Here is a 55,133-nt window from a genome sequence, read left to right as displayed (position 1 = left end):
TTCCTCCTGGTCGAAGAGCGCCATCGGTGGTCCATTCCATCGGGAGCGGTGCGGCGGGCGGGGAACGCAGGAACAAACGACGCGGAACCCCTTGACGCCGATTAGTAAGTAAGTTGTACTAACAAACATGACGGTACGGGCTCTCCGCGCTACGGGCAAGGTCTTGCCCCGGCACGGGCGCGCCCAGAACCGGTCGATGATCCTCCAGCACCTGTTCCACGCCGGCCCGTGCTCCCGGGCCGACCTCGCCCGGGCGACGGGGCTGACCCGCGTGACGGTCTCCGACCTGGTCGCCGCCCTCCTGCAGGCGGGCCTCGTGGAGGAGCTCGGCCAGCAGCCACGGCCCGACAACAAGGTCGGCAAGCCGGCCACCCTCGTCGGCCTGCGCACCGACTCCTTCCAGATCGTCGGCATCGACCTCCTTGACGTCGCGGCCCACGGCGCGGTCCTCGACCTGACCGGCGCCGTCGTCGAGCGCCGCGGCGTCCCCGAGATGCCCACCGGCGACGCCGGCGTCCGCGCCCTCGTGGCGCTGTGCGCCGAGCTCCTCGCGCTCGCCACCCACCCCGTGCTCGGCATCGGGATCACCTCGCCCGGTGTCATCGACGAGGCGGGCACGGTGCTCCAGGCGCCCAACCGGGAGTGGTACGACCTGCCCCTCGCCGAGATCCTCACCGCGGAGCTCGGCGTCCCCGCCCAGGTGGCCAACGACGCCAACGCCGCCGCCCTCGGGGAGTTCACCTTCGGCGGCGCCACCGGCTCGGGGCTCCTGACGATCTCGGTGGGCGACGGCGTCGGCGCGGGTCTCATCCTCGACGGCGCCCTCCTGCTCGGGCAGGGGGCCGTCGGCGAGCTCGGCCACGTCACCGTCATCGACGACGACGTCCCGGACGCCATGCTGGGCACACCCGAGCGGTGCGCCTGCGGGCGCCTCGGGTGCCTCGAGACCATCCTGTCGGTCCCCGCCCTGCGTCGACGCATCGCGGGCCTGGACCCCCGGGCGGCCGAGGCGGCGCTGGCCGCGGTCGGCCACCGGCTCGGTCTCGTCCTGGCGCCGGTGGTCAGCATGGTGAACCTCACCGAGATCGTCCTGAGCGGACCGGCCGATCTCCTGGGTGGCCCGCTGCTCGACGCCACGTTATCGACCATCCGGGAGCGAACCCTCCCGTATGTCAGTCGTGATCTGCAGCTGCGGATGACGACCCTCGGCGAGGACGGGGCCCTTGCCGGCGCCGCCGTCCTCGTGCTGTCCGGTCGGCTCGGGGTCTCCTGACCCCGGCCGGCGAACCCCGCGGCGCACGGCGCCACCACCTCAACAAGGGAAGAACGATGAGACAGATTCGCAACGGTGCGATCGCTCTCCTGGCCGCATCACTGCTGGCGGCCTGCAGCAGCAGCGGGGGCACCACCGACGACAAGACCACCGACGACGCCGCCACGGGCGAGGGCCGCACCCTCACCCTCTGGCTCGCCGGCGCCGACACCCCGCAGGAGCTGCGGGACTACCTGAAGACCACGTTCGAGGCCGAGAACGAGGGCGCCACCCTCGTCATCGAGGAGCAGGACTGGGGCGACCTCATCGCCAAGCTCACCACCGCCCTGCCCGACGCCGCGAACACCCCGGACGTCGTCGAGGTGGGCAACACGCAGGCGCCCACGTTCACCACCGTGGGGGCGTTCCGCGACCTCAGCCCGCTGTACGACGAGCTCGGCGGGGACAAGCTGCTGCCCTCGTTCGTGGACGTCGGCACGGTGGACGACCACGTCTACGCGCTGCCGTACTACTTCGGCTCGCGCTACATGTTCTACCGGCCGGACCTCTGGTCCGCGGCCGGCGTCGAGGTCCCCACCACGCTGGCCGAGTTCACGACGGCGGTCAAGGCGCTGCGCACCGACGGGATGTCCGGGTTCGCCATGGGCGGCCAGGACTGGCGCAACGGCATCTCGTGGGTGTTCGCCAACGGGGGCGAGCTCGCCACCGTCGACGGCACCACCTGGACCTCCACCCTCACGGACCCGAAGACGATCGCGGGCCTGACCATGTGGCAGGACGTCGCCCGGGGGGCGTCCAACCTCCCCACCACCGAGCGGGACGTCGCCTACTGGGACTTCCTCAACGACGGGACCGACGGCGCCGCCCCGGCGGCCGCCACGATCATGGCGCCCGGGTGGGCGCGGTGGTCGCTCGGCGACCTGGTGACCAAGGACGGTGAGGAGGCGCGCGACGGCATGGCCGACGCGTCGAAGTTCGACATCTTCGCCCTGCCCGGCGTGGACGGCGGCGTGGCGCCGGTGTTCGCGGGCGGTTCCAACATCGCGGTCTCGGCGAAGAGCCAGAACCCCGAGCTGGCCGAGAACCTGCTGCGCATCATCTTCTCGCCCGAGTACCAGAAGATGCTGGGCGAGAACGGCCTGGGGCCGGCGAACTCGGACTACTTCAGCGCGCTGGGGAGCGACAAGTTCGCCACGACGATGATCGAGACCGCGGCGGCCTCGAAGCTCACCCCCGCGGCTCCCGGCTGGGCCGCCGTCGAGGGCGCGTTCGTGTACGAGGAGCTGTTCCAGAAGATCGCCGACGGCGGCGACGTCGCGACGCTCGCCGCCGAGTACGACGCCAAGCTCACGCCGATGCTCAACGGGGCCTGAGCGCCGCCCGGCGGGGCCGTCGCACCGGGGACCGGCCGACGCCCCGCCGGGAGATGCCCGCTGGGGGCGCGGTCCCGCCCGAGCGAGCCCCGGTGGGCCTCCGCCGAAAGCGCGAGCCCCGCTGTGGGTGCGCCCCACCGCCGGGGCGAGCCCCGCCCTGCCCCGCCCTGCCCGGATTCGCGTCCCGGGCGGGCGGCGCCCCTCCCGTGACCCGCCCGGAGGCACCGATGACCACTCACGCGACGTCGTCGCCGGCGGCGATGCTCGACGGCGCAGCGCGGGCACCCCGTGACGAGACCGCCAGATCAGCGCGCGGCGGGGCCGCCCGGCCCCGGCGCCGCCGGCGGTACGCGCCCTACCTGCTGCTGACCCCCGCCGTCCTCGTGCTCCTGGCCGGCCTCGGCTACCCCGTGTACTGGCAGGTGGTCACGTCCCTGCAGGAGTACGGCCTCGCCCAGCAGTTCGGGCAACCCCCGACGTTCGTGGGACTGGACAACTACGCCCGCATCTTCGCCGACGACGCGCTGTGGGCCGTCGTCGTTCGCTCGATCGTCTTCTGCCTGGTCAACGCCTTCGTCACCGTGCTCGTCGGGCTGCTGTTCGCCCTGCTCATGCGGGCCGTGCCCACCGCGCTCCGGCTCGTGCTGCAGGTGGCCATGCTCCTCGCCTGGGCCATGCCGATGGTGGCCGCCGTCGTCGTCTTCCGGTGGTTGTTCGACTACCGCACCGGCGTCATCAACTGGCTGCTCACCCAGGTCGGGCTCACCGGGTTCCAGGGGTACGCGTGGTTGTCGCAGCCCCTGTCCTTCTTCTTCGTCGCCTCGGTCGTCATCGTCTGGATGTCGGTGCCGTTCGTGGCGCTGTCCGTGTACGCCGGACTGGTCCAGGTGTCCGAGGAGGTCATCGAGGCCGCCCGGATCGACGGCGCCAGTCCCCGCCAGATCGTCACCAGCATCCTGGTCCCCCTGGTGCGCCCGGTGCTGTCCATCGTGCTGTTGCTGCAGGTCATCTGGGATCTGCGGGTCTTCGCGCAGATCCGCCTGCTGCAGGACGCCGGTGCGCCGGTGTCCGAGACCAACCTGCTCGGCAACCTCATCTACGAGCTCGGGGTCGGTAGGCAGGACTTCGGCGGCGCCGCCGCCGTCTCCCTGTTCGTGCTCGCCCTGACCGCGCTGCTGAGCTGGCCCTACGTGCGCTCGCTCATGAAGGAGGACTCGTGACCGCCACCTCGGTGCCGGCCGCCGCGCGGGACGTCGCGTCGCGGCGCAGCACGGCGTCCCGGCGGGGCCCGGCGTCGCACCCGCGCGCGGTCGCGCGCCGCGTCGTGCTGTCGCTTCTCGCCGTCGTCGCCGCGCTCGCGTGGCTGTTCCCCGTGTACTGGATGGTCCTGTCCGCGTTCACCCCGAACGCGCTCCTGCGGCAGGTCCCGCCACGGTTCCTGCCCACCGATGTCACCTGGTCCGGCTTCGCCGCCGTGGTCGGGTCCTCCGGGTTCGCGAGCTCGCTGCGCATGAGCCTGTCCCTGACGCTGGTGACCGTCGTCGTCGTGCTGGCCTTCGCCTTCCTGGCGGCGCTCGCGATCAGCCGGTTCCGCTTCCGGGGGCGCACGTCCTTCGTGCTGGCCGTGCTGTTCATCCAGATGCTGCCGGCCGAGGGCCTGTTCATCGCGCAGTACAAGATGCTCTCCGCCGTCGGAGCGACGGTGCCCGGCGTCGGCCTGAACTCCGTGCTCGGCGTCAGCACGCTCTACTGCGCGGCGATCATCCCGTTCACCGTGTGGATGCTGCGCGGGTTCGTGACCGGAGTGCCGGCGGACCTCGAGGAGGCCGGGATGGTGGACGGGCTCTCCCGCGCCGGCGCGTTCGTGCGCATCACGCTGCCGCTGCTGGCCCCGGGGCTGGTGGCGTCCGGCGTGTACGCCTTCCTGCAGGCGTGGAACGAGTTCACCGTGGCGCTGGTGACCCTGCCCGCCGAGTCCGCCCAGACCCTGCCGCTCTGGCTGCGCGGGTTCCTCAACGCCTCGGTCAACCGCGGGGTCGACTGGGCCCAGGTGATGGCGGCGTCCACCGTCATCGCGATCCCGGTGATCGTCTTCTTCATGGTCGTGCAGGGGCGGATGACCTCCGGCCTGGTCTCGGGGGCGGTCAAGGGATGAGCGGGGCGGGGCCGGTCGTCGGCCTGGACATCGGCGGCACGAAGATCCACGGCTGCGTCCTCGCCGGCGGGCGGGTCGCCGGGACGGCGCGACGCGCCACCGCACGTGGGATCGAGGGGGTGCTCAGCTCCGCGGCCGACCTGGTGGAGGTGCTGTGCCGGCAGGTGGGCATCGCGGTGACGGATCTCGCCGGCGTGGGGGCCGGGCTGCCCGGCGTGGTGGACACCGCGGCCGGGCTGGTGTCCCACGCCGTGAACATGGGCATCGCGGAGGCGGACGTGCCGCTGGCCCCGCTGCTCTCGGCACGGCTCGGCGGGACGCCGGTGGTCATCGAGAACGACCTCTCCGTGGCCACCATCGGCGCGGCGCACCTGCTGGAGGCGGGCGACGACGTCGCCCTGCTCTCCCTCGGGACGGGGCTGGCCGCCGGGCTCATGCTGCACGGGGAGCTGCGCCGCGGCTTCCGGGGCGGCGCCGGCGAGATCGGGCACATCACGTACGTGACCGACGGGGCGGCGTGCCACTGCGGTCAGCGCGGCTGCCTGGAGCTGTACGCCTCGGGCGCGGCGCTCGCGGCGCGCTGGCCGTCCCCCAACGGCCGACCGGCGTCGGTGGCCGTGTTCGACGCCGCCGCGCAGGGCGATCCCGACGCGGTGCGCGTGCGGGACGAGTTCGTGGCGGCGGTGGCGGCCGCGGTGCGGATCGTGGCGCTGACCTGCGACGTCGAGCACGTGCTCCTCGGCGGGGGAGTCACTGAGGTGGGCGCGCCCCTGCTCGACGCCGTGACGGCGGTGATCCGCGGCTGGGAGGCCGAGTCCCAGTTCCTGGCGCACATGGCGATCGCCGACCGGCTGCGGCTCGTGCCCGCGGAACTGGCGACGGCGCCGGTGGGCGCGGCGCTCGCGTTCGCCCGGGTGGTGCCGGTGTAGGTGGCGCCGGGACCCGTCACGCGGGCGCCGCCAGGTGGCCCCGCCTTCCTCGGGGGTCACGGTGCTGCCAAGGTGGGGCGATGGGAACCGAGCACTTCGACGCGACGGCGGCCGACTGGGACCGCGACGAGCAGAAGGTCATCCGGGCGCGGCAGGTCGCGCGGGCGGTGGCGGCCGCGGTGCCGTTGAGCCCGCGCACGCGGCTGCTCGACTACGGCGCCGGGACGGGCCTGGTGACGCAGGCGCTCGACGGGCAGGTCGGCGCCGCGACCCTGGCGGACAACTCAACAGGGATGCGCGGCGTCATCCGCGACAAGATCACCGTCGGCGCGCTCCCCGAGGGCGCTCGGGTGTGGGACCTGGACCTGGACACCCAGCCGGCGCCGGACGAGCGGTTCGACCTCATCGTCACCTCCATGGTGTTGCACCACGTCCACGCCCTGGACCGGGTGCTGTCCCGCTTCGCCGAGCTGCTGGAACCCGGCGGCTACCTGTGCATCGCCGACCTGGACCGGGAGGACGGCGGCTTCCACGGGCACGACTTCGACGGCCACCACGGCTTCGACCGCGACGAGCTGGCCGCGCAGCTGACGGACGCGGGCCTGGTCGACGTCGCGGTCCGGGACTGCACCGACTTCGACCGCGAGGGCGTCACCTACTCGGTGTTCCTCGCGGTGGCCCGCCGGCCTGGCTGACCGGCACCGGCAGGGCCCCCACCGCGGCGAGGGGCCGTTGAGGGGGCGCCGAGGCGGGGCGGTCGGCCCGCCAGCTCGCGGGTCCGCCGTCGGCCTCACGGCAGGTGGACGGTGACCTCGATCTCGATGAGCAGCCCCTCGACGGCGAGACCGGTGACGCCGACGATCGTCTGGGCGGGGTGCCGGTCGGAGCCCTGGACGTCTTCGATGGCGGCCGTGATCACCTCGTACTGCGTGGGCCGCAGCGTATAGATGGTGCGGCGCACCACGTCGCCCCAGCCGGCCCCGATCGCTTCGAGCGCCACCTTCACGTTCTCCATGGCCGCGCGCGTCTGCTCGCCGAGGTCGTCGCCCCCGATGACGCTGAAGTCCGGCGCGAGGGCGACCTGCCCCGCGATGTAGGTCACGCGATCGGGCGGGGCGATGGAGATGTGGCTGAATCCGGGCGCCGGGTGGAGTGCCGGCGGGTTGATCAGCTCGCGGGTCGACGTCGACATGCCGAGCTTCTTCGAACAGACATGTGAACAAGTGGCCAGGGGTGAGCGCGCGTTGACATGTGATCACATCAGGCTGAAGAATCCCGACGCCGCCCGGCGAGCGCCGCCGTCGTCCCTTGACGGGCTCCGCTCGACCGCCGGGCCGCCCAAGGTGTGGCCCGGGCCGGCAGGCTCAGCGACACGACACGGGGAGGCGCCTCAGCCATGCGCAATGGGAAAGAGGGTGAGGCGCGGCGCGTCGCGCCACGCCCGCCGGAGGCGCAGGACGGATCCACCCTCACGGGGGAGGGCGACGACTCGACGCCGGTGGGCCGGCGCGGAGGCCTCACGCGGGGTGGCGTGGCGGTGTTCGTCCTCAGCCTCCTCGCCGTCGCCGTGAACCTCCGGCCCGCCTTGACGAGTGTGGGTCCGCTCCTGCCCGAGATCCGCCGCGAAGACCTCGGGCTCGGCCTCGGCGTGACCCAGGCCGGGGTGCTCACGACCGCGCCGCTGCTGTTCTTCGCCCTGGGCGCGCCGCTCGCGCCCCGCCTCGCCCGGCGGTTCGGCCTCGAGCGGACGGTCCTGGCCGTCCTAGCCGTCGTGGCGCTGGCCCTGGCGGTCCGCCCCTGGGGAGGGTTCTCGTTGCTCCTTGTGGGCACGGCCGTCGCTGCCGGGGCCATCGCGGTCGCGAACGTGCTGGTGCCGGCGCTGATCCGCCGAGAGCTGCCCAGCCGGGCCATGGCCGTGATGGGCGCGTACTCCCTCACGCTCGCCCTCGGCGCCACGGTCGCGGCGGGGGTCACCGTGCCGATCGCGGACTGGCTGGGCGGCTGGCGCTGGGGCCTCGCCTCCTGGGCCCTGCTCGCCGTCGTGGCCCTGGTGCTCTGGGCGCCCAGGGGCCGGGGCGGCGCGACGGCGGACCTCGGCTCGACCATGACCCGGCGGCTGTGGCGCCACCCGCTCGCCTGGCAGGTCTCGGCCTACCTCGGCACGCAGTCGGTGGGCTTCTACTGCGTGGTCGCCTGGTTGCCGAGCATCGCACGCGAGTCCGGGATGACGGCCACAAATGCGGGAGTGCTGCTCTCGATGTCGATCCTCGTCGGTGCGGGCTCAGGTCTGCTTGTTCCGGTGCTCAGCTCCCGGGCCCGGGACCAGCGGGCCGCGGCGGCCGGGATGGTCCTCTTCATCCTCGTCGGGCTCGCCGGGCTCGCCCTCGCGCCGGCCGCCGCGCCGTGGCTGTGGGCCGTGCTGCTCGGCATCGGTGAGGGCGGCACCTTCCCCCTCGCGCTCTCCCTCATCGTGCTGCGAAGCCGGACGGCCGCCGACGTGCCCGGTCTCTCGGCGATGGCCCACACGGTGGGCTACCTCATGGCTGCCGCCGGTCCGCTGGTCATGGCGGCGATCCGCGACTGGACCGGCTGCTGGGCGCCGGCGATCGTGTTCATCGTCGCCGTCGCGCTGGCCCAGCTGGTGCTCGGCTGCTTCGCCGGCCGGGCACGGTTCGTCGGGGCGGACCCGGTCGTTTCCGGCGGAAGCCGGGAGGCGCTGACCGCGCCTCCACGTCGGGCGCGCGGAAGCGCTGGGCGCCGTCCATGACGGAGCGCCGAGCGCCGTCCCCGAGACCGGGGGGGGGACCTCGATCGTGCTCTCCGGGGCGCGCGCGGCCCGGCGGGGCCGGCCGTTCCACGCCGCCGTGCGGCGCTGACCGATACGCACCGATTCGGCAACTTGACATGTGATCAAATCCTCGGGCAGGCTCTGGCCAGGCGATCAACGAAGATCACATCGCCTGACGCAACAAGCCCCCAAGCAACCGCAGCGAGCTCCAGCACCCCGGAGTACGCGGTGCCACCCCCTCCGGCGAGCGAAGACGCCCGCCGAGCACCAAGCGACAGGAACATCCATGCAGACACGACGCACCCTCAGCGCCGCCGCCGCCCTTGTCGGCGTCCTCACCCTCGCCGCCTGCGCCGGCGCCAGCGGCGACGCCGGGGCGGCCCCGAGCGCCGGCGGAGAGTCCTCTTCCGCGGCGGGCGAGACCGCCAAGGTCACGTACCTCACGTCGTTCAACACCTTCGGCCGCGACGCCTACGCCTACGTCGCCGAGGAGAAGGGCTTCTTCGACGAGGCGGGCATCGACGTCACCATCGAGCCCGGCTCCGGGACGGTCGACGTCATGAAGCTGGTCGCCTCCGGCAGCGCGGACTTCGGCACCGGGGACTTCTCCACCGTCGTCGTCACCGTCGCGAACGAGCAGCTGCCGGTGACCACCGTCGGCGTCATCCACCAGAAGTCCCTCGCCGCCGTCGTCACCCTCGGCGATCGCGGCATCGCCGAGCCGGCCGACCTCGCCGGCAAGAAGATCGGCGACCAGCCCGGCTCGACCAACCAGGTCATCTTCCCCACCTACGCCAAGGCCGCCGGCCTCGACCCGGCTTCGGTGGAGTTCGTCCCCGCCGCGCCCCCGGCCCTGCCCCAGCTGCTCGTCAGCGGCCAGGTCGACGCGATCGGCCAGTTCGTCGTGGGCGAGCCGCTCATCGCCGCGGCGGCGCAGGGCAAGGACGTCGTCGTCCTGCCCTACGGCGACGTGCTGCCGGACCTGTACGGCAACGTCCTGTTCACCTCCGACAAGCTCGCCGAGGCCGACCCCGAGCTGGTGAGCCGGTTCACCGAGGCGCTGCTCAAGGGCTTGGAGTACTCGGTGGCGAACCCCGAGGAGACCGGGGAGATCCTCCGCAAGTACCAGCCCACCCAGAACCAGGACGTCGCAACCGCCGAGGTCAAGCTGATGGCGCCCTACGTCGAGGTGGACGGCACGAAGGTCGGCGCGATCGACGCCGGGCGGGTCCGGTCGACCATCGACATCATGGGCCCGGCCCTGAAGAACCCGGTGACGCCGGAGGACGTTGTCGACTTCGACCTCGCGCCCGGGAAGTGAGCAGTCCGTGATCTCCATCGACAACGTCTCCCAGGTCTTCACCACGAAAACCGGCACCGTCCACGCGCTGGAGGACATCAACCTCGAGGTCGCCACCAACGAGTTCGTCACCCTCGTGGGCCGCTCCGGTTGCGGGAAGTCCACGCTCCTGCGAGTGATCGCCGGGCTCATCACCCCCACCGCCGGCACGGTCAAGGTGGCGGGCGAGCCGGTGCGCCGGCCCCGCCGGGACGTCAGCGTGATGTTCCAGCGTCCGGCGCTGCTGCCCTGGCGGTCGGTCCTGGACAACCTCATGCTGCCGGTGGAGGTCCTGCGGCTCGACCGGAACGCGCACCGGGAGCGGGCGCACCAGCTCCTCGAGCTGGCCGGCCTGAAGGGCTTCGAGGACAAGCTCCCGCACGAGCTCTCCGGCGGCATGCAGCAGCGGGTGTCCCTGTGCCGCTCGTTGATCCAGCGTCCGAAGGTCCTCCTCATGGACGAGCCCTTCTCCGCCCTGGACGCCTTGACCCGGGCCGAGCTGTCCGTCGAGCTCCAGCGCGTGGTCGCCGAGGAGAACACCACGATCGTGTTCGTCACCCACTCCATCGACGAGGCCGTGCTGCTGGCCGACCGCGTCGTCGTCCTCAGCCCGCGGCCCGGACGGCTGCGCGAGGTCGTCGAGGTCGCCATCCCGCGGCCCCGCACCCTGGGGCAGAACGCCCACGCCGAAGAGGTCGCGCGGGTCAGCGCCAGGCTGCACGACCTGCTGATGCCCGAGCCCGAAGGAGCAGCCGCATGACCGCCGTGACCGCCCCGAACAACGGCACCGCCCCGGCGACCCGCGCCGTGCCCGCTGGGCGCCGTGGGCGCAGCGCGCCGTCCCTGGCCACCGTGGGCCTGCCGGTCCTGGCCGTCGTGCTCATCGCGGCGCTGTGGTGGCTGGCCACCGTCCTGTTCGAGATCCCCGAGTACCTCGTGCCCGGGCCCCAGGTGGTGGCCGGCACGCTCGTCGAGCTCGGGCCCTACCTGCTCGCGCAGACTTGGGTCACTCTGGGGGAGACGCTCCTCGGCTTCGCGCTGTCGATCCTCATCGGCATCCCGGTCGCCATGGCCATCTCCCGGTTCCGGGTGGTGGAGCTGATGCTCTACCCGCTGCTCCTCGCGGTGAACTCGGTGCCCAAGGTAGCCATCGCCCCGATCCTCGTGGTGTGGATGGGCTTCGGGCAGACGCCCAAGATCGTCATGGTCATCCTGCTGTGCTTCTTCCCGATCGTGCTCTCCACCGTCTCGGGCCTGCGCTCGACCCCGGCCGAGCTCGTGGAGCTCTCCCGCTCCCTGGACGCCTCCGAGATGCAGGAGTTCGCCAAGATCCGCTTCCGCTGGGCCCTGCCACAGGTCTTCGTCGGGCTGAAGAACGCCATCTCCCTGGCCGTCATCGGCGCGGTCATCGCCGAGTTCGTCGGCGCGTCCTCGGGCCTGGGGTTCGTCATCGTCCAGTCCGGCGCCAGCGCCGACACCGCGCTCGCCTTCGCCGCGATCGTCCTGCTGGCGCTGATGAGCATCGTGCTGTTCTACCTGCTGGCCTGGCTCGAGAAGACGCTGCTGCCCTGGGCGGAGGAGCATCGGTGAGCAGCACCAGCCAGCTCTTCGAGCTCTCCCCGGGCGACGGCTCCGGCTTCCAGCGCACCCTCGCCGACCGCGTCGCCGTCGAGCTCCACCGGGCCATCCTCGGCGGGGACTTCGAGGCCGGGTCCTGGCTGCGGATCCAGGAGCTCGCCGAGCAGTACGAGACCAGCGCCATGCCGGTGCGTGAGGCGCTGCGGCGCCTCGGCGCGCTCGGGCTCGTCGAGGTGGTGCCCCACCGCGGCGCCCGGGTCGCCGAGCTGTCAGTGGTCGACCTCGAGGACACGTACGCCACCCGGCTCGCCCTCGAGCCCGTGATCGTTGCGGCCGCCGCCCGTCAGTTCACCCCGGAGCAGGGCGGCGAGGCCGGCGTGGCGCTCGAGCGCCACGAGCGTCTGCTCCACGGCGGGGAGGTGGACGCCGCGCGCGCCGCCCACACCGAGTTCCACTTCCTCCTGTACCGGGCCTCCGGCTCGCGCTGGATGCTCCGGGCGATCGAGCCGGTGTGGCAGAACAGCGAGCGGTACCGTTTCGCCTCCCCGGGCGACGCCGAGGCGCTCGCCCGCAGCCACACCGAGCACACGGAGATCCTCCAGGCCTGCCTGGACCACGACGCCGGTGCTGCCGCACGGGCGATGCGGCGCCACCTCACCGGCGCCAAGGAGCGCATGCGCCGCGCGATGACCGTCTGATCCGCCCCCTAGCCCGCACCGTCGCCCGCGCCCGCGCCCGAGAGAGGGAAGAACCGTTGACCACACCACCGACCGTGAGCCCCGCCTGGCTCATCGCCGCGACGGCGACCGTCCTCGAGGGCGCCGGGCTCGCCCCCGAGCCGGCGCGCGCCCTCGCCGACAGCCTCGTCGACGCCGACGCCCACGGGGTCGCCTCGCACGGGGTGATGCTCGTGCCGATGTACGTCGAGCGCCTGCGGGCCGGCTCCGTCAGTACTGCCGCCACCGCCCACGTCGTCCGGGACGACGGCGGAGCCGCCGCCGTCCTCGACGCCGGCCACGCGCTGGGCCAGCTCACCGCCGTGCAGGCCATGGGCCTGGCTGTCGAGAAGGCCAAGCGACTCGGCGTCGGCGCGGTCGCCGTGCGCGGGGCATTCCACTTCGGTCGCGCCCTGCCCTTCGCCCAGCTCGCCGCGGCCCAGGGCTGCATCGGGGTGGCCATGGCCAACACCCGCCCGCTCATGCCCGCGCCTGGCGGCGCCGAGCCGGTCGTAGGCAACAACCCGGTGGCCGTCGCCGCCCCCGGCGACCCCGGCCTCGGCGTGGACATGGCCCTGTCCGAGGCCGCGCTGGGCAAGATCCGCATCGCCGCCGCGGAGGGGCGGCCCATCCCCGAGACCTGGGCGACCGACGCCGACGGCGTGCCCACCGAGGATCCCGCGGCCGCTCTGGAGGGCATGCTCCTGCCCGCCGGCGGCGCCAAGGGCTTTGGCCTGGCCCTGGTCGTCGACGTCCTCGCGGGCGTGCTCTCCGGCGGGGCCTTCGGCACCGCGGTGGCGCCGCTGTACCAGGACACCGCGGTCCCCAACGACTGCGCGCACTTCTTCCTCGCCATCGATGTCGAGCACTTCGTGGGCCGCGAGGCCTTCGCCGCCGGCATGGCGCAGCTCGCCGCGGGCGTCCTCGGCTCGCGGCCCCGCCCGGGCGCCGACCCGGTCGTCCTGCCCGGCCAGCGCGGCGCCGCCCTCGCAGCCAGGGCCGCCGCCGAGGGCATCGTCATGGACCCGAGCACCCTCGAGGGCCTGCAGCGGGCGGCCGCGGCCGTCGGCGTGCACCTTCCCCGAACCGACATGGAGGCCATCAGGTGAAGACCAGCTTCGACTCGACAGGGGACGTCGTCCTCGTCACCGGCGGTGCCAACGGCATCGGCGCCGCCCTCGCGCGGGCCGTCGGCGCCGCGGGCGGGCAGGCCGTCGTCCTCGACGTCGCCCACTCCGACGCCCTCGAGGGCGCCCCGGGCGTCAGCCAGCTGCGCGTGGACGTCGCCGACCGCGACGCCGTCCACGGCGCCGTGGACGCCGTGGTCGCCCAGCACGGGTACGTGACCGGCCTGGTGGCGGGCGCCGCGATCCAACCGCGCACCGCCGTCGCCGACATGGATCCCGACGAGTGGCGCAAGGTGCTCGGCGTCAACCTCGACGGCGTCGTGTGGGCCTGCCAGGCGGTGCTGCCGTCCATGATCGCGCGCCGGGGCGGCTCGATCGTGCTGTTCACCTCCGGCCTGGCGCACATGGGCCGGGCCGAGGCCTCCGCCTACGCCGCGAGCAAGGGGGCGCTCATCCCGTTCGCGAAGTCCCTCGCCGCCGAGGTGGCCGAGCACCGGGTGCGCGTCAACGTCCTGGCCCCCGGTGTGGTCGACACCCCGCAGTTCCGCGCCGCCAACCCCGCCGGCGCGGAGCGCGAGCACTGGGCCCGCACCACCGGCATCGGCACGCCCGAGGACGTCGTCGGGCCACTGTTGTTCCTGCTCTCCGACGCCGCCACGATGACCGGCTCGACGCTGAGCCGCGACCGTTCCTACCCCAAGGAGTGACCCGCATGGCACCCACCGCCGCTTCCGGCGCCCCCACCGGCGAGCTGCCCGTCGTGGTCGTCGGCGCCGGGCCCGTCGGCCTCATCACCGCCCTCGGCCTGAAGCACTACGGCGTCCCCGTCGTCGTCCTGGAGGAGGACGAGCGGCTCTCGCTGGACACCAAGGCCGGCACCGTCCTGACCCGGACGATCGAGGTCCTCGACCGCTACGGCGCCGCCGCCCCGGTGCTGCGCGCCGCGCTGCGGATGGACGAGATCGGTGAGGTCGACCGTGCCACCAACGCCGCCGCGCCGAGCGTGAAGACCGACGTCCTGGCCGGCGACACCCGCTTCCCGTTCGTCGTCAACATTCCCCAGAACAGCCTCGAGGCCGTCCTGGAGGAGGTGCTGCGCGGACGCGACCCCGAGGTGCTGCGGCTGCGCCACCGGGTCACCGGCCTCGTCCAGCATGCCGACCACGTCACCCTGACCGTCGAGGGTCCCGACGGCGCGCACGAGCTCGACGCCCGGTACGTCCTCGCCTGCGACGGCGGCCGGTCCGGCATCCGCGACCAGCTCGGCATCACCGTCGAGGGCAAGACCCTCGAGGAGCGGTACATGCTCGTCGACCTCAAGGTCGACCTCGATGTCGGCAACCCGCGCGACTACCCCTACCTGGCCTACTTCGCCGACCCGGCCGAGTGGATGATCCTCGTGCGCCAGCCGCACTGCTGGCGGTTCCTCTTCCCGCTGCGGCCCGACGCGCCGCAGCCGGGACCGGAGGAGCTGCGCGACAAGGCGCTGCGGTTCATCGGGGAGGTGGACGCCGTCGAGCTGCTCGGCACGAACGTCTACACCGTGCACCAGCGCGTGGCGGACCGCTGGGGCGAGGGCCGGGTCTTCCTCATGGGCGACGCCGCCCACCTGATCACCCCGATGTGGGCGCTGGGCCTGAACACCGGCGTCCTCGACGCCTCCAACCTGCCCTGGCGCCTGGCCTGGGTGCTGCGCGGCTGGGCCGACCCGGCCCTGCTGGACGGGTACGAGGCCGAGCAGTCCTCCGTCGCGATCCGCGGCTCGGGCGAGATGGCCGAGAGCGCCCGCCTGGCCATGGGCGGCGCCGGCCGCGTCGAGAGCGGCGGCCAGGGCGGCTGGGGCTGGGCGATGACCCGCTCGCTGCTCGGCGTCCGCCTCGATGTCGCCGGCACGGGGGAGTGGTCGATGGTCCGGGCGGGTCAGGAGCCCCAGCCCGTGCGGGTCGGGGACCGGGTGCCCGACGTGGCCGTGTACGGCCCCGACGGCGAGGAGGCCCACCTCCACCGGCTGGCCGCCGACAGCTTCGTCGCGCTGCACTTCGCCGACGCCCGGCGCAGGCCCGTGCTCCCCGCCGGGGGCACGCCCGGCCTGACCCACCTGCTGGTCAGCCGCTGGGACGCCCCCCACGACTCCGGCCTGCGCGAGCGGTCCTGCTTCGACCCTGGCGAACGGCTGCGCCGGCGCCTCGGGCTGGAGGACGGCACCGTCGTGCTCGTGCGCCCCGACGGCCACGTCGCGGCCATCGCCGCCTGGGACACCGGCTCCCAGGTGGCCGAGGAGATCTACGCCCGCATCGTTCGCCCGGGCTCGGCCGAGCTCACCGGCGCCGCAGACGCGGGCGCCGGTTCCGACGGGGCCGCCGCGGCCCCCCAGCCCGAGGAGGTCCTCGCGTGAGCCACGTCGTCACCGCGCCGGACGGCACCGAGATCACCCTGGTCGGGGTGGGGACGAGCGTCATCCTCGACACCCCGGTCGTGCGGGTGTGGGACGTCGTCCTGCCCCCCGGGGGCACCCACCCCTGGCACCAGCACCACAACCCCTACGTGGTGCTGTCGGTGGCCGGCTCTTCGGGCCGCATGGACTGGCTGGACGGCACCGAGCCCCGCCATGTCTCGGAGTACTCCGGCGGCGCCGTCTTTCGCCCCGTCTCCCCGATCCACCGCCTGACCAACACCGGCGGCACCCGCTACCGCAACCGGCTCCTGGAGCTCAAGGACCTCGGCGAGAACCGGGCCGAGGGCGTCCTGGACGTCGGCGCGGGCGCCCGCAGCGTCGAGGGAGCGGTGCCCGGCCTGCCCCGCCCCGCGGACGGGCGCGTGCCCGTCATCGGCACCGACTACGTCCGGGTCTGGACGGCCACCGTGCCCACCCGCACCCGCCTCGCCCTCGAGCTCGACGACGTCGGCCACGTCGTCGCCGAGCTCGACGCCGACCTCGAGGACGACGCGCTAGCCGCCTCCGTCGCCTACCACGAGGGCGGGACCTGCAAGCTCGACAACGAGACCGACCACGACCGCACGTTCTTTGTCGTCGCGCTGGACTACCTGGCGCACGGCATCGGGAAGGACCGAGCATGACCGAGACCCACACGCCCCTGCCCATCGTCCCCACGCCCCCGCGACCGGAGGCCGTCGACGCCCACGAGTGGGCCGAGAACCTCTCCGAGCCCGCCCGCTACGGCGGCGAGGCGCCCGACCGCTCCCGCGAGCAGCTCGGCCCCGTGCTCGACGGCGAGGCGACCTACCGGTTCCGGGAGATCCTCGTGCAGAGCGGTGACCTGCAGTGGGTGGCGAAGACCCTCGCCGGGCTGAGCCACAAGACCCTGTGGCGCAACGAGGACACCGGTGCATCGATCACGCTCGTGAAGTTCGAGAAGGGCTCGGGCATCCCGAGCCGGCACTCCCACGCCTCCAACCAGTTCATGTTCTGCCTCTCGGGTCGCTACACCTACGTGCCCACCGACGTCACGCTCACCGCCGGGTCCTTCTACTGGAACCCGCGCGGGAGCATGCACGGCCCGACCCTGGCCGAGGAGGAGACCGTGCTGCTGGAGATCTACGACGGCCCCCACTACCCGACCCAGCCCAGCTGGTACTCCGACCCCGCCGACGCCCGCTGACCCACCCGCACCGGTCCCGGGCACGACGATCCCACCCGCCACGGGGCCAGAACCCTTCCACCGAAAGGAAAGACCACATGGCAGCCAAGACCGAGATCCGCAGCGACAAGCTGGCCGTGCCGAACGGCCACTTCGCCCAGGCCACGGCCATCAAGGCCCAGGGCACGCTGGTGTTCATCTCCGGCATGACGGCCCGCAACGCCGAGGGCGGGGTCACCGGTGTCGGCGACGTCAGCGCCCAGACCCACCAGGTGTGCCAGAACCTCCAGGCGGCGGTCGAGGCCGCCGGCGGCACCCTGGACGACATCGTCCGCGTGGACGTGTACGTGCGGAACATGGAGGACTTCCAGGCGATCCACGCCGTCCGCAGCCAGTACTTCACGGGCATCGCGCCGGCCTCGACGATGGTGGAGGTCTCGAAGTTCGTCAACAAGGACTACCTCATCGAGATCAACGCCATCGCCGTCCTGCCCGAGGCCGACTGATGCGCTACGGAGCCGCGAGGCACGCGGGGGAGCGGCGCACGTTCCTCGTCGAGGGGGAGGAGGCGCTCGTCCTGCCGGCGGGCGCCCCCACCCCGGACGACATCGTCCGAGACCCGGCGGCCCGGGCGGCGGCCGCCGCAGCGGCGGCCGCCGGCGGGGAGCGGGTGGCGGCCGCCGACCTGGACCTGCTCGCGCCGCTGACCCGGTTCAACCGGGACGTGCTGTGCACCGGCTGGAACTACTGGGACCACTTCGAGGAGTCCAAGGGCAAGCGTGAGGGGCAGGACCCGGAGAGCCGGCCGGAGCACCCGACCTTCTTCACCAAGGGCCCGCTGAGCGTCATCGGCCCGCGCGACCCCATCGCGTGGGACCCCGACCTCTCGGCGAAGTGGGACTACGAGGCGGAGGTCGCCGTGGTCATCGGCCGCGGCGGCCGCTCGATCCCGGAGGACCGGGCGATGGAGCACGTCGCGGGCCTGCTCGTGGCCAACGACGTCTCCCAGCGCGACCTCCAGCGCGCCCACGGCGGCCAGTGGCTCAAGGGCAAGAGCATCGACTCCTCGATGCCCATCGGTCCCTGGATCACCACGCCGGACGAGGTCGACGTCGCCGACCTGCGGATCACGTTCGAGCTCAACGGGCGCGAGCTGCAGGCGGCGAGCACGCGGCAGATGGCCTTCACGATCGGCCAGATCATCGCCGAGCTGAGCTGGGGCATGACCCTGTTGCCGGGCGACGTGATCCTCACGGGCACCCCGAGCGGGATCGGCAACGCCCGCGAGCCGCAGATCTTCCTCGGCGCCGGGGACGAGCTGGTCACGCGCGTCACGGGGCTCGGCGAGCTGCGCAACACCGTCAGGGCGAGCTCCCTCTCCGCCTACCAGGTGGTGGGATGACCCGGACGGACATCCACACGCACCTGGTGCCGGTCCCGGCCGCCGACGTCCTCGCAGCCGCCGGGCTGCGGGCCGCCGGCGGCCGGCTGGCCGCCGGCGAGCACATCATCGGCCCGCCCAGCCTGTACGCCCCCGAGCGGCTGGTCGAGTGGCTCGCCCGCGCCGGCCTCGAACGCGCCCTCGTCTCGGTGCCGCCGCCGCTGTACCGCCAGCACCTGGCGCGGGAGCAGGCCGAACGGTGGGTGCGGGCCCTCAACGACGGGCTGCGCGAGCTCACCCGCGCCCACCAGGCCCTCGTGCCGCTGGCCTACCTGCCGCTGGAGCACCCCGACCTCGCCCTCGCCGAGCTCGGTCGGCTCGGGGAGACGTCGGTCGGGTTCACCGCCTCGGCCGGCGGCCGCTCGGTGAGCCTGGCCGATGACCGGCTCGCCCCGCTGTGGGACGGCCTCGTCGCCCTCGACGCGCCGCTGGTCCTGCACCCCGGCGCGTCCCCGGACGAGCGGCTCGAGGAGCTCTACCTCGGCAACCTCCTCGGCAACCCCGTCGAGACGGGCCTCGCCGCGGCCCAGCTCCTCCTCGGCGGGGTCCTCGAGCGCCACCCCCGCCTGCGCGTCGCCCTCGTGCACTGCGGCGGGGTGCTGCCGGCGGTGCTCGGCCGCTACCAGCGCGGCCTGGACACCGACCGCCCCGGCGTCCCCCGGCGGGACGCGGACCTGCGGGGTGAGGCGGCCCGGCTGTGGGTCGACTGCCTCGCCCACGACGCCGGAGCGCTCGACCTCGCCGTCGACGTCGTCGGCGAGGAGCACCTCCTGGTGGGCAGCGACTGGCCCTTCCCCATGGGAACCGACGACCCGCTGGCGCTGCTGGCGCACCGCGGCCCGGGGGTCGCCGACCGGGTGGCCGCGGACAACGCGGCCGCGTTCCTCGGCGCTGCCGCCGGACGGGAGGAGGCCTGACGCCCTGACGCTTCCGACCTGAGCGGAACCGGTCGCGGTCCGTCGACGTAGCCAGCTGTGTTCCGCCCGCGTCAGCCGATCGCGGCCTGCATGCGCGTCATGGCGCCCTCGAGGTGCTCGCGCATGGCCCGCTCGGCGGCCGCGGCGTCACCGGCCCGGTAGGCGTCGAGGATATGGATGTGCTCCTCATGGCTGCGCCGGGCGTCGGCGGCGCTCCCGGGCGTCTCGCCGGTCCCGCGCCGGGCGCTGAAGCGGTAGCGCTCGCTGTTCTGCCAGACCGGCTCGATGGCCCGTAGCAGCCAGCGTGAGCCGGAGGCGCGGTACAGGCCGAAGTGGAAGTCGGTGTGTGCGCGCCGCGCGCGCTCGAGGTCGCCGGCCTCGCGGTGCCGTTCGTGGCGCTCGAGCGCCTCCAGGGCCTTGCGGGCGACCGCCTCGTCGCTGCGCTCGGCGGCCAGCGAGACGGCCAGCGGCTCGAGCGTGAGCCGCATGCGGTACGTGTCGGCGAGGTCCTCCTCGGTCAGCTCGCGCACCCGTGCGCCCCGGTGCGCCACGATCTCCACCACGCCGAGACCGGCAAGGCGCCGCAGGGCCTCGCGGACGGGCATGGCGCTCGTGGTGAACCGCTCGGCCAGCTCCTGGATCGGCAGGGCTGACCCCGCGGGTAGCTCGCCGGTCAGGATCAGGCGGTGCAGCTCGGCGGTCACCCGGTCCGACAGGGTGTCGTGCAGCCCGCCCGTCCGGTCCGGGACGAGCTCGAAGGCAGTGGTCACCGGTTCCCTCTCGTCAGTTTGGCGGCGGGCGCCGTCGCTGCGCCACGCGGCCCTGGGGAGTATGTGATCACATGTCATGACGGTTGGCCATCGGAACGCGCCCGTGTCGGGCCGCTCCGGCGCCAGCCGGCCGGGCGGCGCTGGGTGTCACGCCCGGGGAGCTCATCCCGGGAGCACGGACGGGAGAGGGGCGCGTCAGGGCCAGGGCGCACCGCCTCGCGCGGCCCGGCGGTCAGCCGCGGCGGGCGAGCATGGCGGCCCTGATGCGATCGCGCGCCCCCTCGAGATGGCGGCGCATGGCCGCCTCCGCGGCGGTGGCGTCGTGCGCCCGGCACGCCTCGAGGATCTCGGTATGCTCGGCGCGGCTGCGGTCCTTCTCCCGGCCGGAGGCGGCGAAGCGGTAGCGGTCGCTGTTCTGCCAGACGGGCTCGATCGCCCGCTGGAGCCACCGGGAAGCGGCCCCCTGGTAGAGCAGGAAGTGGAACTCCGTGTGGGCGGTGCGGGCCCGGTCGAGGTCCCCGGCGTCGATCGCGGCGTTGTGCCGGGCGAGGGCGTCGGCCGCCCGGTCGAGGTGGGCGTCGTCGACGGACTCGGCGGCGGCGGCGACGGCGAGCGGCTCGAGAAGGAGCCGTACCCGGTAGGTGTCCTCGAGGTCCTCCACCGAGGTCTCGGCGACCCGCGCCCCGCGGTGCGGGGTGATCTCGACCAGGCCGAGGCCGCCGAGGCGGCGCAGCGCCTCCCGGACCGGCATGGAGCTGGTGCCGAAGCGGTCGGCCAGGTCCCGAATGGGCAGGGCGGACCCGGGCTCGAGGTCGCCCATGATGATGAGCCGGTGGATCTCGACCGTGACGCGGTCCGCCATCGTCCGGTGGATCCCGGCCGGGCCGTCGGGGGAAAGCTCGAAGAGGTCGTGGTCGGTGGACGTCATGGTCTGTCGGATACCTTCGCGCCGGACGGACCCCGGGTTACCGGGCGTGTGCCCAGTCTACCGAGGTTGTGATCACGGGCTGCGGCGGCGCGGTTGGCCGACCACGGCCTGATCACGGCGGGCCGGATGCCCTCCCCGTCGAGCGCCACGAGGGTGCCCGGCCAAGAAGGCGCATCCGCACGGTGAGGGCGGGGCAGGATGGGCCGCGACGTGCGTATCTGATCCTCTTGACATGTGATCACAGATTCGCGATGCTTCCCGCCATTCGAGTCGACGACGACGAACGAGCCCCCGGGCTCGAGAGGAAGGTCCCCTTCATGATTCTTCCGCCCTTCCGGTACGTCCGGCCGCAGAGCGCCGGGCATGCCGCCACCCTCCTGCGCGAGGTACCGGGCTCGGCCGTGCTGGCCGGTGGCCAGACGCTGATCAACGCCCTCAAGCTGGACCTGGTCTCGCCGTCGGCGCTGATCGACGTGCACGCCCTCGACGAGCTGCGCGGCGTCGCGCGCTCCGCCGACGGCCTCCGGATCGGCGCGGCGACGACGTACGCCGAGCTGGCCTCCGATCCCCTCGTCAACGAGGTGGTCCCGGCCGTGGCCGAGATGGCCGCCGGCCTGGTGGACCGCCAGGTCCGCAACCGGGGCACCATCGGCGGGAACGTCTCGCTGAACGACCCCACGAACAACTTCCCGCCGCTGCTCTCGGCGCTGGGCGCCACCTTCGAGGTCATCGTCGACGGCGCCACCGTCACCCTGCCCGCGGCGGACTTCTTCCGCGGCGCCCTGTGTACCGCGGTGACCGGCGGCGGGCTGCTCCTCGCCGTGCACGTCCCCGGGCTGCCGGTGGCGGACCGCCTGGTCCACCGCCACATGCAGCTCGCCCGGGACTCGTGGGCGCTGGCCCGGGTGGTGGTGCGAGCCGGCGTCAGCGGCGGCACGCTCGCCGACCCGCGCGTCTTCCTCGGCGCGGTGCCCGGCTCCCCGCTGCGCCTGTCCGCGGTGGAGGCCGCGCTCGCCGGGCGCCCGGCCGCCCCCGAGGCGGTCACGGCGGCGCTGAAGGCCTTCGACACCGAGCCGTTCGAGACCATCTCCGACACCCACGGCAGCGCCCAGTACCGGCGCGCGATGGCCAAGGTGCAGCTGCGCCGGGCCCTGGTCGACCTCATCGAGAAGGAGCAGGCATGAGCCAGCAGACCACCGCGGACCTGCTCACAGGTCCGGATCTCCACGCCATCACCGTCACCGTCGACGGCGAGACGCGCACGGGCGTCGTCCCCTCGCGCAAGCTGCTCGTCCACTGGCTGCGCGACGACCTCGACCGACGTGGCCCGAAGATCGGCTGCGACACGGGCAACTGCGGCGCCTGCACCGTCCGCTGGGACGGCAAGCTCGCCAAGTCCTGCATGATCCTGGCCGTGCAGGCCGACGGCTCCGAGGTCGAGACCGCCGCGTCGCTCGCCGCGGAGGACGGCACGCTGAACGACCTGCAGCAGAAGTTCAAGGAGCACCACGCACTCCAGTGCGGCTACTGCACCTCCGGGTTCCTCATGACCGCCACCGACTTCCTCGAGTCGGGTGAAGAGGTCACCAACGAGTCGGTGCGCCGGGCCCTGAAGGGCAACATCTGCCGCTGCACCGGCTACGAGAACATCGTCAACGCCGTCTGCGCCGCCGGCGGGGCCGACGCCCCGCTGCCGCACGGCCGCCACACCGAGGCCGAGGAGGCGCGGGCATGACCACCACCTCCACGACGGCGATGGCCAAGCAGAAGTACGAGGGACAGGCGGTCCTCCGCCGCGAGGACGACCGCCTCCTGCGTGCCGAGGGCGAGTTCGCCGACGACACCCCCACCTACCGTCTCGCCTACGTCCAGTTCGTCCGGTCCCCCTACGCCCACGCCCGCATCACCAAGATCGACGTCTCCGGCGCCGCACTGGTCGAGGGCTTCGTCGGGACGCTGACCCCGCAGGACGTCGAGGAGCTCAGCGACCCCTTCATCGAGTACCAGGCCGGCCCCGGCGCCGCCGAGGTCGACCGCCCCCTGGCCAGCGGCGGCAAGGTCCGGTACGTCGGCGAGCCCGTGGTCGCCGTCGCCGCCGACTCCCGCGAGGCGGCCCGCGACGCCGCCGCGGCCGTCGTGGTGGAGTACGAGCCCCTGCCCGTCGTCGTCGACGCTCGCGACGCGGTGCGGCCCGAGGCGCCGGTGCTGCACGAGGGCATCGGCTCGAACGTCTCCTGGCAGGGCGACTTCGACTTCGGCGACATCGACTTCGCCCTGGAGAACGCCGACCACGTCATCGAGGTCGACGAGCTGCACTTCCACCGCTTCTCCCCGACACCGCTGGAGACCTTCGTCGTCTCGGTCGACTACGACGCGGGCATGGACACCTTCACGATCCAGAGCGGCTGCGCCCAGCCACAGCTGACGCTGCTGATGATCTCCAAGGCGCTGCGTCACCCCGTGGAGAAGATCCGGCTGCTGAGCAAGGACATCGGCGGCTCCTTCGGCGTCAAGGTGGGGATGTTCATCCCCATGGTCGCGCTGGCGCTCATGGCGCGGAAGTTCCGCCGGCCCGTGCGCTGGACCCAGACCCGCTCCGAGGCGCACATGGAGGGCGGCCACTCCAACGAGCGCACCTTCACCAACCTCAAGATCGCCGTGCAGAACGACGGCACCGTCCTCGGCGTCACCTACGACGCCCTCGACGACCACGGCGCCTACACCCGCTACGAGCCGCTCGGCGCCCCGATCTGGTCCCAGGTGGCCAACGCCTGCTACCAGATCAAGCACCTGCGCGTGAACTGGAAGTCGGTCTACACCAACAAGGGCCCGACCCTGCCCGTGCGCGGCTACTCCCGCATGCAGCACCTGTGGGCGATGGAGCGCCTCTTCGACATCGCCGCCACCAAGCTCGGCTTCGACCCCGTGGAGTTCCGGCTCAAGAACTACATCCAGCCGGAGCAGTACCCCTACACGACGGTCAACGAGTGCGTGTACGACTCGGGCAACCTGCCCGAGAGCCTGCGCAAGGTGCTCGAGCTCATCGACTACGAGGACGCCAAGCGGCTCCAGGTCGCCGCCGTGGGCACCGGCAAGCGGATCGGCATCGGCATCGGGTCCACCCTTGACTCCGGCACCAACAACTTCGGCCAGTCGCGCTACATCAACCCCAACTCCGGGATGAGCGGCAACACCGAGGCCGGGCTGGTGCGCATGGGCTCGGACGGCTCCGTCTACGTCGTCACCGGCGGCGTCGCCTACGGCCAGGGGCACGAGACCACGATGGCGCAGGTCGTCGCGGACATGCTGGGCCTGCGGCCGGAGGACCTCATCACCCACCGCGGCGGGGACTCGCTGCTGGGCGCGCAGACCGGGTTCTCCGGCTCGTACGCCTCCCAGTTCGTCGTCACCGGCATCGGGGCGCTCATCGATGCGACCAACAAGCTCATCCGGGAGATCAAGCTCGTGGCCGGCTCCCAGCTGGGCGCGACCGCCGAGGAGCTCGTCCTCGAGGACGGGATGGTCAAGGTCGCCGGCGACCCGGACCGGCAGATGCCCATCCAGGCGGTGGGCTGGCTGGTCCACATGTCGCCGGCGGAGCTGCCCCGCGAGCTGGCCGAGACCGTCACCCTGGTCGGCCGTGGCGTGTACAACGCCCCGTTCACCGTGCCGGACATCGAGACGAAGAAGGGCAACCTCACCCTCACGTACTCCACGCAGGTCCACGCGGCCGTCGTGGAGATCGACGAGGACACCGGCCAGGTGACGGTGCTGCGGTACGGGATGGTCGACGACTGCGGCAACCCCATCAACCCGATGCTCATCCAGGGCCAGGTGCACGGCGCCACGGCCCACGGTCTGTCCGCGGCGCTCTTCGAGAACTTCCACTACACGCCGGACGGGCAGCTGCTCGGCGCGAACTTCTACGACTACCACGCCGCCACCGCATACGACATGCCGACGCTGCGCTACGACAACGTCGTCAGCCCCTCGCCGTTCACGCCCACCGGCGCCAAGGGAATGGGCGAGGGCGGCGGCGCCCCCCAGCACACCCTGGGCGCCGCGGTGCAGGACGCGCTGGGCGACACGGGCATGGTCCTCGACAGCCACGTCCCCTCCGAGGTGGTCCTCGACCTCCTCGCCGGGGCCAACTCCGCCAAGGTCAAGGTGATCCGATGAAGCTCGCCGGCACGTTCGACACCCCCGCCGCTCCCGACGCGCTGCGGTCGCTGGCCGCCTCGCCCGAGGTGCTCGCCGGCGTCCCGGCCTTCCGGGACGTCGAGGTCGCGGAGGACGGCTCGCTCCGCGTGGAGTACTACCCCGTCATCTCCCTCGGCCCGATCCGGTTCACGACGACCATCACCCCCGGGCGGGTCACCGACTCCTCCGCCGCGGTCGCCGTGCGCGCCACCCGGGGGAGCAACCTCGTCGACGCCGACCTCCTGCTCAGCTTCGACCCCGCTGACGGCGGCTCGACGGTGCGCTGGGAGGCCGACGTCCTCCTCGGCGGCACCGCGGCCAGCGTGGGTCAGCGCGTGGGCGCCGAGATCGTCACCCGAGCCATCGGGGACGTGCTCCAGGCGGCCGCGGCCGCCAGCGCACGCGGCTGAGCCGAGCCGGGCCCGCGCCGGCGCGTTCGACCCACGCCGGCGCCGGTCCACCGATCCTCGCCCGCCCGCGGCGGCCGCGCACTGCGGCCGCCGCCCCCCGGCGTGCCCACCCACCGATCTGCCTGTTCCAGCCTTACCAGGAGACCCATGATGACCCAGACGACCGCGACCGGCGTGCAGCGCCCCATGCTCACCGACACCGGCCTGAAGCTCGGCCTGTTCAGCGCGAACTGCTCCGGCGGGTTTGCCGTGACCAAGATCGAGGAGCGCTGGAGCGCCAGCTGGGACGACAACGAGCGCATGGCGGTCCTCGCCGACGAGGTGGGCATCGACTTCCTGCTGCCGATCGCCCGGTGGATCGGCTACGGCGGTGAGACGAACTTCCACGGCGGTGTCCTCGAGACCATCACGTGGGCGGCCGGGCTGCTCGCCAAGACCAAGAACATCACCATCTTCTCCACCGTCCACACCGCCTTCAACCACCCGATCGTCGTCGCCAAGCAGCTGGCCACCATCGACCAGCTCAGCCACGGCCGCGCCGGGCTGAACGTGGTCGCCGGCTGGAACCAGCCCGAGTACGAGATCTTCGGGGTGGACCTGCCCACCGAGCACGACGACCGCTACGCGCTGGCCCAGGAGTGGTTCGACCTCATCGAGCGCATCTGGAGCGAGGACGAGCCGTTCGACCACCAGGGCCGGTTCTTCCAGGGCAAGCACATCTACGGCAACCCCAAGCCGTTCGCGGGTCGCATGCCCATCCTCAATGCTGGCTCCTCCGGGCAGGGGCGGGAGTTCGGCGCCCGCAACGCCGACTACGTCTTCACCAACGTCTTCGGGCCCGACGACGGCGCCGGAGTGGTCGAGAAGCTCACCAGCCACGCCCGCGAGGCCTACGGCCGCAAGTTCGGCGTGTTCACGCCCAGCCACGTGGTCTGCCGGCCCACCCGCGGGGAGGCCGAGGACTTCCTGCGCTACTACGCCGAGGAGAACGCCGACTGGTCCGCCGTCGACAACCTCATGCGCCTGCAGAACCTGCACGCCAAGTCCTTCACCCCGGAGATGCTGGCCACCTACCGGTCGCGCTTCGCCGCCGGGCACGGCTCCGTCCCGCTGTACGGCACGCCCGACGACGTCGCCGACGAGCTCGAGCGCTACTACCGGGCCGGTTTCTCCGGCCTGACCCTCGCGTTCGTCGACTATGTCTCCGAGCTGGAGTACTTCGCGCAGGAGGTCCTCCCGCGCCTGGAGCGCAAGGGCGTGCGGAAGCCCCGATGAGCCGTCCCGTCGTCGTGGTCGTGGGGAACCCCCGGCCCGGCTCGCGCACCGCCGCGGTGGCGACCGCGCTGGGCCGGCGGGTGGCCGGCGACGGCGAGGTCCGCGTCGTCGAGCTCGCAGACCTCGCCGGGGAGCTCTTCGACCCTGCCTCGGCCCGGGTCGCGGCGGCCGTGGAGGCGGTGCGCGGGGCGGCCGCCCTCGTCGTCGCCTCGCCCACGTACAAGGCCGCCTATACCGGCCTGCTCAAGGCGTTCCTCGACCGGTTCGGCGCCGACGCGCTGCTCGGCATCCCCACCGTGCCGCTCATGGTGGCCGGTGCCCCGCACCACGCCCTCGCCGTCGAGACCTCCCTGCGCCCGGTGCTCGTGGAGATCGGCGCGAGCATGCCCACCCGCGGGGTGTTCGTGCTCGAGTCCGACCTGGCCGACCCCGACGCCGCCCTCGAGGCATGGTGCGCCACGCACCTGCCCGTGCTGCGCCCCGGCCTCGCCGCCCGGCGGGCCGCGTGAGCACGCCGACCGTGTCGCCCGACGCCGTCGTCGTCGGTGCCGGTGTCAACGGCATGGTCGCGGCGGCCGTGCTGGCCCGCGCGGGCTGGGACGTGGTGCTGGTCGACCGCAACGAGCGGATCGGCGGCTTCATCGCCTCCGGCGAGGCCACCACGCCGGGGTACGTCGACGACCTGTACTCCTCCTGGCACCCGCTCTTCGTCACCTCCCCGGCCTTCGCCGAGCTGGGCCCGGACCTGGCCCGGCACGGCCTGAGCTACCGCAACACCGACGGCGCGGTCACGGCCAGCGTGGGCGATGACGGGCGCGTCACCGTCGCCCACCGGGACCCCGAGACCACCGCCCGCGCCCTCGCCGACCGGGCCGACCGGAGCGCGTACCTGGCCATGGTGGAGGGCTTCGCCGGTCGCGCCGGCCACATCGGCGCGCTCATGGGCGCGGACCTGCGCTCCCTGGGCGGCGTCCGGGCGGCCCTCGGCCTCGGCGGCCGGCTCGGCCTGCGCGGGACGGAGCACCTCGCCCGGGACCTGCTCGCCTCGGGCCGGTCCTGGGCGGCCCGGACCTTCCGCGGCCGCGAGGTCGACCATCTGTGGGTGCCGTGGCTGCTGCACGCCGGTCTGTCCCCGGACAGCGCCTCGGGCGGGTTCATGCTCCCGGTCTTCGCCGCCTCGACCCACCTGGCCGGCCTGCCGGTGGTGGAGGGCGGCGCCGGCAACTTCGTCGCCGCGTTCGAGGGGCTGCTCGCCGAGCTCGGCGTGCGGGTGGTGACCGGCACGTCCGTCGAGCAGATCCTCGTGCGGGGCGGGCGGGCCGTGGGCGTGTCAGCCGGCGGCCGGCGTATCCCGGCCCGCCGGGCGGTCCTGGCGTCCGTGTCCCCGCAGGCCCTCTACGGCCAGCTGCTCGGGCCAGCCGCATCCCCCCGCCACCGCGCGGCAGCGGCGTCCTACCGACCCGGCCGGGCGGCGATGCACGTCCACGTCACCCTCGACCGGCCGCTGGCCTGGACCGACGAGCGGCTGGCCGATGTCCCCCTCGTGCACGTCAGCGACGGCTCGGCCTCGACAGGCATCGCCTGCGCCGAGGCGGAGGCGGGCCTGCTGCCGAGGAGGCCCACCGTCGTCGTGGGCCGTCAGCACCTGCTCGACCACTCCCGGGTGCCGCCCGGCGCCGGCGCGCTGTGGCTGCAGCTGCAGGAGGTGCCCTTCGCGCCGGTCGGCGACGCCGCCGGTGAGCTGCGCACCGACGGGGGCTGGACCGCGGCGCTGGCGCACGCCTACGCCGAACGTGTCCTCCAGCGGGTGGCCGCCCACGCGCCGAACCTCGACGCCGCGATCCGCCACGTGCGCGTCACCACCCCGCCCGACCTGCTCGCGCGCAACCCCAACGCGGTGGCGGGTGACCCCTACGGCGGATCCGCCGAGCTCGACCAGAACCTGTGGTGGCGGCCCTTCCCCGACGGGGCGGGCCGCACCGGCGTCGACGCCCTGCTGCACATCGGCGCCGCCGTCCACCCCGGGCCGGGCCTGGGCGCCGGCTCCGGCTACCGGGCCGCCACCCGGCTCGTCCGGCGCACCGACCGGCCGGCCGTCCGTCGCCCCGGCCCCCGTCCCGGCCCCGCCCCGCGGGGCCCCCGCAAGGAGGAGAAGTGACCAACCTCGAACGCCCCGTGGCCGTCGTCGGCGGCGGCCCGGTCGGGCTCGTGACCGCCATCGGCCTGGCCCACTACGGGGTGCCCGTCGTCGTCTTCGAGGAGGACGACCGCCTCTCGCTGGACACCAAGGCGGGCACGATCCTCACCCGCACCCTCGAGGTGCTCCACCGCTACGGGGCGCTGGACGACGTGCTGCGCGCCGCCGTGCGGGTCGACGAGATCGGCGAGCTGGACCGGGCCACGAACGCCTCCACGCTCTCCGTACGCACCGGCGACCTCACCGAGGACACCCGCTACCCGTTCGTCATCAACATCCCCCAGCACGAGCTCGAGCCGCTCCTGCGGGACGCGCTCGAGCGCAAGGCTCCCGGCGCGCTGCGCATGGGCCACCGGCTGCGCGAGTTCGCCGACGACGGCGACGGCGTCGAGCTGGTCCTCGACGGCCCGGCGGGGGAGGTACGCGAGGAGGTCAGCTATGTGCTCGGCTGCGACGGGGGCCGTTCGACCATCCGCGAGCAGCTCGGCATCACGGTCGAGGGCAAGACCCTCGAGGAGCGGTACACCCTCGTCGACCTGAAGGTCGACCTCGACCTGGCCAACCCGCGCGACTACCCGTACCTGGCGTACTTCGGTGATCCGGAGGAGTGGATGGTGCTGGTGCGCCAGCCCCACTGCTGGCGCTTCCTCTTCCCGCTCCCGCCCGGCCGCCCGGAACCGAGCCGGGAGGAGTTCGCCGAGAAGGTCGCCCGCTTCATCGGCGAGACCGACAGCATGGAGATCCTGGGCACCAACATCTACAGCGTCCACCACCGGGTGGCCGAGACGTGGAACGTGGGCCGGGTCTTCCTCATGGGGGACGCCGCGCACCTCATCACGCCCATGTGGGCGCTGGGCCTGAACACCGGCGTCCTCGACGCCTCCAACCTGCCCTGGCGTCTCGCGTGGCTCTTCCGCGGCTGGGCCGACGAGACCGTGCTGGGCGGGTACGAGCAGGAGCAGGCGCCCGTGGCGATCCAGGGGTCCGGCGCGCTGGCCGAGGCGGCGCGGGCGAACATGGGCCGCCGCGCCGCTGACGTCTCCGCGATGGGGGAGGGGAACTGGGGCAACGCCTTCACCCGGGCCCTGCTCGGCGTCCGCCTCGACGTCGGGGGCGACGGCGACTGGTCGATGGTCAAGGCCGGCGACGCGCCGCTGCCGGTCGTGACGGGGGACCGGGCGCCCGACCTGCCCGTCTTCGGGCCCGAGGGCCTTGTCCACCTCCACGACCTGTGCGCGGACTCCTTCGTGGCCCTGCACTTCGCCGACGCCCGGCGCCAGCCTGCCATCCCGCGCCCGACCGTGCCGGGCCTGCGCCACTACGTCGTCAGCCGGTGGGACGCGCCGCACGACTCCGGCCTGCGCGACCGGGCGCTGTTCGACCCCGCAGACCGGCTGCGCCGCCGCTTCGGGCTGGCGGGGGACGCCGTGGTGCTCCTGCGCCCCGACGCCCACGTGGCGGCGATCCTGCCGCTCGACCGGGCGGGGGAGATCACCGCCCGGTACACGGCCGTGGTCGGCGCGCCGGCGCTGAGCCGCGCCTGAGGAGGAATCCTTAACCATTCCGTGACCTCAACCCCTGTCATATCTGTGATCACAGTGGCAAGATCAGCCATCACGACCGCGCATAGAAGCGCCGTCCCTGTCCCTCCCAGGGTCCTTCGACCCCCAACCGAAACTCGGTGGTGACATGTCCCTCCCTCGCCTCTCCGTCCCGCTCGCCGGCCTCGCCGGGGCGGCCCTGCTCCTGTCCGGCTGCGTCTCCAGCGCCCCCACGGGCGGGGACGCGGCCACCGACGGCGCCTCGACCTCGACCTCCGCCGGCGGCAAGGTCACCATCGGCGTGGTCATGGCCAGCTCTGGCTTCATGGGTCCGATCGACACCCCGCCGCTCAACGCCATGAAGCTCGAGGTGGACCGGCTCAACGCCGACGGCGGCATCGGCGGCCAGGAGGTCGAGCTGAAGGTCATCGACACCGGCACGAACCTCGACCGGTACGCCTCCGCCGCCACGGAGCTCCTCGGTGGCGGCGCGAAGGCGCTCGTGGTCACCTGCGACTACGACGTCTCCTCGCCCGCCGCCCTCGTGGCCGAGTCCGAGAACGTCCTGAGCGTCGCCCCGTGCATCGGCGACCCGATCTACGGTCCGGCCGGTGGCCTGAAGAACGGCTTCTCGATGGGGAGCGGGACGCCGGGGGAGGCGACCATCCAGGCCGAGTTCGCCTACGAGCAGGGCTGGACCAGCGCCGTCCTGCTGACCGACACCACGCTGAAGTACACGCAGAACCAGTGCGAGATCTTCGAGAAGCGGTTCACCGAGCTCGGCGGCACGATCATCGCCAAGTACGACTACCAGCAGGGCGACTCGGTCCGCGAGACCGTCTCGTCCGTGGCCGCGGGCGAGGCGCCCGCCGTCATCGCCAACTGCGGCTACTCCCCGGGCGGCGCGACGGTCGCCAAGGAGATGCGCGACGGCGGCGTGACCGCCCCGATCATCTCCGGCTTCGGCATGGACGGCGACTTCTGGACCGGGGGCATCCCCGGCCTGAGCGACTACTACGTGGTCACCTACGCCGCGAAGAACGGCGACGACCCCGTGCCCGCCGTGAACGAGGCGGCCGACGCCTACGAGAAGGCGTACGGCGAGCGGCCCTCGGTCGGTGCCTTCGTCGCGGGCGCCTCGACCCTCCAGGCCATCAAGGCGGCCTACGAGAAGGCCGGCAGCTGGGACGGCGACAAGCTCACCGCCGCGCTGGAGACCATGGGCCCGCTGGACCTGCTCGCCGGCCCCACCGAGTTCTCGAAGGACCTGCACATCTCGGTCGAGCGGCCCATGCGGGTGCTGGTCGTCAAGGACGGCAAGCTCGCCTTCGTGGAGGAGCGCGCCCCCGAGAAGGTGACCTTCGCCGGATGAGCGAGCAGGCAGCCATGACCGACACGCTCGCGGCCACCGGCATCACCCGGTCCTTCCGCGGGGTCAAGGCGCTCTCCGGCGTCGACCTCGCGGTGACCCGGGGGGCCGTGCTGGGCCTCATCGGCCCGAACGGGGCGGGGAAGTCGACCCTGGTGAACATCATCAGCGGCTACGACCGCCCCGACACGGGGACCGTCACGATGGACGGCACGGACGTGACCCGCACCGACGCGCGCACCAAGGCGCGGTCGGGGCTGGCCCGCACCTTCCAGCACGGGCACACCTACCACGGGCTGTCGGTGCGCGAGAACATCGAGGTGGCTGCCCTCGGCACCGGCCGGCGGCGGGCGGAGGCCCGCCGCCGGGCGGAGGAGCTGATGGAGCGGCTCGGCATCGCCGACCGCGCCAACCAGATGGCCGCCACCCTCCCGCACGGCACGGAACGGCGCCTGGGCGTCGCCCGGGCGCTCGCGGTGGAACCGCGCTACCTCCTGCTCGACGAGCCCGCGGCCGGCCTCAACGAGGGCGAGATCGGGGAGTTCGGCGAGGTGGTGCGCTCCATCGCGGCCGCCGGGACCGGCGTGCTGCTCATCGACCACAACATCCGCCTCATCATGGCCGTCTGCGACCTGATCCACGTCGTCGTCCAGGGGAAGAGCTTCCTCGAGGGCACGCCCGCGGAGGTCCAGGGCAGCGAGGCCCTGGCCGAGGCCTACCTGGGAAGGAGCGGACGTGTCCACGACGCCGCCTGACCCCGCCCTCGAGGTGTACCGCCTGGAGGTCCGCTACAGTGGCGTCCCCGCGGTGAAGGGCATCTCCTTCACCGTGGGGCGCGGCGAGACGGTGGGCCTCATCGGGCCCAACGGCGCCGGGAAGTCCTCCACGCTCCAGGCGCTGATGGGAGCCGTCCGCTGCACCGGCGACGTGCGCCTCGGCGGCGCGGACATCACCGGGCTGCCCCCGGAGACCGTGATCCGCCGGGGTCTGGCCCTGGTGCCGGAGGGGCGGCACATCTTCGGGGACCTCTCCGTGCGCAACAACCTGCGCCTGGGGCTGGTCGGCCGCCGGGACCGCGCCGGCTCCGCCGAGGACCTCGAGGCCGTCCTGGAGCTCTTCCCGGTCCTGCGGGAGTTCGCGGACCGGGCGGCCGGGCTGCTCTCCGGCGGTCAGCAGCAGCAGCTGGCGATCGGCCGGGCGCTCCTGGCCCGGCCCGACGTCCTCATGCTCGACGAGCCGTCCCTCGGCCTCTCGCCCACCGCGGTCGACACGGTCTTCGAGGCCCTCGAGGCCGTGCGCGCCCAGGGCACCGCCGTGCTCGTCGTCGAGCAACGCGCCGAGTTCACCATCGCCTTCGCCGACCGCACCTATGTGCTGCACGACGGCGAGATCACCCTCGAGCTCACGCCCGAGGCCGCCGACGACGAAGCCCTCCTCACGAAGGCCTACTTCGGATCATGACCAACGTCCAAGCACTCATCGACGCCATCTCCAACGGCGCCCTCTACGGGCTCGCCGCGCTGGGCATCGGCCTCGTCTTCGGCGTCATGCGCCTGGCCAACTTCGCGCACGGCGAGCTCATCACGATCGCCGCGTACAGCCTGGTGCTCACCTGGCACCTGGGGCCCTGGGTCGCCCTCCCGCTGGCGCTCCTCGCCTCCGTCGTGCTCGCCCTGCTGCTGGAGTTCGCCGTCTTCCGGCGGATGCGCCGCGCCAACCCCGCGACCCTGCTCATCGCCAGCTTCGGGCTGAGCTTCCTGCTCCAGCGCGTCTACGAGATCGCCTTCGGCAACAACGTCCGCACCGCTCCGGTGGCGCCGGCGCTGGCGCGCTCGGTCGAGATCGCCGGGATGCGGGTGCAGATGCTCTCCCTCGTGACGATCCTCGCGGCGGCGATCCTGCTCCTCGCCCTGCACCAGTTCCTCAACCGCTCGAGCCTGGGCCTGCAGGTCCAGGCGGCGTCGGCCGACTTCGCCACCGCACGGCTGCTCGGAGTCCGGGCGAACAAGGTCATCGCGCTGACATTCGGCATCAGCGGGGCGCTGGCCGCCGTTGTCGCATTCGTCCTCACGGTGCAGACCGGCGCGGTCGCCCCCACCTTCGGCGTGAACGTCACGGTGCTCGCTCTCATCGGCGCCGTCATCGGCGGGATCGACAAGCTCGGGACCGCCCTGGTGGGCGGCTTCCTGGTCGGCTTCGCCAGCTCGGCCCTGACCACCTACCTGCCGAGCGAGGCGGTGAACTTCCGGAACGCCTTCGTCTTCGCCGTCGTCATGGTGATCCTCATCCTCAAGCCGTCCGGCCTGCTGGTCCGCGGCCCAGTCCTGGAGCGCGCATGAACACCGACACCTCCGGCGGGCACGCTCCCGCCCGGCCCGGCCTCGGGGCCCGGCTCGTCACCCTCGCCGGCCCGCTCGTGGTCGTCTACATCTGGATCCTCCTGGCGAGCCTCATGGGCGGCGCCCTGCCGGTCCAGGCCGAGTACGCCCTCGTCAACCTCGTCATCGTGGTCGGCCTGCAGATCTTCATCGGCAACTCCGGGGTGCTCTCCTTCGGGCACGTGGCGTTCGTCGCCGTCGGGGCCTGGGTCTTCGGCCTCATGGTCATCGACCCGGTGCTCAAGGCCAACCTCCTCTCCAACGCCTTCCCGGTCCTCATCGACACTCAGCTCCCGCTCGGCACGGCAGTCGTCCTGGCGCTGGTCGGCGGCGGCGTCTTCGCCGCGGTGGTCGCACCGTTCCTCATGCGTGCCAACGGCCTCCAGGCCGGCATCGCCACCTTCGCCCTGCTGCTGATGGTGGGGCAGGTGCTGACCTACTGGACGAAGATCGCCCCGCCCAGCGGGCAGTCCATGGTCGGCATCCCGAACGTCCTCGGGCTGCAGCAGCTGCTCTTCTTCGCCCTCGGGACCATCGCGGTCTCGTGGCTGTACCAGCAGACCCGCAGCGCCCGCCTGCTCCGCGCGAGCCGGGAGTCGCTGATCGCCGCGCCGGCGTCGGGCGTGAACGTCACCGGGCACCGGATCGTCGCCTTCGTGCTCTCCGGGGCGGTCGCCGGCCTCGGCGGGGCCCTGTGGGCCGAGACGAACCGGGTCGTGCAGGCCTCCCAGCTCGGGATCGGGTTCACCTTCACCCTTATCGCCATGCTGGTCCTCGGCGGCCGTCAGAGCCTGTGGGGCGCCGTGGTCGGGACCATCACGTACTCCGTCCTCGACTCCGCGCTCCAGCTCTTCCAGGGCGGCGTCGTCCTCGGGCCCGTGATCGTCACGGTCCCCGAGGGGGCACGGCTCATCGTCCTCGGTGCCGTCCTCGTGCTCGTGCTGCTCCTGCGCCCCGAGGGCATCACCGGCGGGCGAGAGTTCGCCCTGCGCCGGCCGTGGGACCGGTTCGCCGCGCGGGGGAGCGCGCGCGCCGGGCGCCCGGAGTCGGTGCCCCCCGGGACGCCGTCGGCGCCGGACACCGCCGCCGACGCGCCCCTGGAAGGTGCCGCACGGGGCGGCCGCACCGACGACGTCCCGGCCTGAGCCGGGTCAGGCCGGCGGCCCCGGCCGGCGGCCCCGGCCGGCCACCGCACCCGTCGCGCGAGCAGGGGGCGCGAAGCCGGCAGGACACGCGGTCCGGCGCTCCGCCTGCCCAGAGTGTCGCCTTTCCGCGGGCGCCCGCCGCATGACATGATGACAATCAGATATCACAGATCACAACATAGAGGGGGACGCGCATGAGCGCCCACCACGTCAGCGCGGAGTGGCTGCGCGGGGCCCTGAGCTCCGTGTTCCGGTCCGTCGGCTTCTCGGACCACGCCGCCGGCCTCGTCGCCGAGAGCCTCGTCGAGGCGGACATGTCCGGCGTGCCGTCGCACGGGAGCATGCTGCTCCCGATGTACGTCGACCGCCTGCTCGGCGGGTCGGTCTCGACCCACGAGCAGGGCGAGGTGGTCGAGGACTTCGGTGCGGTCGCCGTCCTCGACGGCCGGCACGCCCTGGGCCAGCTCACCGGGCACCAGGCGATGGGGCTGGCGCTCGACAAGGCGCACCGTTACGGGCTCGGCGCCGTCGCCGTCCGCCACGCCTTCCACTTCGGGCGCGCTGCCAACTATACGGAGATGGCCGCCGAGCGAGGCTGCATCGGGCTCGCCACCTCCAACACCAGGCCCCTCATGCCCGCCGTCGGGGGCGCACAGCCGGTGGTAGGCAACAACCCCCTGGCCATCGCGATCCCCGGCAACGGCGGGCCCGTCATGTCCTTGGACATGGCGCTCTCCGAGGCCGCGATGGGCAAGATCCGCATCGCCGAGGCGGAAGGGCGCCCCATCCCCGACACCTGGGCGACCGACGCGGACGGCGAGCTGACCACCGACCCGACGGCTGCGATCGCGGGCATGCTCCTGCCCACCGGCGGCCCCAAGGGCTTCGGGCTGGCGCTGGTCATTGACGTCCTCTCGGGCGTGCTTTCCGGCGGCGCGTTCGGCGCCGGCGTCCAACCGCTCTACAAGGACGCGACGGTTCCCTACGACTGCGCGCACTTCTTCCTGGCCATCGATCCCGCCCTGTTCGGCCCGGGCTTCGACGAGCGCGTCGCCGCGCTGGCCGCCGAGGTCACGGGCTCGCGCGCCCGCCCCGGCGTCGAGCGCATCATGCTGCCCGGCCAGCCGGAGGCCGAACGGCGCCACCGCGCCGAGACCGAGGGGATCGAGATCGACGCCACCGTGATGGACGGGATCCTGCGCGTCGCGGAGCGGGTCGGGGCGCAGCTGCCCGCCGGCCCGCTCGAGACGACCCACGCCGGCTGAGGGTCACCCCTCGCCGTTGACGTTCCCCGCCCGGCACCGCCGGGCGACCGACACCACCAGGAGGACGACATGCCCCTCATCCAGATCACCATGGGCTCCGGCCGCAGCGACGAGGAGAAGCGCGAGCTTCTCGCTGCCGTCACCCGCGCGGCGCAGGAGAGCACCGGGACCCCGCTGTCGGCAGTGCGCGCCTGGATCGTCGAGGTGCCCGCCGCGGAGCTCATGATCGCGGGGGAGACCCTCGCCGAACGGCAGGCCACCGGGCAGCGTCACTGACGGCCCGATGCACAGGAGGAGGCCGGTCGTGACGGGGCGGCGCATCGCGATCGTGGGGGCCGGGCAGGCGGGCATCCAGCTCGCCCTCGGCCTCCAGCACCACGGCCACCAGGTGTCCCTGGTCACCGACCGTGCCCCGGCGTCGATCCGCGCGGGCGCGGTCATGGCGACCTCGTGCCTGTTCGCGCCCGCGCTGGAGGTGGAGGACAACGCCGACCTGCCCACCTGGGAGGCGGAGGCGCCGACGATCGGCGACCTCGACTTCACCCTCACCGGCCCCCAGCCGGTGCACTGGCGCACCGCATTCGACTCGCCGGCGCGCTCCGTTGACCTGCGCCTGAAGTACAGCGCCTGGCTCGACCTGTTCCAGTCCCGTGGGGGGACCTTGCGGATCGAGTCCATGACGGTGGCCGCCACCGAGGAGCTGGCGGCCACCCACGACCTCACCATCGTGGCCACCGGCAAGGGCGAGGTGGGTTCCCTGTTCCCCACCGACCACTCCCGCACCGCCTTCACCACGCCGCAGCGGACGCTCGCCGTCGCCCTCGTGACCGGCGCCGCCCCGGACCAGGCCGGCGCCGCCCTGCACCTGGCCGTCGATCCCGCCGTGGGGGAGTTCCTCAGCTATCCCATGCTCACCGAGCGGGGGATCGCCCAGGTCATGATGTTCGAGGGGCGGGCCGGCACGGACCTGGCTCGCCGCCTCGAGGCCATCACCGATGCCGACGACCACCTCGCCACCACCCTCGAGCTGCTCGGCGACCACTTCCCCTCCCAGGCGGGGCGGTTCGCGGGCGCGCGCCTCCTGGACGAGACGTCCGTCGCCCGCGGCCGGGTCACGCCCGTGGTCCGCCAGCCGGTGGGCACACTGCCGTCCGGGCGCACCGTGCTCGGGCTGGGCACCGCCGTCGTGGCCACCGATCCCATCGCCTCGCAGCCCTCCAACAACGCCACGCTCGCAGCGGACTTCTACCTCGACGCCATCCTCCGCCGGGGCGAGAGGGAGTTCGACGCCGGGTGGCAGCGGCGCACGTTCGAGGCGTTCTGGCGGGGATGGGCCAAGTGGGCGGTCCTGTGGACGAACTCCGTCCTCGAGGACCTCACCGCGCACCAGCGCACGCTGCTCACCGCGGCCGGGACGGTACCCGGCGTCGCCCAGGCGGTGGCGAACAGCCTCGAGGACCCCCGCACCGCCTACCGCTGGTGGTTCGAGGCGGCCGACGCCGCCGAGCTGATCTCCCGCAGCGCCGCGGAGGCACGCGGCCCGGTGGACCCGCGCGACTTCCGGGCCGCCCTCGGCCAGTACGCGACGGGTGTCGCGGTGGTCACGACCAGGGACGCCGACGGCGTGTGCCACGGCATGACGGCGAACTCCTTCACGTCCGTCTCGATCGACCCCCCGCTGATCCTGTGGTGCCCCTCGAAGCGAGCCACCAGCCTGCCCGCCTTCGCCGGCGCGGAGCACTTCGCCGTCAACATCCTCGCCGACGCTCAGCACCACCTCTCACGCCAGTTCTCCGTGTCCGGCTCGCCGGAGAAGTTCGCGGGCGTGGAGTACACGGACGGGCTCGGCGGCGCGCCGGTCCTCGCCGGCGCCCTCGCCTCCTTCGAGTGCCGGCGCGTGGCCGTCCACGACGCCGGCGACCACGACATCCACGTCGGCCAGGTCGAGCGGTACTCCTGGGCCGGCGGCGAGCCGCTGCTGTTCCACGACGGCAGGTTCCACGTCACCCGTCCGCGGCCCGAGAGCTGACCCCTGCTACCCCATCCGGAGGATCATCCGTGCGCACCTGCGACGCCGTCGTCATCGGGGCCGGCCACAACGGCCTGGTCACCGCCCTGTACCTCGCCCGGGCCGGCTGGGACGTCCTCGTCCTGGAGGGCAACGACGACGTGGGGGGCGCCACCCGCAGCGGCGAGGTGACCGAGCCCGGGCTGGTCCACGACCTGTACGCGACGAACCTCAACCTCTTTCTGGCCAGCCCCGTCTACGCCGAGCTGCGCGAGGACCTCGCCCGCACCGGGTTCCGGCCCGTCGTCTCCGAGCGGCCGTACGCCAGCGTCTTCCCGGGCGGAAGGAGCCTGCGCGTCTACCAGGACGCCGCGCGCACGGAGCGGGAGCTCGGGGCCCACAGCGAGGCGGACCTGGCCGGCTGGCGCCGGCTGCGGGAGCTCCAGCACGAGTTCATGACCACCCTCATGCCGCTGTACGGCATGCGGCTGCCCAGCGGTGCGGCGCTGCAGCACCTGGCCGGAGCGGTCCGGCGGGCCGGCGTGCGCCGCCTGGCGTCCTTCGCCCAGCTGCTGGCCTGCTCGACCCGCGAGCTGGGCGAGCGATGGTTCGCCACGGCGGAGGCACGGTCGTTGCTGGCCGCCTGGGGGATGCACCTGGACTACGGTCCCGACGTCTCCTTCGGCGCCATGTTTCCCTTCGTCGAGACGTTCGGGGACATGGAGGCCGGCATCGCCATCGCCGAGGGCGGCGTCTCCAGCCTGCCTCGCGCGCTGGCGGCCCTCGTCGAGGAGGCGGGCGGCGAGGTGCGCACCGGCGCCCGGGTGGAGCGCGTCGTGGTGGACGGCGGCCGCGCCCGCGGGGTGGTGGTCGGCGGCGAACCCATCGCGGCCCGCCGCGCCGTCGTCGCGGGCACCGCGCCGGTGCACCTGTTCGGCGACCTTCTCGACGGCGCTCCGGGCGTCCCGGCCGCCGAGCGCGAGCAGGCCCGGCGCTTCAGCTACGGCCCGGGCACGATGATGGTGCACCTCGCACTGGACGGGCCGATCCCGTGGTCCGCCCACCCGGACCTGGCCTCGTTCGCCTACGTCCACGTCGGGCCCTACGTCGACGACCTGGCCCGCACGTACACCCAGTCGCTCGCGGGCCTGATCCCCGACAGCCCCCTGCTGGTGGTCGGCCAGACCAGCCAGGTGGACCCCAGCCGCAGCCCCGACGGCCGGCAGGTGGTCTGGATCCAGGTCCGCAGCCTGCCCTCGACCATCCGCGGCGACGCTGCCGGCGAGATCACCGCCGATGACTGGGACGCCGCCAAGGAGGCGGTGGCCGACCGGGTGGTCGCCAAGATCGAGGCGTACGCGCCCGGCTTCGGCGCCCTGGTGCGGGCGCGGACCGTGCTCTCGCCGCTGGACCTGGAGCGGTCGAACCCGAACCTCGTCGGCGGGGACAGCGTGGCCGGCAGCCACCACGTGGCCCAGAACTTTCTCTTCCGGCCGTGGCTGGGGGCCTCCGGGTATGTCACCGGAGTGCCGGGGCTGTACCAGGTGGGGGCCGCGACGTGGCCGGGCGCGGGCACCAACGCCCTGTCCGGATACCTGTGCGCCGAGCTGCTCCTCCGCCCGACGACGCTCGGCGGCCGTGCGCGGGCCGCGGCGGCGGGCCTGGGCGGGCGGGCGCTGGCCGGCGCGACGAGCCTGGCTCGCTCGGCGGGCGGTCGGGTCCGGCCTGGCCCCGCCCGGCGCTGAGGGTGCGCCAGCGCCGGTCCGGTCGCCGTATCAGCCGCCGGACGCGCGCCGGTTCGGTCGCCGTATCAGCCGCCGGACGCGCGCCGGTCCGGTCGCCCGGTCGGCCGCCGCGGGTCAGCCACCGATGTACGACATCTCGATCCGTCCGGCGGGCCGCTCCTTCACGGTGGCGCGTCGTTCGGAGTACTGGTCGTCCCGCGCGGCCCAGATCGCACCGAGGGCCGTGGCGAGGTCGGCGTCCGTCTGCGAGGGGTCGCGGAGCACGGCCCGAAGATCCTGACCGCGCGCGGCGAACAGGCAGGTGAAGAGCTTGCCGTCGGTGGAGAGGCGGGCGCGGGTGCACGTCCCGCAGAAGGCCGCGGTGACGGAGGAGATGACGCCGATCTCGCCCCCGCCGTCGCGGTAGCGCCACCGCGCCGCGGTCTCGCCGCGGTAGCTCGGGGCGGCCGGTTCGAGGGGAAGCTCGGCGTCGATGCGGGCGACGATCTCCGCCGAGGGCAGGACCTCGTCCATCCGCCAGCCGTTGGTCGAGCCGACGTCCATGAACTCGATGAACCGCACGATCACGCCCGTGCCCTTGAAGTGCCGGGCCATGGGGAGGACGTCGGCGTCGTTGGTGCCCCGCTTGACCACCATGTTGACCTTGACCGGGCCGAGGCCGGCCTCCCGCGCGGCGTCGATGCCGCGCAGGACCTTGGCGACCGGGAAGTCGACGTCGTTCATCGCGGCGAACCGCTCCGGGTCGAGGGAGTCGAGGGAGACGCTCACCCGGGTCAGCCCCGCGTCCTTCAGGGCGCGCGCCTTGACCGCGAGCGTGGAGGCGTTGGTGGTCAGGGCGAGGTCGACCGGGCGCCCCTCCGGGGTGCGCAGCTCGGCGAGCGCGGCGACGAGCACCTCGATCCCGCGCCGCAGCAGGGGCTCCCCACCGGTGAGCCGAATCTTCTCCACGCCGTGGGCGACGGCCACCCGGGCGACCCGCGTGATCTCGTCGAAGGTGAGGATCTGGCTCTTCGGCAGGAACGCGTAGTCGCGGCCGAAGACCTCCTTCGGCATGCAGTAGACGCACCGGAAGTTGCACCGGTCGGTCACCGAGATCCGCAGGTCCCGCAACGGGCGCCCGAGGCGGTCGGGGGGCAGGCGGGAGGGCAAGCCCAGCGGCACTGTCATGGGAGCTCCGTTCCGCCACAGTTGGTTGACATGTGATCAAATCATCCCAAGAATCCAGTCATCGTAGCCCGGCCCTCGGGTCACGCCCACCCTCGACCAGCTCCGCAGGAGGGACCATCGTCGTCGTCGCCGAGACCGTCGGCCTCGTCCTTGCCGCGGGCGCCGGCAGCCGCTACGGCATGCCCAAGATCCTCGTGCCCGGGTGGCTCGCCCGCGCGGTCGGTGCCCTGCGCGAGGGCGGCTGCTCCGCCGTCGGGGTCGTCACCGGCGCGGCCCGCCCACCACACCTGGCGGGGGTGGACGTGATCCACTGTGCGGGCTGGGAGCGGGGCATCGGTGCATCGCTGCGCGCCGGGCTCACCGCCGTCGGCGACGGTGCGGCCCGCGTGGTGGTGCACGTGGTCGACTGCCCGGACGTCGGCCCCGAGGTGGTGGACCGCGTCCTCACGGTCGCCGGGGACCGCCTCGCCCGCGCCGTGTTCGACACCCGCCCCGGGCATCCCGTCGTCCTGCCGCGCCTCTACCTCGCCCCGCTGCTGGCCGCCCTGACGGACGTCGACGGCGCGGGTCCGTACCTGCGCGAACACGCCTATCTCGCTGTGGAGTGTGGCGACCTGGCCTCCGGCCGGGACATCGACATCCCTCCAGTGGGCGCCGTTCACCGGCCCCACGACGCCACCGCCGTGGCTCAGTCCGACGTCGAAGGAGACGAACGCCGTGCGTGACATTCTCGAGAGCATCCGCTCCTGGACCGAGCCGTTCGCCGTCGCGACCGTGGTCCGCACCTGGAAGTCCTCTCCCCGGGGGCCGGGTGCCTCGATGGCTGTCAACGCCGCGGGCGAGGCCGTCGGCAGCGTCTCGGGCGGGTGCGTCGAGGGTGCCGTCTACGAGGTCTGCGGGGAGGTGCTGGAAGCCGGCCGGCCCCAGGTCGTCCGCTACGGGGTCAGTGACAACGACGCCTTCGAGGTGGGCTTGACGTGCGGGGGCACCATCGAGCTGTTCGTGCAGCGCGTGGACCCTGCCGCGCCGGACCACCTGGCGGACCTGCTCCCCGCCGTCGACGCCGAGCGCCCCGCGGCGCTGGCGACGATCGTCGACGCCCAGGACGGGAACCTCGTGGGACGTCATCTCCTCCTCGTCGACGGCGTGGCCCGCGGCGGCACGGGCGACGAGCGGCTCGACGCGGCGCTCGTCGACGCCGCCGCCGGTCTGCTCGAGCACGGCCGCAACCAGATGGTCCACCTGGGCTCCCACGGTGAGCGGCGGATGGACGAGCTGTCGGTGTTCGTGGAGTCTTTCGCCCCGGCACCGCGCATGATCGTCTTCGGAGCCATCGACTTCGCCGCCGCGGTGGCGCGGATGGGCTCCTTTCTCGGCTACCACGTCACCGTCTGCGACGCCCGTCCGGTCTTCGCCACGCGCGCGCGGTTCCCTGACGTGGACGAGATCGTGGTGCAGTGGCCGCACGAGTACCTGCGCTCGGTCGCCGTCGACGAGCGCACGGTGCTGTGCGTGCTCACCCACGACCCGAAGTTCGACATCCCGCTGCTGGTGGAGGCCCTGAACGGGCCGGCCGCATACATCGGGGTGATGGGCAGCCGGCGCACCCACGTCGAGCGCAACGCGCAGCTACTCGAGCGGGGCATCACCGAGGAGCAGCTCGCCCGGCTCTCCTCGCCCATCGGACTGGACCTCGGTGCCCACACCCCCGAGGAGACGGCGGTGTCCATCGCCGGGGAGATCATCGCCCTGCGGTGGGGCGGCACCGGACGGCGCCTGAGCGACGTGGACACCCCGATCCACCGGGAGCAGCCGACGGTGGCGCTCCGTGCCTGAGCATCGCAGGTGGGAGGGCGAGGCGACGCGGCCGCACCCCCGCCACCGCCCGTCGAGGGGGAGGAGGTCGGGAACGCGCAGAGGGTAAGTCTTCCGCCCGTCGCCACCGCTGCTGCACCGGTGTCGCAAGGGGGCGGTGCCCGGCAGCATCGCCATCGACACGGACGGCATGCCGTGGCGCGAGCTCGCGCCCGGCGTGGGGGTCAAGGTGCTCCGGCTGGACCGTGAGAGCGGTGCCTGGACGATCAGGATTCGCTCCGAGAAGGGTTCGGTGCTGCCGCCGCACCGGCACATCGGCATGTCCCAGATCTCCATCATCAAGGGAGCAGGTCGTCACGAGCAGGCGGGCGACTTCAAGACCGGCGCCTATGTCATCGAGCCCGACGGCGCCGTGCACCGTCCCCTCTTCTTCGAGGAGGAAGTCGTCCAGATCATGATGGCCGACGGCGCGCCGGCGTTCCTGAACGAGGACGGCTCGGAGTCCTTCCTGGTGGACGTGAACATGCTCAGCCAGTTCGCCGATCCCGAGCTGACCGGCGACCGCGTCGGGTAGCAGGCCCATCGTTGGTGCGGCGCTCGCCCCATCCCGACGGTGACGGGGCCGTCGCGTGCCCAGCACACGGCGGCCCCGTCTGTGTCTGGTGGCGGTGGGGCCGTCGCGGCGCAGCCGCTCCCCGGGAACCCGGCAACGAACCCGGCGATTTCCCCGGCGCGACCCCGGTGGCCCGGGCGGGAACCTCGTGGTGTCCCAAGAACCGCCCCTGGAGCCCCCGATGATGATGCGCCACACGCCCCGCTCGTTCGTGGGCAGCACGACCTTCCACGTCCCCGGCATGACCGACCGGTCCCGCGCCGACGCGCTGACCGCGGCGATAGCCCAGATCACCGGCATCGCCGCGGTGGAGGCCGACCCCGCCACGGGCTGCGTCGCCGTCACCACCGAGCTCCCCGTCGACCGGGCGGACGTCGCCGCCGCGATCGACGCCGTCGCCGCGACCTTCGAGAGCTGAGGACCCCATGACCACCTGGCTGGACCTGCACACCATCCGCAGCCGCGACCTCATCTGCGAGGCCCGGGCCGCCCGGACCCGCCGGCTCGCCCGCCGCCGCCCCGCCACCCGTCGCCCCACCCGCTGAGAGGCCCCCCGATGACCACGCTCACCGCCCCCACCAGGACCGCCGTGGCCGCCGAGGCCCGCGCCGTCGTGAAGACCTACGGCCGCGGAGCCACCGAGGTCCGCGCCCTCGACGGCGCCGACCTGCGCCTGCCTGCTGGCCGCTTCACCGTCGTCATGGGCCGCTCCGACTCCGGCAGGTCCACCCTCATGCATGTCCTCGTCGGCCTCGACGCCGTCGACGCCGGCCAGGTCCCATTCCCGGCGCGGCGGGCGGTGCGGTTGGACCTGCTGCAGGCGGTGGCGGCGGCGTAGTCCGGTCAGGCCGGAGCGGTCTGACGGAAGCAGAGCCGACGGCGACCGCACATCATGGACTCCGTGTCCGCATCCGCATCCGCGTCCGACCCGATCGTCCTGTCCGACTACGTCACCTCGCTGCCCATCGAGCTTGTCCCGGGTCCGTGCTGGGAGTTCAACCTTCGCCACCTGCTGCCGCCGGACGGGTGGGCGCTGTGCAAGCGGTTCGTGCGCCGCCGCTCCGGCGACCGGTGCGAGGTCTGCGGCGGCCGCGGCCGCAGGTGGCCGGTGGAGTGCCACGAGGTGTGGGGCTACGACGACGACCGGCACGTCCAGCACCTGCGCGGCCTGGTCGCCCTGTGCCCGGACTGCCACGCCGCCAAGCACCCCGGCTTCGCCGGCACCCAGGGCACGCTCGAGCGGACCCTGAACCACTACGCCCGCGTCAACGCCGTCAGCCCGGCGCAGGCGCGCCGCGACCACAACGCCGCCATGGCCCAGTTCGAGGAGCGCTCCCGCCACGACTGGGACCTCGACATCTCCTGGCTCGCCGGGTCAGGGATCCTGCGCAGCGCATCGGACCGGTCGTGACGTCACTGTCGGCGTTCAGGACCGCAGCACGTCAGGAGACGGCCGCGTCGCGTCTACGCTGGGGGCAGCTCCGCGGTGATGCGGCAAGGAGGCAGATCGATGACGATCCAGCTCAACCACACCATCGTCCACGCCCGGGACAAGCACGCGTCCGCGGCGTTCCTGGCCGACCTCCTCGGGCTGCCGGCGCCGACGACGTATGGCCCGTTCGCCGTCGTCGAGCTTGCCAACGGGGTGTCCCTCGACTTCGCCGACGACGCCGGACCGATCCGCTCGCAGCACTACGCCTTCCTGGTGAGCGAGGACGCCTTCGACGCCGTCCTCGGCCGGATCGTCGAGCGCGGCCTGGACTACTGGGCGGACCCGTACCACCGGCGCCCGAACGTCATCAACACGAACGACGGCGGTCGCGGGCTCTACTGGGCCGACCCCGACGGACACAACCTCGAGATCATCACCCGCCCGTACGGCGGGTGAGCCGTCGCGTGCGACGACCCTGTGAGCGTCAGCGGCTTGCGGCTCCCGCGATCGCTGCGGCCAGGTCGGACGGGCGGCTCCACATCGGCCAGTGCCCGGTCGGCAGGTCGACGAGGTCGACGTCACGCAAGGTGGCGACCTCAGCCATCATCGGGTGGCCCTGACGAGCCATCTCGATCAGGATCTCGGTGGGGATCGAGCAGGCGATGAGTGTGCAGGGCACCTCACGTCTGGCGGGGTTGTCGAGGTGTAGCCGCGCTCGCACGACGGGGCCGGGCTCTGGTACCGCGCGATCACGGAACCGCTGCAGATCGCCCTCGCTCAGACCCGCGAGGCTGGCGGTCTCTGCCAGCTGCTCGAACGGCGGCAAGGGCACTTCCTCGACCGTGGGCGGGAGGGAGGCGTCGAGCACCGAGCCGTCGCCGGCTGGACCGCTGTCGACGTAGACGACTCGTGCGACTGCAGCGGGATCGCGGTCGAGAAGCATGGAGGTGGGGAATCCGGCTCCGCTGTGAGCGACGAGGACCACCGGGCCCCCGGCGGCGCCGATGACCGCGCTGAGGGCGTCGGCCTGCTGCTCCACCGTGGCCGAGGCACGATCGGGATCGGCCGGGTCGAGTCCGGGCAGCGTGACCGCCGTGACGTGGTGGCCGCGGGCCCTGAGCTCGTCGGCGACCTGGTCCCATGCCCAGGCCCCGAGCCAGTGGCCGGGTACGAGAACGATCGACGGCAGTGTGCGCGTGTTGGTGTTCATGGTGTCCATGGCTTCATGGTGAAGCCCGGGCTGGACAGCGGAGTGTCACTAATTCCGTCACCATCTCTGCGATCCTGGCGACGTGAAGCGCACCGAACGACTCCATGCCCTCACCGAGTCCTTGCGGCGGGCGGGGCCGCGTGGCCGCACCGCGCAGCAGCTCGCCGAGGAGTTCGAGGTGACCACCCGCACCGTCAAGCGCGACCTCGCGGCCTTGGAGGCCAGTGGGCTTCCGGTCTGGGGGCGGACGGGGCCGGGAGGTGGTTATGGCCTGGCACAGAGTTCGTCGCTTCCGCCGGTGAACTTCACCGCCGCACAGGCACTCGCCCTCAGCGCCGCGATGGCCGCAGTCGGTGAGGCGCCGTTCTCCGACTCGGCGCGTTCCGCGACCCGCAAGGTGCTCGACACGCTCGATCCGCTCGCGCGACGCCGAGCGACCGAGCTGGCCCACCGGATCTGGGTCAACGTCGAAAGCAGCGCTCCGCGAGCGGTGATGTCGGTGATCGAGCAGGCGCTGGTCGACCAGGTCATCGTCAACCTCGACTACACCGACGCTCGGGGAGGCGACACGCGGCGTGAGGTCGAGCCGATGATCGTCGCGCTGCGCGGCGGACGATGGTTCCTCGTCGCATGGTGCCGGCTGCGAGACGACATCCGCTGGTTCCACCTCTCCCGAATCCGGCGAGCGACCGCGACGCGCCGCCCTTGCACCGGCCATGACGTCGCCGAGATCGGCGCCCCGCCCGAACGGGCGCGCCCCGTCGGCATCTGAGGCGCGGTACGGGACGAGGCGGATCCGCGCGGTGCGCGTCGTCCTCCGCCACGCCCACCCGCTAGTCCGGCGCGCACCGCGCGATGACCCAGTCGGCCAACGGCCGGAGCTGCTCCCACCGGGCCCGCACCTGATCCAGCGCCGCGGGTGTGGCCAGCCACGCCGGTGTGCCGACGTTCGTCACGGCCATGAGCTCCTTGCGCCGCAGCAGCTCGATGCGGGGGTGGTCGGCCGGGTAGCCGCGGGGCCGGGTCTTCACGGTGGCGCCCTCGAGCACGAAGCCCGCATTCACCAGCGTGGCGACGACGCGGGGCAGCTCACCGGCGTCGTCGGCGTCCACCGCCCGCCGGTAGCGGTCGGTCTGGGCGGGGGAGTGGGACCGGAACCCGCCACCGACGGTGAGGCCGTCGGCGTCGAGCGCGACGTAGTACCCCAGCCCGGGCGACGGCCCGGCGATGGCGCCCTGGTGGGTCTTGTACGGCGACTTGTCGGCGCTGAACCGGATGTCCCGGTAGGGCCGGAAGACGACCGCCGGGCCGAACTCGGGCTCCAGGGCCGCGACGAGCGCCCGCATCGGGTCGCGCACCTCCCGCTCCCACCGGTCCTTGTGCGCCGCCCAGAACTCACGGGTGTTGTGCTGCTCGAGCTCGGCGTAGAACCGCGGCGCCCACGCCGGGAATCCCATGAAGTCGGCCATGGGCGACATCATGGCGACCCGAAGCGGCCGTCGTCTGCGTCTTCCACAGGTGCGGCCCTGGTGGTTCCCCGCCGGTCGTGCACAGGCTGCCGCGTACGTACGTACGTGCGTGCGCTCGCCTGGACCTGCGTGCTGGATGGCGGTGGACTGCCCCGGGTCCCCTGCCGGACTCGCTCCGGAGGCGAAATCCGCGCCAGCCTCCTACGGTCGAAGAGTCCCCACCCCATGGAATGAGAGGAGCACGGCATGACGGACCTCAATGGCAAGCGCATTGCCTTCGTCGCCAACAACGGCTTCGAGGACTCCGAGCTGACCTCGCCCTGGGAGGCGGTGACCTCGGCCGGCGCGACGGCGACTCTTGTCTCGTCCGAATCCGGCACGATCACCGGCAAGAACGGCCACGAGGCGAGCGTCGACACTCCCACCGGCGAGGCCAACGCGGACGACTTCGACGGGCTCGTCCTGCCCGGCGGCGTCGCCAACGGCGACAAGACCCGCATGGACGAGAAGGCCGTCGCGTTGGTCCGCAGCTTCTTCGAGCAGCACAAGCCGGTCGGCGTGATTTGCCACGGCGGCTGGATCCTCACGGACGCCGACGTGGTCAAGGGCCGCACGATGACCTCGTACCCGAGCCTGAAGACCGACCTGCGCAACGCCGGGGCGAACTGGGTGGACGAGGAGGTGGTGGTCGACGCCGGGCTGGTCAGCAGCCGCACGCCGGACGACCTGCCCGCGTTCAACGCCAAGATCGTCGAGGAGTTCGCCGAGGGCAAGCACGAGGAGCAGGTGGCCTGATCCGCAGGCCGCGCCCCACCGGGTGACCGGGCAGCGCGGTCGCAGTGGAGAGCCGGGGTGTGGGCCTGGTGTCGGACGACGGCGCCGGGCCCGCACCCATGTCCGGCGTCAGGCCCGCCCGAGGTCAAGCAGCTCGATCCGCACCCGGGCGGTGTCGCCGGGCTCGAGCCGCTCCGCCCGCCGCACCGCCTTCTTGATGGGCAGCACGTAGGTCTGCTCCGGCTTGCTCGGGAAGATCGACGTGCGCCACACGGTGGCGCCCACGGTGACCTTCACGCGCACCGACCCGAAGCCGCGGGCGAAGGGCGCGGTCAGCTCGTCCACCTCATCGGCGATGTCCGTGGGCAGGGAGACGAACGTCCAGGTGTCGACCTTCCGGGCGTCCCAGACCCACAGCGGCGCATCGAACTCGTAGGGCACGGAGGCATGCTGGCGCGGGCGGGAGTCCGCGTCAACGTGGTGCCTGCCGCCTGCCGCCTGCCGCCTGCCGCCTGGCGCCTGCCGCCTGCCGCCTGCCGCCTGCGGCCGGGCGCAACGGGCCGGCGGGCCGGAGGTCGCGCGTGAACCGTCACCCTGGCATCCCGCCGCGGTCCGGGGGCATCGCGGCCCACGCCCGCCACCTGGTCACGTTGATCCGGATGAGCGGCCCCGGCGGCGGCACGGCGTACTGCGGGTACTTCGCCGCCAGGGCGGCCAGCGCGGCGCGCACCCCGGGGCCGTCGTCGGCGTCGACCACCCGCGCCGTCCCGTCGGCCCGCACCCACCACAGCGCCGACCAGTCGTCCTCGTAGTGGTCCACCAGGAGGCTCACCGCCGGGTGGGCTGCGATGTTGGCGAGCCGCTGCAGCCGGCGGGTCGCCTTCGGTTTGCTGTCGACGGCGGACCACACGTCCTCGTCGACGAGCGCGAAGGTCACCGGGACGAGGTGCGGGTAGCCGCCGGGCGTGAGCGAGGCGAGCCGGGCCACCCTTGCCGCGGCGAACCGGGCGCGGGCGTCGTCGTCCACCGAACCCACGCTCCTCACGCCGCGGCGGGCGCGGGCTCCGACGCGAGATGGAACGTGGCGGCGAAGCGTCCGAGCAGCTCGGGGGCGCCGTCGAGCACCCGCACGATGCCGCGCTCGACGGCCTCGGCGGGGGCGACCTCGCCGGCGATGACCGAGCGGATCGCGGGCCCGGCCGCGAAGACGAGGTCGGCGCCGGGGCGCGGTCCGGGCGCGACGGCGAGGGCGCCGTCGGCGACGTCGAGCCCGAGGACGACGTCGCCGACGTGCGCCTCGTAGGCGGTGGGCGGCAGGGCCGCCGCGGACCCCGCGCGGAAGGCCGTGCGTAGCGCCATCGTCAGGGAGTCCGGGGTGATGACGTCTCCCGGCTCGGGAGCGCCCATGGCCCGGAAGCCCCACCGTCCCAACGCCAGGACGACCTCCTCGAGCCCGCGCCCGAACTCGGTGAGCTCGTAGACCAGGCCATGGGCGAGCGGGACGCGGCGGACCACCCCGCCGGCCTGCAGCTCCTTGAGGCGGGTGCTGAGGATGTTCGTCGGGATCCGGGGAAGACCGCGCTTGAGGTCGGTGTAGCGGCGCGGGCCCACGAGCAGGTCGCGGACGATGAGCAGCGCCCAGCGTTCGCCGACCAGCTCGAGGGCCGTGACGACGCCGCAGTACTGCCCGTAGGCCCGAGCGCTCATGTGTCAGGCGCCCGCCTCCTGCTGACCCTGCTGCGCCATGAACGCCTCCGGGCCCTTCTCCGCCGCGACCGGGTCCATCCACAGGGCGCTGAAGAGGTTGCCGTCCGGGTCCTCGAAGTTCCGCGAGTACATGAAGCCGTAGTCCTGGGCCTCGCGGTGCTCGGTGCCGCCGGCGGCGACGGCGCGCTCGAGGATGGCGTCGACCTCGGCGCGGCTGTCGCGGCTGAAGGCGGTCTCGACCTGCAGCGAGGTGTGCGGGTCGGCGATGGGCTTGTCGGTGAAGGTCGCGAAGAAGTCGCGCGTGAGGATCATGAGGTACAGGCGCTCGTCGATGATGACGCACGCGGCGTTCTCGTCGGTGAAGTTCTCGTTGATGCGCCAGCCAAGGCCGGCGTAGAACGCCTTGGCCCGCTCCAGGTCGGAGGTGGGCAGATTGACGAAGATCTCCGTGGCCATGCTCTGTCTCCCTTGACGTGTGTGGCACCGCCCGCTGCTGCGGGCACGCACCACACTTGCAAAAAGCAAGTACGCCGTCAAGGGGTTTGATGGCCGTGCCACCGGGGGGCGTCGCCGGCGCTGCGGTGGCGTGAAAATGGCCCCAAGTCGTCCTGATCCTGGGATGCTGCGGCGGTGATGAGGGGAGAGCTGGCCGACCGGCTGGCGCTGGGCCCGGCCCGGCGCCGGCGCCGAATGCGCCGCCTCCTCCGTGAGCTAGACCGGACGGACGCGCGATCGCCAGCGGCCCGGCCCGCCAGGGCTCGCCGGCGGAGTGGGGCGGGGGCATGGGTGGTGCTCGCCGCCGCGGGCGCGGCGGCGGTGGTCGGGTACACCGCCTTCGGGGACGAGGCGCCGCTGGGGATTCTCGGGGCCAACGCGCCGCTGGGGACGGTCCCGGACGTGCCGACCGGGCTGGGCTCCTTCGCCTTCGCTCAGGAGCAGCTCGGGCGCCCGGGCATGCCGGTGGCCTACAGCCCCTGCGAACCGATCAGATACGTGGTGAACGAGGCGTACGCACCGGCCGGTGGCGCGGGCCTCCTCGCCGAGGCGATAGGCGAGGTCTCCCGGGCGACGGGGCTGGTGTTCGAGGCGGCGGGTGCCACGGATGAGATGCCCTTCGCCGCGACCCCTGTCCTCGGGGATCACGGCCCGGTGGTGATCGCGTGGGCCTCGCCGGTCGAGGTGCCCGACCTGGTGGGTGACGTCGCCGGCGTCGGCGGCAGCACCGCCGAGCAGACCCCGGGCGCGCTCGCGTACTACGTCAGCGGCGGCGTCGCGCTCGACGGCCCGGACCTCACGTCCGTCCTCCAGCGGCCGGACGGCCCCGCGCAGGTGCGCGCGATCGTGATGCACGAGCTCGGCCACCTGGTCGGCCTGGATCACGTGGACGACCCCGCGGAGCTCATGTCCGCAACCAACGTCGGCGTGCTGACATTCGGGCCCGGGGACCGGGAGGGGCTCGCCGCGCTCGGGTCGGGCCCGTGCGTGCGCTGAGGGGCGACGGGCTGCGCGTCAGGGTCGCGCCGAGCCCCGCACCGCATAGACGACGTGGACGAACTGGCCGTGCCGCTCGGCGCTTCGCAGCTCCAGCCGGTCCGGCTCGACCCGCCGGGGGAGCAGCGGGGCCCCGCCGCCCAGCGTGGCGGGGGCGAGGGAGACCTGGATCTCGTCGAGCGCGCCGGCGTCGAGGAACTGGCCGGCAAGGTCGCCGCCGCCCAGGACCCAGACGTCCCGGCCGCCGGCCGCGTCGACGAGCCCGGGCAGCGCGTCCGCCACGGCGCCGGCGACGAAGCGGACGTCGGCACCCGGCGGGGCGGACAGGGCCCGGCGCGTGAAGACGAACGTCGGCCGGTCCCCGATGTAGTCGAGCTCGTGCCATCGATCGGGCCGCTCGGGGATGCCCTCCTGGCGGAGGATCCATTCGTAGGTGGTCGACCCCATCGCCAGCGCCCCGATGCCGTGCATGAACCCGGAGTTGTCCGGGGCCCCGTCGCCGTCGACGGCGAAGAGCCATCCCAGGGAGTCCTGCTCGTCGGCGATGAACCCGTTGAGCGTCGCGGCCGCGTTGTAGATCACCCTCACCATGCCCGGAGGGTAGCGGCGACGGCGGCTGCCACGGTGACCTTCGACCCTCGCGGTGCGCCGGGGCGGTGGCAAGGCTGGAGGCATGGAGAACGACGTCGAGGTCGTGTCGAGCACCGTCCCTTCCAAGACCCCTGCGGAGGTCCGTGGGCGCCCTGATCGGACCGCGGCCGGCGGCACCCGGCATGATCCGACCACTGCCGACGGCGCGCGGCCGCGCGCCCGCGACCTCGGGTGGCGGGCCGTGGCCGAAGGCCTGGGCGGCGCCGCCCGGATGGCGGCCGCAGCGCTGACGCCATTCGACCGGCCGCGGCGCAGCCTGTGGGGCCTGGGCGCCGACGCCGAGCGGTCGTATCCCGGCGACGGCCTCGTGCCGGCGCCCAGCTGGCAGTGGAGCCACGGCATCGAGATCGACGCCCCGGCCGCGGCGGTGTGGCCGTGGGTCGCTCAGATGGGGGCGGATCGCGCCGGGTTCTACAGCTACGCCTGGCTGGAGGACCTCGTCGGCTGCGGGGTGCGCAACGCGGACGCCGTCGAGCCGAGGTGGCAGCTGCGTGAAGGGGACGGGCTCGTGCTGCACCCGAAGTCACCGCCGGTGCCCGTCGTCGAGGTGAAGCCGGGCCGATGGCTGGTGGCCCATGCGGTCCCCGATGCCGAGGCGGTGGCGTCCGGCGAGCCATGGGCGTCCGTGTCCTGGCTGTTCTACCTCGAGGATCTGCCGGGCGGCAGGTGCCGGTTCGTCAGCCGATTCCGTACCGCGAACTCGGGGCACCTGGTCACGCGGGGAGCGTTCGGTCCCGTCCTGCTCGAGCCGATCGGCTTCGTCATGGACCGGCGCATGTTGCTCGGGGTGAAGCAGCGCGCCGAGCGTGCGACCCCATCCCGCACGGCGAGCTGGGGACCGGCCCGCGGGTCCCGGCCGGGCCAACGTGCCGCCGGCGCCGCCGTCCCCGCCGGCCTCACCCGCGCCGTCCGCTGTGACTGGCATGCGCTCGCCGCGCCCACGCCCGAGCCGGACACGTTCGAGCCGGACGACGTCGCGCACCTGCCCACGCCCGTCGCCCGCTGGCTGCGCCACGCGATCACGCCCGGCAGCCCGCTGCCTCGGACCGCACTCCTCGCGATGCACGGGGAGATCCTGCTCGGCCGGTGGCAGCCCTTAACCGCGCTCCAGGTGCTGCCCCCCGTCTTTCGGTTACGTCTGGGCGGCGACGGCGGGCCGGGGCGCGGCGCGGGTCCGCGGCTTCGACAGGTACACCCATGGGCAGGGCGAGATGCGCTGGCGGCTCGGCGGGCTCGTGCCGGTCATGTCGGCCCGGAGCGCCGATGTCACCCGCAGCGCCGCCGGCCGTCTCGCCGCCGAGACGATGCTCCTGCCCGGCGCGGCCCTCGACCCGGCCATCGTGTGGCGGCCGCGGGACGAGCACCGCGCGACGGCCGAGGTCCCGCTGGGCGGACGGACCCACCCGGTCGACGTGGAGATCGACGACGACGGTGCGCTGCGGCGCGTGGTGCTGCCGAGATGGGGCAATGCGGACGGCGGTGAGTACGCCGAGCACGTCTTCACCGTGAGCTTCGCGGGCGAGGTGGCGGTCGCGACCGGCGGTGGCGGTCGGCAGCTCCTGCCGCGCTCGCTCGAGGCGAGCTGGTCGGCGGGTCCTGGCGTCTTCTTCCGGGCCACGCTCGACGGCGTGCGGTGGCGCTGACGGCGCCCGGTGGCCACAGGGGCCGGGTCGTCTCGACGAAACGATGACCGACACCCGCTCGGCGGTGCCACCGAGCGGGTGTGGCGCAGGCCATGCCCTGGCGGTTTGACCGTCGGTTCGGCGTCTGCCTAATATTTCGGAGTCCCGCCAGGGAGGCACGGACACCGAGACGGTGGCCGGTCCCGCGGGAACAATCCGCAAAATCGCTCGTAGGTTAACTGCGCCCGAGGGCGGATTGCCGGAGAAATTCGCTGTGAGCCAGCTCTCGCCGAGAATGGTAAGCACGGGGATTTTGATGGGATATGCTTGAAAGGTTGCCCCGGAGGGGTCGGGAACGTGGTTCCCGCGTCTGATGGTGTGTGTCTGTTCTTTGAGAACTCAACAGTGTGCCAAGTTTTTGATGCCATATGGATTCGTGGGCGTCGCTGGCCGGGCCGAGGGTCTGGTGTGGTGGTGTCCGCGGGTTTTGTTTTGTTTTGGTTACGCGCCTTCTGCCTGCCTCGTCGGGTGGGGGTGTGATGCCATGGATTGGCCCGTCCGGGGTTTGCCCGGGGGTTGTCTTCGTATGGTTTGTCGCCCTCTTTCGGGGGTTTGGCAGCGTTTTTTTACGGAGAGTTTGATCCTGGCTCAGGACGAACGCTGGCGGCGTGCTTAACACATGCAAGTCGAACGATGAAGCCAGCTTGCTGGTGGAT

At 73.1% G+C, this 55,133-nt stretch carries 58 protein-coding genes, 1 rRNA gene and 2 pseudogenes (1 of these 61 running past the window's edge); 49 read left to right on the top strand and 12 right to left on the bottom strand.

Going from position 1 to position 55,133, the window contains the following annotated elements; translation table 11 throughout:
* Window positions 1–24: the 5' end (the start) of a family 20 glycosylhydrolase gene (locus GD880_RS11890; RefSeq protein WP_193314473.1), read on the bottom strand. 1,542 nt of this gene lie to the left of the window's left edge; only the first 24 of its 1,566 coding nucleotides appear in the window; the start codon lies at window positions 22–24; the stop codon falls past the left edge of the window.
* A gap of 103 nt (window positions 25–127) precedes the next feature.
* Between GD880_RS11890 and GD880_RS11885 the strand changes: the two genes are divergently transcribed.
* The 6 genes from GD880_RS11885 (at window position 128) to GD880_RS11860 (ending at window position 6,425) form a co-directional block, all read left to right on the top strand.
* A complete protein-coding gene (locus tag GD880_RS11885) occupies window positions 128–1,273 on the top strand; it encodes an ROK family transcriptional regulator (RefSeq protein ID WP_152231837.1) in 1,146 nt (381 codons plus the stop codon).
* 56 nt (window positions 1,274–1,329) lie between these two features.
* Complete coding sequence (locus GD880_RS11880) at window positions 1,330–2,646, top strand: extracellular solute-binding protein (protein WP_152231836.1); 1,317 nt, start codon at window positions 1,330–1,332, stop codon at window positions 2,644–2,646.
* Between the two features lie 227 nt (window positions 2,647–2,873).
* A complete protein-coding gene (locus GD880_RS11875) occupies window positions 2,874–3,866 on the top strand; it encodes a carbohydrate ABC transporter permease (protein ID WP_226909602.1) in 993 nt (330 codons plus the stop codon).
* Window positions 3,863–4,801 carry a carbohydrate ABC transporter permease gene (locus tag GD880_RS11870; RefSeq protein ID WP_405002747.1) on the top strand — a complete coding sequence of 313 codons (939 nt, stop codon included), beginning with the start codon at window positions 3,863–3,865 and terminating at the stop codon, window positions 4,799–4,801. The genes GD880_RS11875 and GD880_RS11870 overlap by 4 nt, the downstream gene beginning before the upstream one ends.
* Entirely contained in the window at window positions 4,798–5,730 is a 933-nt protein-coding gene (locus GD880_RS11865) for an ROK family protein (protein ID WP_152231835.1), read from the top strand. The genes GD880_RS11870 and GD880_RS11865 overlap by 4 nt, the downstream gene beginning before the upstream one ends.
* A gap of 80 nt (window positions 5,731–5,810) precedes the next feature.
* The gene (locus GD880_RS11860; protein WP_152231834.1) at window positions 5,811–6,425 is read left to right on the top strand and encodes a class I SAM-dependent DNA methyltransferase; all 615 of its coding nucleotides are present in this window, start codon (window positions 5,811–5,813) and stop codon (window positions 6,423–6,425) included.
* A 95-nt stretch (window positions 6,426–6,520) separates the two neighbouring features.
* On the opposite strand, the gene GD880_RS11855 is transcribed toward GD880_RS11860, so the two are convergent.
* Window positions 6,521–6,922: a RidA family protein gene (locus tag GD880_RS11855; RefSeq protein WP_152231833.1), complete on the bottom strand. Its 402-nt coding sequence runs from the start codon at window positions 6,920–6,922 to the stop codon at window positions 6,521–6,523.
* Between the two features lie 339 nt (window positions 6,923–7,261).
* On the opposite strand from GD880_RS11855, the gene GD880_RS11850 reads away from it, so the two are divergent.
* From GD880_RS11850 to GD880_RS11790, 13 genes are all read left to right on the top strand, one after another.
* Window positions 7,262–8,497: an MFS transporter gene (locus tag GD880_RS11850; protein ID WP_193314472.1), complete on the top strand. Its 1,236-nt coding sequence runs from the start codon at window positions 7,262–7,264 to the stop codon at window positions 8,495–8,497.
* Between the two features lie 307 nt (window positions 8,498–8,804).
* Window positions 8,805–9,839, top strand: coding sequence for an ABC transporter substrate-binding protein (locus tag GD880_RS11845; protein ID WP_152231831.1), 1,035 nt, complete (start codon window positions 8,805–8,807; stop codon window positions 9,837–9,839).
* Window positions 9,840–9,846: 7 nt separating this feature from the next.
* Window positions 9,847–10,617 (top strand): ABC transporter ATP-binding protein, encoded by a 771-nt coding sequence (locus tag GD880_RS11840; protein WP_152231830.1) that lies wholly within the window; start codon window positions 9,847–9,849, stop codon window positions 10,615–10,617.
* Window positions 10,614–11,447 (top strand): ABC transporter permease, encoded by an 834-nt coding sequence (locus GD880_RS11835; protein WP_152231829.1) that lies wholly within the window; start codon window positions 10,614–10,616, stop codon window positions 11,445–11,447. The genes GD880_RS11840 and GD880_RS11835 overlap by 4 nt, the downstream gene beginning before the upstream one ends.
* Window positions 11,444–12,133: a GntR family transcriptional regulator gene (locus GD880_RS11830; RefSeq protein WP_152231828.1), complete on the top strand. Its 690-nt coding sequence runs from the start codon at window positions 11,444–11,446 to the stop codon at window positions 12,131–12,133. Before GD880_RS11835 ends, GD880_RS11830 begins: the two co-directional genes overlap by 4 nt.
* A gap of 56 nt (window positions 12,134–12,189) precedes the next feature.
* Entirely contained in the window at window positions 12,190–13,260 is a 1,071-nt protein-coding gene (locus GD880_RS11825; protein ID WP_226909601.1) for an Ldh family oxidoreductase, read from the top strand.
* The gene (locus tag GD880_RS11820) at window positions 13,257–13,985 is read left to right on the top strand and encodes an SDR family NAD(P)-dependent oxidoreductase (protein WP_152231827.1); all 729 of its coding nucleotides are present in this window, start codon (window positions 13,257–13,259) and stop codon (window positions 13,983–13,985) included. The genes GD880_RS11825 and GD880_RS11820 overlap by 4 nt, the downstream gene beginning before the upstream one ends.
* A 5-nt stretch (window positions 13,986–13,990) precedes the next feature.
* A complete protein-coding gene (locus tag GD880_RS11815; RefSeq protein ID WP_152231826.1) occupies window positions 13,991–15,673 on the top strand; it encodes an FAD-dependent monooxygenase in 1,683 nt (560 codons plus the stop codon).
* Window positions 15,670–16,356: a cupin domain-containing protein gene (locus GD880_RS20355; protein WP_193314471.1), complete on the top strand. Its 687-nt coding sequence runs from the start codon at window positions 15,670–15,672 to the stop codon at window positions 16,354–16,356. Before GD880_RS11815 ends, GD880_RS20355 begins: the two co-directional genes overlap by 4 nt.
* Window positions 16,353–16,898: a cupin domain-containing protein gene (locus GD880_RS11805; RefSeq protein WP_152231825.1), complete on the top strand. Its 546-nt coding sequence runs from the start codon at window positions 16,353–16,355 to the stop codon at window positions 16,896–16,898. The genes GD880_RS20355 and GD880_RS11805 overlap by 4 nt, the downstream gene beginning before the upstream one ends.
* Window positions 16,899–16,975: 77 nt before the next feature.
* Window positions 16,976–17,383 carry a RidA family protein gene (locus GD880_RS11800; protein ID WP_152231824.1) on the top strand — a complete coding sequence of 136 codons (408 nt, stop codon included), beginning with the start codon at window positions 16,976–16,978 and terminating at the stop codon, window positions 17,381–17,383.
* Window positions 17,383–18,279: a fumarylacetoacetate hydrolase family protein gene (locus GD880_RS11795; protein WP_152231823.1), complete on the top strand. Its 897-nt coding sequence runs from the start codon at window positions 17,383–17,385 to the stop codon at window positions 18,277–18,279. Before GD880_RS11800 ends, GD880_RS11795 begins: the two co-directional genes overlap by 1 nt.
* Complete coding sequence (locus tag GD880_RS11790; protein ID WP_152231822.1) at window positions 18,276–19,235, top strand: amidohydrolase family protein; 960 nt, start codon at window positions 18,276–18,278, stop codon at window positions 19,233–19,235. Before GD880_RS11795 ends, GD880_RS11790 begins: the two co-directional genes overlap by 4 nt.
* Before the next feature lie 71 nt (window positions 19,236–19,306).
* On the opposite strand, the gene GD880_RS11785 is transcribed toward GD880_RS11790, so the two are convergent.
* Together GD880_RS11785 and GD880_RS11780 are read right to left on the bottom strand one after the other, a co-directional pair.
* Window positions 19,307–20,005 (bottom strand): GntR family transcriptional regulator, encoded by a 699-nt coding sequence (locus GD880_RS11785; protein WP_226909600.1) that lies wholly within the window; start codon window positions 20,003–20,005, stop codon window positions 19,307–19,309.
* 232 nt (window positions 20,006–20,237) lie between these two features.
* Window positions 20,238–20,933, bottom strand: coding sequence for a GntR family transcriptional regulator (locus GD880_RS11780; protein ID WP_152231820.1), 696 nt, complete (start codon window positions 20,931–20,933; stop codon window positions 20,238–20,240).
* 317 nt (window positions 20,934–21,250) lie between these two features.
* On the opposite strand from GD880_RS11780, the gene GD880_RS11775 reads away from it, so the two are divergent.
* The 17 genes from GD880_RS11775 (at window position 21,251) to GD880_RS11695 (ending at window position 40,466) form a co-directional block, all read left to right on the top strand.
* A complete protein-coding gene (locus tag GD880_RS11775; RefSeq protein ID WP_193314470.1) occupies window positions 21,251–22,117 on the top strand; it encodes an FAD binding domain-containing protein in 867 nt (288 codons plus the stop codon).
* The gene (locus GD880_RS11770) at window positions 22,114–22,668 is read left to right on the top strand and encodes a (2Fe-2S)-binding protein (protein WP_152231818.1); all 555 of its coding nucleotides are present in this window, start codon (window positions 22,114–22,116) and stop codon (window positions 22,666–22,668) included. Before GD880_RS11775 ends, GD880_RS11770 begins: the two co-directional genes overlap by 4 nt.
* On the top strand, window positions 22,665–25,112 hold the full coding sequence (locus GD880_RS11765; RefSeq protein WP_152231817.1) for a xanthine dehydrogenase family protein molybdopterin-binding subunit: 2,448 nt from the start codon (window positions 22,665–22,667) through the stop codon (window positions 25,110–25,112). The genes GD880_RS11770 and GD880_RS11765 overlap by 4 nt, the downstream gene beginning before the upstream one ends.
* The gene (locus GD880_RS11760; RefSeq protein WP_152231816.1) at window positions 25,109–25,543 is read left to right on the top strand and encodes a CoxG family protein; all 435 of its coding nucleotides are present in this window, start codon (window positions 25,109–25,111) and stop codon (window positions 25,541–25,543) included. The genes GD880_RS11765 and GD880_RS11760 overlap by 4 nt, the downstream gene beginning before the upstream one ends.
* Window positions 25,544–25,693: 150 nt before the next feature.
* Complete coding sequence (locus tag GD880_RS11755) at window positions 25,694–26,818, top strand: LLM class flavin-dependent oxidoreductase (protein ID WP_226909599.1); 1,125 nt, start codon at window positions 25,694–25,696, stop codon at window positions 26,816–26,818.
* Window positions 26,815–27,327: an NADPH-dependent FMN reductase gene (locus GD880_RS11750; protein WP_152231815.1), complete on the top strand. Its 513-nt coding sequence runs from the start codon at window positions 26,815–26,817 to the stop codon at window positions 27,325–27,327. The genes GD880_RS11755 and GD880_RS11750 overlap by 4 nt, the downstream gene beginning before the upstream one ends.
* On the top strand, window positions 27,324–28,976 hold the full coding sequence (locus GD880_RS11745) for a phytoene desaturase family protein (protein WP_226909598.1): 1,653 nt from the start codon (window positions 27,324–27,326) through the stop codon (window positions 28,974–28,976). The genes GD880_RS11750 and GD880_RS11745 overlap by 4 nt, the downstream gene beginning before the upstream one ends.
* Window positions 28,973–30,559, top strand: coding sequence for an FAD-dependent monooxygenase (locus GD880_RS11740; RefSeq protein ID WP_226909597.1), 1,587 nt, complete (start codon window positions 28,973–28,975; stop codon window positions 30,557–30,559). The genes GD880_RS11745 and GD880_RS11740 overlap by 4 nt, the downstream gene beginning before the upstream one ends.
* Window positions 30,560–30,704: 145 nt before the next feature.
* Window positions 30,705–31,928 carry an ABC transporter substrate-binding protein gene (locus GD880_RS11735; protein WP_152231813.1) on the top strand — a complete coding sequence of 408 codons (1,224 nt, stop codon included), beginning with the start codon at window positions 30,705–30,707 and terminating at the stop codon, window positions 31,926–31,928.
* A complete protein-coding gene (locus GD880_RS11730; protein WP_152231812.1) occupies window positions 31,925–32,680 on the top strand; it encodes an ABC transporter ATP-binding protein in 756 nt (251 codons plus the stop codon). The genes GD880_RS11735 and GD880_RS11730 overlap by 4 nt, the downstream gene beginning before the upstream one ends.
* Window positions 32,661–33,386: an ABC transporter ATP-binding protein gene (locus GD880_RS11725; RefSeq protein ID WP_193314469.1), complete on the top strand. Its 726-nt coding sequence runs from the start codon at window positions 32,661–32,663 to the stop codon at window positions 33,384–33,386. The genes GD880_RS11730 and GD880_RS11725 overlap by 20 nt, the downstream gene beginning before the upstream one ends.
* A complete protein-coding gene (locus GD880_RS11720) occupies window positions 33,383–34,264 on the top strand; it encodes a branched-chain amino acid ABC transporter permease (protein ID WP_152231811.1) in 882 nt (293 codons plus the stop codon). The genes GD880_RS11725 and GD880_RS11720 overlap by 4 nt, the downstream gene beginning before the upstream one ends.
* Entirely contained in the window at window positions 34,261–35,448 is a 1,188-nt protein-coding gene (locus GD880_RS11715; RefSeq protein WP_152231810.1) for a branched-chain amino acid ABC transporter permease, read from the top strand. Before GD880_RS11720 ends, GD880_RS11715 begins: the two co-directional genes overlap by 4 nt.
* 194 nt (window positions 35,449–35,642) lie before the next feature.
* On the top strand, window positions 35,643–36,713 hold the full coding sequence (locus GD880_RS11710) for an Ldh family oxidoreductase (protein ID WP_152231809.1): 1,071 nt from the start codon (window positions 35,643–35,645) through the stop codon (window positions 36,711–36,713).
* A gap of 69 nt (window positions 36,714–36,782) precedes the next feature.
* Window positions 36,783–36,989 carry a tautomerase family protein gene (locus GD880_RS11705; RefSeq protein WP_152231808.1) on the top strand — a complete coding sequence of 69 codons (207 nt, stop codon included), beginning with the start codon at window positions 36,783–36,785 and terminating at the stop codon, window positions 36,987–36,989.
* Between the two features lie 28 nt (window positions 36,990–37,017).
* Window positions 37,018–38,742 carry a flavin reductase gene (locus GD880_RS11700; RefSeq protein ID WP_226909596.1) on the top strand — a complete coding sequence of 575 codons (1,725 nt, stop codon included), beginning with the start codon at window positions 37,018–37,020 and terminating at the stop codon, window positions 38,740–38,742.
* A 29-nt stretch (window positions 38,743–38,771) separates the two neighbouring features.
* A complete protein-coding gene (locus GD880_RS11695; RefSeq protein ID WP_152231807.1) occupies window positions 38,772–40,466 on the top strand; it encodes a phytoene desaturase family protein in 1,695 nt (564 codons plus the stop codon).
* 114 nt (window positions 40,467–40,580) lie between these two features.
* On the opposite strand, the gene moaA is transcribed toward GD880_RS11695, so the two are convergent.
* Window positions 40,581–41,633 (bottom strand): GTP 3',8-cyclase MoaA, encoded by a 1,053-nt coding sequence (gene moaA / locus GD880_RS11690; protein ID WP_152231806.1) that lies wholly within the window; start codon window positions 41,631–41,633, stop codon window positions 40,581–40,583.
* A gap of 32 nt (window positions 41,634–41,665) precedes the next feature.
* Here moaA and GD880_RS11685 point away from each other — a divergent pair, with 32 nt between their 5' ends.
* From GD880_RS11685 to GD880_RS11655, 7 genes are all read left to right on the top strand, one after another.
* Complete coding sequence (locus GD880_RS11685) at window positions 41,666–42,358, top strand: nucleotidyltransferase family protein (RefSeq protein WP_226909595.1); 693 nt, start codon at window positions 41,666–41,668, stop codon at window positions 42,356–42,358.
* Complete coding sequence (locus GD880_RS11680; protein WP_152231805.1) at window positions 42,351–43,469, top strand: XdhC family protein; 1,119 nt, start codon at window positions 42,351–42,353, stop codon at window positions 43,467–43,469. Before GD880_RS11685 ends, GD880_RS11680 begins: the two co-directional genes overlap by 8 nt.
* Before the next feature lie 136 nt (window positions 43,470–43,605).
* Window positions 43,606–44,022: a cupin domain-containing protein gene (locus tag GD880_RS11675; RefSeq protein WP_152231804.1), complete on the top strand. Its 417-nt coding sequence runs from the start codon at window positions 43,606–43,608 to the stop codon at window positions 44,020–44,022.
* A gap of 220 nt (window positions 44,023–44,242) precedes the next feature.
* The gene (locus GD880_RS11670; RefSeq protein ID WP_226909594.1) at window positions 44,243–44,479 is read left to right on the top strand and encodes a heavy-metal-associated domain-containing protein; all 237 of its coding nucleotides are present in this window, start codon (window positions 44,243–44,245) and stop codon (window positions 44,477–44,479) included.
* A 138-nt stretch (window positions 44,480–44,617) separates the two neighbouring features.
* Window positions 44,618–44,899, top strand: coding sequence for a P-loop NTPase family protein (locus GD880_RS11665; protein ID WP_152231803.1), 282 nt, complete (start codon window positions 44,618–44,620; stop codon window positions 44,897–44,899).
* 63 nt (window positions 44,900–44,962) lie between these two features.
* Window positions 44,963–45,472, top strand: a complete 510-nt coding sequence (locus GD880_RS11660) for an HNH endonuclease (RefSeq protein WP_152231802.1) — start codon at window positions 44,963–44,965, stop codon at window positions 45,470–45,472.
* A gap of 99 nt (window positions 45,473–45,571) precedes the next feature.
* Window positions 45,572–45,949, top strand: a complete 378-nt coding sequence (locus tag GD880_RS11655) for a VOC family protein (protein ID WP_152231801.1) — start codon at window positions 45,572–45,574, stop codon at window positions 45,947–45,949.
* Window positions 45,950–45,977: 28 nt separating this feature from the next.
* On the opposite strand, the gene GD880_RS11650 is transcribed toward GD880_RS11655, so the two are convergent.
* Window positions 45,978–46,712, bottom strand: coding sequence for an alpha/beta fold hydrolase (locus tag GD880_RS11650; protein ID WP_319593263.1), 735 nt, complete (start codon window positions 46,710–46,712; stop codon window positions 45,978–45,980).
* A gap of 73 nt (window positions 46,713–46,785) precedes the next feature.
* Between GD880_RS11650 and GD880_RS11645 the strand changes: the two genes are divergently transcribed.
* Entirely contained in the window at window positions 46,786–47,475 is a 690-nt protein-coding gene (locus tag GD880_RS11645) for a helix-turn-helix transcriptional regulator (protein ID WP_152231800.1), read from the top strand.
* 61 nt (window positions 47,476–47,536) lie between these two features.
* Here the strand turns inward: GD880_RS11645 and GD880_RS11640 are convergent, their stop codons facing one another.
* A complete protein-coding gene (locus GD880_RS11640; protein ID WP_152231799.1) occupies window positions 47,537–48,172 on the bottom strand; it encodes a DUF2461 domain-containing protein in 636 nt (211 codons plus the stop codon).
* A gap of 246 nt (window positions 48,173–48,418) precedes the next feature.
* Between GD880_RS11640 and GD880_RS11635 the strand changes: the two genes are divergently transcribed.
* The gene (locus tag GD880_RS11635) at window positions 48,419–48,967 is read left to right on the top strand and encodes a type 1 glutamine amidotransferase domain-containing protein (RefSeq protein ID WP_152231798.1); all 549 of its coding nucleotides are present in this window, start codon (window positions 48,419–48,421) and stop codon (window positions 48,965–48,967) included.
* A gap of 108 nt (window positions 48,968–49,075) precedes the next feature.
* Here GD880_RS11635 and GD880_RS11630 read toward each other — a convergent pair whose 3' ends face one another.
* The 4 genes from GD880_RS11630 to GD880_RS11610 form a co-directional block, all read right to left on the bottom strand.
* Window positions 49,076–49,387, bottom strand: a complete 312-nt coding sequence (locus GD880_RS11630; protein WP_152231797.1) for a DUF1905 domain-containing protein — start codon at window positions 49,385–49,387, stop codon at window positions 49,076–49,078.
* A 148-nt stretch (window positions 49,388–49,535) separates the two neighbouring features.
* Complete coding sequence (locus GD880_RS11620) at window positions 49,536–49,982, bottom strand: TIGR03668 family PPOX class F420-dependent oxidoreductase (protein WP_152231796.1); 447 nt, start codon at window positions 49,980–49,982, stop codon at window positions 49,536–49,538.
* Window positions 49,983–49,987: 5 nt separating this feature from the next.
* Entirely contained in the window at window positions 49,988–50,653 is a 666-nt protein-coding gene (locus tag GD880_RS11615) for a winged helix-turn-helix transcriptional regulator (RefSeq protein WP_152231795.1), read from the bottom strand.
* 3 nt (window positions 50,654–50,656) lie between these two features.
* Window positions 50,657–51,109 (bottom strand): VOC family protein, encoded by a 453-nt coding sequence (locus GD880_RS11610; protein WP_152231794.1) that lies wholly within the window; start codon window positions 51,107–51,109, stop codon window positions 50,657–50,659.
* A gap of 330 nt (window positions 51,110–51,439) precedes the next feature.
* On the opposite strand from GD880_RS11610, the gene GD880_RS11605 reads away from it, so the two are divergent.
* The gene (locus GD880_RS11605; RefSeq protein ID WP_152231793.1) at window positions 51,440–52,144 is read left to right on the top strand and encodes a zinc metalloprotease; all 705 of its coding nucleotides are present in this window, start codon (window positions 51,440–51,442) and stop codon (window positions 52,142–52,144) included.
* Window positions 52,145–52,162: 18 nt separating this feature from the next.
* On the opposite strand, the gene GD880_RS11600 is transcribed toward GD880_RS11605, so the two are convergent.
* Window positions 52,163–52,735 carry a dihydrofolate reductase family protein gene (locus GD880_RS11600; protein WP_152231792.1) on the bottom strand — a complete coding sequence of 191 codons (573 nt, stop codon included), beginning with the start codon at window positions 52,733–52,735 and terminating at the stop codon, window positions 52,163–52,165.
* Between the two features lie 82 nt (window positions 52,736–52,817).
* Here GD880_RS11600 and GD880_RS11595 point away from each other — a divergent pair.
* From GD880_RS11595 to GD880_RS11585, 3 genes and pseudogenes are all read left to right on the top strand, one after another.
* Window positions 52,818–53,897 (top strand): annotated as a pseudogene (locus GD880_RS11595) (DUF6544 family protein); the annotation flags it as partial.
* A gap of 88 nt (window positions 53,898–53,985) precedes the next feature.
* A pseudogene (locus GD880_RS21110) lies at window positions 53,986–54,438 on the top strand (DUF6544 family protein); the annotation flags it as partial.
* A 604-nt stretch (window positions 54,439–55,042) separates the two neighbouring features.
* Window positions 55,043–55,133: ribosomal RNA gene (locus tag GD880_RS11585) — 16S ribosomal RNA — on the top strand; the annotation flags it as partial.

It is taken from the genome of Georgenia ruanii, assembly GCF_009193175.1.
Classification (GTDB): domain Bacteria; phylum Actinomycetota; class Actinomycetes; order Actinomycetales; family Actinomycetaceae; genus Georgenia; species Georgenia ruanii.
This window is presented reverse-complemented; position numbering and strand designations above follow the sequence as displayed.

What these genes read in the sequence shown, in the direction of transcription:
- GD880_RS11885 (WP_152231837.1), top strand. Translation starts at nt 128, where the DNA reads ATGACGGTACGGGCTCTCCGCGCTACGGGCAAGGTCTTGCCCCGGCAC.
- GD880_RS11880 (WP_152231836.1), top strand. Translation starts at nt 1,330, where the DNA reads ATGAGACAGATTCGCAACGGTGCGATCGCTCTCCTGGCCGCATCACTG.
- GD880_RS11875 (WP_226909602.1), top strand. Translation starts at nt 2,874, where the DNA reads ATGACCACTCACGCGACGTCGTCGCCGGCGGCGATGCTCGACGGCGCA.
- GD880_RS11865 (WP_152231835.1), top strand. Translation starts at nt 4,798, where the DNA reads ATGAGCGGGGCGGGGCCGGTCGTCGGCCTGGACATCGGCGGCACGAAG.
- GD880_RS11860 (WP_152231834.1), top strand. Translation starts at nt 5,811, where the DNA reads ATGGGAACCGAGCACTTCGACGCGACGGCGGCCGACTGGGACCGCGAC.
- GD880_RS11855 (WP_152231833.1), bottom strand. Translation starts at nt 6,922, where the DNA reads ATGTCGACGTCGACCCGCGAGCTGATCAACCCGCCGGCACTCCACCCG.
- GD880_RS11845 (WP_152231831.1), top strand. Translation starts at nt 8,805, where the DNA reads ATGCAGACACGACGCACCCTCAGCGCCGCCGCCGCCCTTGTCGGCGTC.
- GD880_RS11835 (WP_152231829.1), top strand. Translation starts at nt 10,614, where the DNA reads ATGACCGCCGTGACCGCCCCGAACAACGGCACCGCCCCGGCGACCCGC.
- GD880_RS11815 (WP_152231826.1), top strand. Translation starts at nt 13,991, where the DNA reads ATGGCACCCACCGCCGCTTCCGGCGCCCCCACCGGCGAGCTGCCCGTC.
- GD880_RS11805 (WP_152231825.1), top strand. Translation starts at nt 16,353, where the DNA reads ATGACCGAGACCCACACGCCCCTGCCCATCGTCCCCACGCCCCCGCGA.
- GD880_RS11800 (WP_152231824.1), top strand. Translation starts at nt 16,976, where the DNA reads ATGGCAGCCAAGACCGAGATCCGCAGCGACAAGCTGGCCGTGCCGAAC.
- GD880_RS11795 (WP_152231823.1), top strand. Translation starts at nt 17,383, where the DNA reads ATGCGCTACGGAGCCGCGAGGCACGCGGGGGAGCGGCGCACGTTCCTC.
- GD880_RS11790 (WP_152231822.1), top strand. Translation starts at nt 18,276, where the DNA reads ATGACCCGGACGGACATCCACACGCACCTGGTGCCGGTCCCGGCCGCC.
- GD880_RS11780 (WP_152231820.1), bottom strand. Translation starts at nt 20,933, where the DNA reads ATGACGTCCACCGACCACGACCTCTTCGAGCTTTCCCCCGACGGCCCG.
- GD880_RS11775 (WP_193314470.1), top strand. Translation starts at nt 21,251, where the DNA reads ATGATTCTTCCGCCCTTCCGGTACGTCCGGCCGCAGAGCGCCGGGCAT.
- GD880_RS11770 (WP_152231818.1), top strand. Translation starts at nt 22,114, where the DNA reads ATGAGCCAGCAGACCACCGCGGACCTGCTCACAGGTCCGGATCTCCAC.
- GD880_RS11765 (WP_152231817.1), top strand. Translation starts at nt 22,665, where the DNA reads ATGACCACCACCTCCACGACGGCGATGGCCAAGCAGAAGTACGAGGGA.
- GD880_RS11760 (WP_152231816.1), top strand. Translation starts at nt 25,109, where the DNA reads ATGAAGCTCGCCGGCACGTTCGACACCCCCGCCGCTCCCGACGCGCTG.
- GD880_RS11755 (WP_226909599.1), top strand. Translation starts at nt 25,694, where the DNA reads ATGACCCAGACGACCGCGACCGGCGTGCAGCGCCCCATGCTCACCGAC.
- GD880_RS11750 (WP_152231815.1), top strand. Translation starts at nt 26,815, where the DNA reads ATGAGCCGTCCCGTCGTCGTGGTCGTGGGGAACCCCCGGCCCGGCTCG.
- GD880_RS11735 (WP_152231813.1), top strand. Translation starts at nt 30,705, where the DNA reads ATGTCCCTCCCTCGCCTCTCCGTCCCGCTCGCCGGCCTCGCCGGGGCG.
- GD880_RS11730 (WP_152231812.1), top strand. Translation starts at nt 31,925, where the DNA reads ATGAGCGAGCAGGCAGCCATGACCGACACGCTCGCGGCCACCGGCATC.
- GD880_RS11720 (WP_152231811.1), top strand. Translation starts at nt 33,383, where the DNA reads ATGACCAACGTCCAAGCACTCATCGACGCCATCTCCAACGGCGCCCTC.
- GD880_RS11715 (WP_152231810.1), top strand. Translation starts at nt 34,261, where the DNA reads ATGAACACCGACACCTCCGGCGGGCACGCTCCCGCCCGGCCCGGCCTC.
- GD880_RS11710 (WP_152231809.1), top strand. Translation starts at nt 35,643, where the DNA reads ATGAGCGCCCACCACGTCAGCGCGGAGTGGCTGCGCGGGGCCCTGAGC.
- GD880_RS11705 (WP_152231808.1), top strand. Translation starts at nt 36,783, where the DNA reads ATGCCCCTCATCCAGATCACCATGGGCTCCGGCCGCAGCGACGAGGAG.
- moaA (WP_152231806.1), bottom strand. Translation starts at nt 41,633, where the DNA reads ATGACAGTGCCGCTGGGCTTGCCCTCCCGCCTGCCCCCCGACCGCCTC.
- GD880_RS11670 (WP_226909594.1), top strand. Translation starts at nt 44,243, where the DNA reads ATGATGATGCGCCACACGCCCCGCTCGTTCGTGGGCAGCACGACCTTC.
- GD880_RS11665 (WP_152231803.1), top strand. Translation starts at nt 44,618, where the DNA reads ATGACCACGCTCACCGCCCCCACCAGGACCGCCGTGGCCGCCGAGGCC.
- GD880_RS11655 (WP_152231801.1), top strand. Translation starts at nt 45,572, where the DNA reads ATGACGATCCAGCTCAACCACACCATCGTCCACGCCCGGGACAAGCAC.
- GD880_RS11650 (WP_319593263.1), bottom strand. Translation starts at nt 46,712, where the DNA reads ATGGACACCATGAACACCAACACGCGCACACTGCCGTCGATCGTTCTC.
- GD880_RS11640 (WP_152231799.1), bottom strand. Translation starts at nt 48,172, where the DNA reads ATGGCCGACTTCATGGGATTCCCGGCGTGGGCGCCGCGGTTCTACGCC.
- GD880_RS11635 (WP_152231798.1), top strand. Translation starts at nt 48,419, where the DNA reads ATGACGGACCTCAATGGCAAGCGCATTGCCTTCGTCGCCAACAACGGC.
- GD880_RS11615 (WP_152231795.1), bottom strand. Translation starts at nt 50,653, where the DNA reads ATGAGCGCTCGGGCCTACGGGCAGTACTGCGGCGTCGTCACGGCCCTC.
- GD880_RS11610 (WP_152231794.1), bottom strand. Translation starts at nt 51,109, where the DNA reads ATGGCCACGGAGATCTTCGTCAATCTGCCCACCTCCGACCTGGAGCGG.
- GD880_RS11600 (WP_152231792.1), bottom strand. Translation starts at nt 52,735, where the DNA reads ATGGTGAGGGTGATCTACAACGCGGCCGCGACGCTCAACGGGTTCATC.